Source organism: Glaciibacter kafniensis (assembly GCF_039538945.1).
GTDB classification, from domain to species: domain Bacteria; phylum Actinomycetota; class Actinomycetes; order Actinomycetales; family Microbacteriaceae; genus Cryobacterium; species Cryobacterium kafniensis.
Genome location: NZ_BAABCN010000002.1, coordinates 674930 through 732209 on the forward strand (window position 1 = coordinate 674930; position 57280 = coordinate 732209).

The following is a 57280-nucleotide window of genomic DNA, read 5'->3' on the forward strand; positions in this document are numbered from 1 at the left end:
GCTGAAGTCACCGATCGCCGGCGGGTCGAAGAGAAAGGTTCCCGCGTCGCGTCGGTAGATCTGAATCAGATAGGCGCGTTGGGAGTAGGTGAATCCGGATGCTCGTTCCGCGTCGATCCCGATCGGGCCGACGCCGCCTTCCAGCGCTGCCACCGCGTCGAGATACTCATCGCGTGTGCTGATGACATGGTGTTCTGTGGGGTTTTCGGTCATGGTTTCAGCCTCGGGAAGCTCGACGAACAGAATGGATGCTGATGGCATCGCCGGCCGGCGGAAGCCCGGCGAGCATGCACAGCAGGTCGCCCCAACCGGCGACATGTGCCGCGAGATCTGAGCCGAGCGGACTCCACGAGGCGCGCAACTCGATTTGGGCGCCGTCGCCCTGCTGGGCGAGTTCGCCGAAGCCTGACGAGATGATCTTGGTGGCCGTGCCAGACGCTGCCGTGTACTGGGCACCGCGCGCCTCGAGCGCGTCGACAAGCCACGCCCAGGCGACATCAGCGAGAAAAGGGTCGAGTCCGATGTCGGTCTCGAGGGGAGCCTGAGCGAAGCAGACGACGCGGAACGGTCCGCCCCACTCCTCGGGCTCCTCGGGGTCATACAACAAGATGAAGCGACCGGTACCGAGATCTGAATCGCTCCCGTGACGCGCGGGAGTGACGTCGGCGGCGAGGGCGATGGCATACGTGGCCAGATTGCCTGGCGCTGAAATTTCAGTCATGACGAGCTCTGGCCGGCTCTGCGCGCGGTGAATCGCATCCACCGCTCGAGCAAACTCTGGCGGAACTGTTGACTTGTCCTCTGATTGGGGCACGAGAGCAGACTAGAGTTTTTTCCGTGCGCTGTCCCCGAGGCACGCCGACCAGGTGGAGGTGCGAATGTTCGCGAAGCGGAAGCGACCGGGTGCGCTACGACTCCTCGGCCTGACCACTCTTGCTGTTTCGGCCCTGTCGGCGACCCTGGTCGTCGGGGGCGGAGTGCTGACTGCCGTGATGGCGCGGGCTGTCGTGACGCCTCCGAAACGTCAGGATGACGACATCCGCGTGCTCGCCTACGACCCGGATGCCGGGATCGTCACGTTGCAGGCCACGCCCGATTCTCTCTTGACGGGAACGTATGGGTTCTGGTTCTCCGGGGACTCTGGTCATGCCCGGCTGGGCCGGATTCTGTCGCACGAGGGCGACACGGTCACGCGCGTCGTCGAAACAGTTGATTTTGGAGACCTCTCGCGTGCCGCTGCCGGGCGGTGGAGCGGGTGGGTCTATCTCGGGCCGTGGGCCCTCGGCGTCCCCTACGAGAATGTGCTGATTCCCAGCCCCGGAGGTCCTGCTCCGGCCTGGTTGATCCCGGCAGAAGGCGGGTCGGCCGGCGAGAACTGGGTGATTCAGGTGCACGGTCGGGGAGTGCGTCGGCAGGAGACCCTGCGAGCGGTCACGGCTTTTCGGGAGGCCGGCTTCGCCTCGCTTCTCGTGTCGTATCGCAACGACGGTGACGCACCGGCCAGCGCCGACGGCAAATATGGTCTCGGCGACACCGAATGGCAAGACGTTGAGGCTGCACTGGAGTTCGCCAGGGATCGCGGTGCCCGGCGCGTGGTGCTGATGGGGTGGTCGATGGGTGGTGCCATCGTTCTGCAAACGCTCACGCGCGCGCGTCACCGGGAGTTGATCGCCGGGATCGTTCTCGACTCACCGGCCGTCGACTGGGCCGATGTCGTCGCGTACCAAGGAAGACTGGTCCGGCTGCCGTCTGTCATCGCGCAGGGTGCCATGACGGTGATGGGGCATCGATGGGGGCGCGCCGTCACCGGGCAGGCAGCGCCCATCTCGTTCGCGCGCCTCAATATCGTCGCGCAGGCCGCCGACCTTGACGTGCCGATCCTGCTCATGCACAGCGACGACGATGGCTACGTGCCGGCGACGGGTTCCCGGGCGCTGGCGGCGGCGCGGCCCGACATCGTCACGTTCGTGCCGTTTACAGAGGCGCGCCACACCAAACTGTGGAATCACGACCCGAAGCCCTGGAATGCCGCGATCACGTCGTGGCTCGCGCGCCTCGAATCGTTGACGGCAACGGATGCCAGCCAACGCCTCGAAACCTCGTCAGCCGTTCCCGGTAACTAGAGCGCTGCGACGCGCTCCCGCAGCTGTCGCTTGGTGCGAGCGAGAAGAGCGGTCATGCCGCGGATGCGAAGCGGAGAGACCGCCTGGGTCAGACCGATCGTAAGCGGGTAGTCATCCGGAACACTGAGCACCTCGTCAACGCTCAACCCGTCGAGTCCCTGCGCCAGGATCGACGCGAAGCCACGGGTCGTCGGCGATTCGCGTGGAGCAGTGGCGTAGAGGTGCACGGCGCCCTCTTCGTCAACCTCGACAAAGATGAAGACGGGGGACTGGCACTCGACGACGCGTTCGAAGAGGTCGGGGTGATCCTCGTAGCGTTGCGGCAGCGCCGGAAGCCCATTCGAGAACTCGAGCAGCAACAGCAAACGGTCTTGTTGCTCAAGTTCGAGAAAGTCGTCTCGAATCTCGGCGAGCGAGGAGGGAAGCGCGATTTCAGTCACGTCACCATTCTTTCACGCCGCCACTCCTGGCCGTGAGGTGCCAACTTTTGCTAGTCGTGGGCGTCGTGCACTAGCGAAAGTTGGCACCTCACGGGTGGGCGGGTCAGCGCGGAGCCGGCGCGGCGCCGGGCTCGGTGCCGGTGACGATCGGCACGCGCACTGCGCTGCCCCATTCGGTCCAGGAGCCGTCATAGTTGCGCACGTTCTCGAAGCCGAGAAGGTGGGTGAGCACGAACCAGGTGTGGCTCGAGCGTTCCCCGATCCGGCAGTAGGCGATGACGGCGTCACCGTCGGACAGGCCGGCCTCGTCGCGGTAGATGGCATCGAGGTCGCTGCGGGACTTGAAGGTGGAATCGGCATCGGCCGCACGAGCCCACGGAACGGATGCCGCCGATGGAATATGTCCGCCGCGCAGGGCGCCCTCTTCGGGGTAGGCGGGCATCGTGGTGCGAAGCCCTGAGTACTCTTCGGGCGAGCGCACATCGATCAGAGGTTTGCCGAAGTGTGCGAGCACGTCATCCCTATATGCACGGATGGGAGCGTCGTTGCGTTCGACCACCGGGTAATCGACCGGGGTGACGACGGTTGCTTCAGTCGTCAGCTCACGGCCTTCGGCAATCCACTTGTCGCGTCCGCCGTCAAGCAGACGCACGTCCTCGTGGCCGAACAGGGTGAACACCCAGAGGGCATAGGCGGCCCACCAGTTGCTCTTATCGCCGTAGATGACGACAGTGGAGTCGCGGGAAATTCCCTTGGAGCCGAGCATCGCAGCAAACGCCTCGCCGCCGATGAAGTCGCGTTCGACAGGGTCGTTCAAGTCGGTGTGCCAGTCAATCTTCACCGCACCCGGAATGTGACCCACCTCGTAGAGCAGCACGTCTTCGTCGGATTCGACGACGACCAGACCGGGTGAGCCGAGATTCGCCTGCAGCCAGTCGGTGGAAACAAGCCGCTCCGGGTGAGCGTATGCGGCGAATTTCGAAGCCGGATCGAGTTCTACAGACATGACGAACCTCCAGAAGCGCGCCGTCACGGCGCAAAGTTTGGTGTGGGTGCGGATTAGGCTTGAAGCCTGCCGACAGATCGAATCTACGCGGTACGGAAGCCGGCTGCATCAGAGCGTCATGCTTCGACACACATTCTTGACCAGAGAAACACAGGTGCGACACATGACCGCAGACGCGCAACAGCACGCTCTTCGCCAGCCGATTCGACTGATCGATCGTTCGCCCGATATCTCGGGTGCCGAAATCGTCGCCGAGCTGGTGCCGCCGCCTCAGTTCGAGAACGCGTCGTTTGACTCGTATCGGCCCGATGCGAACTACCCGTCTCAGGCGGGTGCGGTCGAGCGGCTCCGTGAGTTCGCCGGGGTCTGGCGCGCACAGCAGCGGCCGGGTGGATTCTTCTCGCGCAATCGCAAGCCGAAGACCGAGCTTCCCGGCATCTACCTCGACGGCGGCTTCGGTGTCGGCAAGACCCACCTGCTCGCCTCGCTCTGGCACGCGGCGCCCGGCCCCAAATACTTCGGCACCTTCATTGAGTACACGGCCCTCGTCGGCGCACTCGGCTACGCAGACACGGTCAAGCAGCTCAGCGGCGCCAAGCTGATCTGCATCGACGAGTTTGAACTCGACGACCCGGGGGACACCATGATGATGACCCGGATGCTCGGCGAACTCGTCGCCACCGGCACCCGGGTTGCAGCGACCTCCAACACCCCGCCGAACTCTCTCGGTGAGGGACGCTTTGCCGCCGTCGACTTTCTGCGCGAAATTCAGGCGATGTCGGCGAACTTCGAGACGTTGCGCATCGACGGCCTCGACTATCGGCGCCGCGACACCTCTGGCCAGGCGGTTGCGACGGCGCCCGAGCAGGTCGAGCACCTGGTCGGCGCATTGCTCTCGCGTGGCTCGAAGGTGAGCGAAGACGATTTCGGCGCCCTCATCCGTCATCTCAGCACCGTGCATCCGTCGAAGTACATCAAGATGATCGCCGGCATCGACGTGATCGTGCTCGAGAACGTGTTCTTGCTCACCGACCAGACGGATGCGTTGCGCCTCGTCGCGTTCATCGACCGGGTCTACGACGCTGAAATTCCCATCGTCGCCAGCGGTCTGCTGTTGCATGACGTGTTCGATACCGAGATGCTCGGCGGCGGTTACCGCAAGAAGTACCTGCGCTCCCTCTCGCGCATGGTCGCTCTGACCACGGGCGAGCTCCCGCCTCACGCCGGCTAGCCCGACTGGTCTGGGGGAGCGCGCAGCCAGCGCACTCCCCGAAACATTCTCTTAACCTGAGCGGGCCGCTCGTAACCTGGCGGAAACACATCGCGTCGGTGCGCGAAATCTCGACGTCAGAAACTGATGCCGTACCCGAGTCCGCCCCGGCAGATTTCCAGGAATCGGTCCTCGCGGTGCACCTAAGCAAATCGAGAGTGTGAGGACAAGCTATGGACACGGGAAGCATTGCATGGGCGATCACAGCCACCGCATTGGTGCTGTTGATGACCCCGGGCGTCGCGTTCTTCTACGGCGGACTGGTCAAGGCCAAGAGCGTCGTAAGCATGATGATGATGAGTTTCGGAGCGCTTGGCTTGATCAGCGTGCTCTGGATTCTCTACGGATTCAGCATGAGCGCGGTGTCGAGCCCCTGGCAGTTCGCCGGAAACCCGTTCGCTGACTTCGGCCTCGGCGCGTTGGCCACCGGAGAGAATGCAAACACTGATTTGCTCGGCGCCACATTCGGTGCCACCTTCGCGATCATCACCGTCGCACTGATCTCCGGCGCGATCGCCGACCGGGCCAAGTTCGGTTCGTGGATGATCTTCGCCGGCGTCTGGGCCACTCTCGTCTACTTCCCGGTTGCGGCCTGGGTCTGGGGCGGCGGCTGGATCATGAGCCTCGGCGAGACCCTGGGTCTTCCCAACGTCATCGACTACGCCGGTGGAACCGCGGTGCACATCAACGCCGGTGCCGCAGCGCTCGCACTCGCCCTTGTTCTCGGCAAGCGGGTCGGATTCCAGAAGGGAATCACCAAGCCGCACAACGTGCCCCTCGTCTTGATGGGCGCAGCACTGCTCTGGTTCGGCTGGTTCGGCTTCAACGCCGGCGCTGAATGGCTGAACGGTCTCGCCAACGTCGGCCTCATCGTCGTCAACACGCTGGGTGCCACCGCTGCGGCAATTCTCGGCTGGCTGATCGTCGAGAAGCTCAAAGACGGCAAGGCGACCTCGGTCGGCGCCGCATCCGGTGCTGTCGCCGGTCTCGTCGCCATCACCCCGGCGTGCGCCAACCTCGAACCCGGCTGGGCACTCGTGCTCGGTGTCGTTGCCGGTGCCGTCTGCGCCATGGCCGTCGAACTCAAGTTCAAGCTCGGCTTTGACGACTCTCTCGACGTGGTCGGCATCCACCTCGTCGGTGGTGTCATCGGAACCCTGTACCTCGGCTTCTTCGCCATCGACACCGGCCTGTTCACCGGTGGCGGCCTCGGCCAGCTGGCCGTGCAGGCCATCGCTGCCTTCGCCGTACTGATCTACTCCTTCGTCGTCGCGCTGCTGCTCGGCTTCGCCATCGAGAAGACCATTGGCTTCCGGGTCAAGAACGAAGACGAAATTGCCGGCATCGACACCTTCGTGCACGGCGAGGAAGGCTACGCACTCGAGCGAGTCTGACTGCGAGAACTCGTTGCACGAGCGACTGCAGAGCGGATGCGCCGGCGCAAGCTGGGCACCGCCGAGTGAGGCTCACGGGAGGTGAGGTAGTGTTCGGGTGTGTCAAGCACCCAACGCTTCCTCACCTCCCTTCTCTCGTTGTTTCGGCCTTCGCGCTCGTCGCACAGCGCACCGAAGCCGGGCGAAGCGCGGCCGAACGCGACGTACACGACGAGGCCGACGGGGCAGGCCTCCCCAGTTTCGCCGGCCCCTCCGGCCGGCCAACACGGTGCGGGAGTGACGATCGAAGTTGACCCGAGCCGTGTCGGCCCCGTGCACATGTCTTATTCGCCCACGCACGACGGCGATCCCGACCCGGGTGAAATCGTCTGGACCTGGGTTCCCTACGAAGAGAACGACGGGCGTGGAAAAGACCGCCCAGTGATCATCGTCGCGGGGGAGACGGGCGGCGCATTTTTGGCCGTTCAGCTGACCAGCAAGAACCACAGCGGTGAAGGCGATTTCGTCGAATTGGGTACGGGCCCCTGGGATCGAGAGGGACGTCCCAGCTGGGCGAACATCGACCGGGTCTTTCGGGTCTGGCCACACGGCGTGCGTCGTGAGGCGGCAGCACTCGACGCCGCGCGCTTTCAGCGGGTACAGGCAGCACTTGCACGTCGATATGGCTGGAAGTAGAACATTTTTTCCGCTCAATCCGACATGATGAGCAGCATGACCACCTCGAAGACCACACACGACCGCACGCTGGGGGTGATCCTCGCCGTGATTGCCGGCCTCGTGATCGTCGCTGTGGCGGTCGTGCTCTCCCGCGGCGAGCCGAAGCTCCTCGACGCCGCCACTCCGCCGGGCGTCGTTCAGCGCTATTCCGCCGCGCTGATCGACGGAGATGAGACCGCCGCGCAGCAATACCTCACGCCGGCGGTGCGCGAGCAGTGCGACAGGCTCGACAGTGTCTACACCGACAACCTCAGGGTCGCCTTGGTGAGCACGACGGAGCGTGCCGATTCAGCCGACGTGAAAGTCTCCCTCATCACCTCCTCTGAGGGCGGTCTGTTCGGCCCCTCAGAGTATGAGACCGCCGAGAAGTTCAGCCTGGCCAAGATCGACGGCGCATGGTTGATCGACACCACTCCGTGGCAGCTCACGATCTGTTCAAACGCGGCAGGCTCATGATGAGCGACATTCGCACCGCTCCGGCGACGACCGTTGGCTCGGCCCAACAGACCGTGCGCCGCGTGATCGTCTACATTCTGCTGTTCGTGCTCGTGACAATCGGCGCCATCGGACTCAGCGGCTTGCTCGCTCGCGTGCTGGCGACAGGCACAGAGCTGACGGATGGCGGCACCACCGGTCTTGCAATGTCCCTTGCCTTCACCTTGATTGGCGGGCCTCTAGCCGCCCTCCTCTGGTGGTCGGTCTGGCGACGGCTCCGCGACGAACCGGAGCAGATGTCGCTGGCGTGGGGTCTCTACCTGGCCGGCATGTATCTGGTCTCGCTCATCACGTTTTCCGTCGCGTTGCTGGCGACGGCATCCGCTCTCATCGACGGCGACTGGCAACCCCGCGACTTCGCCACCGGCGTGGTCTGGCTCGGGATCTGGGGCTGGCACCGCTGGATGCTGACGCATCCCGTCAAGCGCCCGGTTCGGCTCCGCACTGTGCCGATCGTTCTTGGTTCGGTGTACGGCCTGTCGATCGGGGTCGGCGGCGCCGTCAACACACTCGGCTCACTCTTCGATGCAGCAATCCGGGGATCCGCTGCCGCGACACTGGCGGGAGACCCCTGGTGGCAGTCACCGCTTCATGCCCTCCTCTGGACCATCGCCGGGGGAGCGATCTGGTGGTGGCACTGGACGCACGATGACGCCAGGCTGTTGAAGACGGGGTTTGCCAATGTCGCCCTGATCGTCATCGGGGTGTTGGGCGGAAGCATGCTCACGCTGACCGGGATCGCCACTGCCCTGTTCGTGCTTCTCCGGCTGGCGTTCGATCGTAGCGAGCCTGTCCAGACCCTTCTGGACCCCCTCGGTCAGGCGGTTGCCGCAGCGGCCGTCGGGGCGCTCGTCTGGTTCTATCACTGGGGTGTTGCGCGGCTCCGCTCCGATGGCACCCGACGGGCCGGCGCTCTCGTCACCGCTGGTGTCGGCATGGTGGCGGCAGCCTCAGGGATCGGGGTCATCCTCAACGCGGTGCTGGCCACGACGGCAACCACTCTCGCCGGTTCTGACACTCGGTCGCTCCTGTTCGGTGGAATCAGCGCTCTCGTGGTGGGCGGGCCAGTCTGGTGGCGCATGTGGAAGCCGACAGCCCTAGTGAGCGTGGATGAGATCGGATACGCCGGACGCCGCGTCTATTTGGTCGCGGTGTTCGGACTGAGTGCCGTGGTGGCACTGATTGCGCTCTTGACAGTCGGATATCGCGTCTTCGAGTTCGTGCTCGACCCGGCGGTGGCGGGCGGCCTGATTGAACGCGTGCGTGCCCCGTTGGGCTGGCTTGTGGCGACCGGACTGGTCGCCGGCTATCACTTCAGTGTGTGGCGGCACGACCGAGCGGCCCTCCCCGCGGAGAGTCCGGCCCGTGCCCGATCGATCGACCGCGTTTTTCTGGTCACGGCTGCCGACCCTGAACCTCAGAAGCGCGCGATCGAGGATGCCACCGGAGCCTCCGTCACGGTGTGGCGGCGCGCAGATTCTGACACGGACGCCGCCGGAGCTGTCGTCAGGCCGGGCGATGTTGATCTCGCCCACGCTCTCGACGGTGTGGTGGGTGAGCGTGTGCTCGTGCTCACAGGCCCAGGGGGACGTGTCGAAGTTATTCCGCTGGTGGATTGAGTAGGCATGGCTGCCGTGCTGGTTCCATTGCCACGACGATCAGCCCAAGCCACGCGAAGAGCGGAACGGTGAGTGTTTTCGACCAGGCTCCGGCCTCGGTGTGCGCAAGAATTCCATTCCCCAAAGTGGGGGTGGCGGTTGGTTGATGTGGCGCAGAATTGCCCGAATGCCGCTGGTATGGTCTGAATTTGTAGCAGTTCGCTACAGATCGTCATAACTGAAAAGGTTTCTGGATGCGCCGTCGCGCGACACCTCAACTCCGCTCCCTTCCGCATTCCCGCGTTAGCTCCCGTGCCGCATTCGGTGGCGCTGGGGTAGTTGCGCTCCTGGCCCTGCCCCTGGTTGCCGTTGTCCTTCCCGCAACGACCGCGCTGGCAGCTCCGGCCGGCCTTCCTTCCTCTGCGACGACCACTGCCGTTGTCGGGCGGGTCGCCGTGCATGCACAAACCGGCAATGGTTACTGGTTGCAGGGTGGCGCCGTGGATCAGTCGGCCAACCGCCTGTATCTGGCGGAGTCAACTGCAGACGGTCAGCCGAGCCTGGCGATTGTCGAGCTGGACACGAATTCAGCGCGCAGCGTTGTTCTCGGCGGCCCAGCTGACACCACCGCGATCGACGCGGCAGTCTCACCTCTCGACGGCTCCGTCTACGTCGTGCAGGTTGCCCCCTCAACTGTCGCGTCGGTGGTCTCTGTCGTCGACCCAGACGCCGATTACTCCGCATCGACTCCTCCGACGGTGTCGGTTGGTCTCAATGCCCAGAAGATCGACACTGGCCCCGATGGTCGTGCATACGTCACGAACCTCGGCGACGGAACTGTATCGGTGCTGAGGCCGGTGGGAGGGCCGACGAAACTGGAAAGCGTGCAGACCCTGACCGGACTCGCGACGGCGGAAGCGACAACGGCGATGGATGCGCCACGCGGGGTGCTGTACATCGCAAGCGAAAGAACCAGCACCATCACGTCCATCAATGTGTCGGCGAGCCCAGCCACCGTGATCGGCACGTTTTCCGTCGCCGACGCGCCGACCGGAATCTCGGTGGACGCGTCATCGGGCGACGTGGTGATCGTCACGCCGGATTCGAATTCGGTCTCCTGGTACACACCGACGGCCGACGGGACGCTCGCTACCCCGAACCGCACGGTGACACTCGGCACTGATGCCTCAGGTGACTCCGGCGCTTTCGTTCTGCCCCTGTCGGCCAGCATTCGCGCCGACGGGAGCGCCCTGGTCGTTTCGCAGGTAAATGGCACGTCGGCCTCGTTCGTATCCGTGATTCCCGCCGTCGTCGACGCGCAGCATCCGGTGCGCGTTGTCCCGGTCGGCGACACAGCGTTCTGGGGAATCGAAGACCCCCGCGCCGGTGGCACACTCTATGTACCGAACGCCGGAGCCGGCACGGTCTCCATCGTCTCCGACGTGACCCTCGCGTCGGTTCCGACCGCAGTGTCGTATGGGGCTGCGACGTCGCTGAGCGCGACACTGAGCCGCTCAGACGGCCAGCCGATCACGGCATCCGTTGCATTCACGGATGCCGGTGGTGCCGCCCTTGGCTCAGCCGCCGTTGATGCTGATGGCCTTGCTGCACTCGACCTCGGTGTCCGAGCCGTCGGTGACCTGCAATTCACTGCCTCTGTCGTCACACCGGCAACGGTTTCGCTGGCCGTGAGTGGCAGCGCGACGACGAGCAAGGCGGCAACCACGACGACTGTTGCACTTGACTCTGCCAGCGTGGTGGAGGGTGCGGATGTCGCAGCAACCATCTCAGTGCAGGGTGCCAATGGCGCCAGTGGCACAGCGCCCACGGACGTTGTCACGCTTCGCGATGGCACAGGAGCGATTCGGGGGAGTGCAGTGCTGGCCTCCGGAAGCGCTCAGGTAGTGCTCTCTGACCTCCCGACTGGCACAGTGCAGCTCACGGCGACGTATGGCGGTGACGGCTCATATCTGGCGTCCACATCTGCGGGTGTGGCGCTCACGGTCGCAGCGCGCACTCCCGACCTCGTTCTGGACGATCCAGAATTAGTGGTGGGCGACGCCGTCACTCTGCAGCTGAACGGTTTCGCTCCGAAAGAAACGGTCGACCTGACACTGCATTCAGACCCGATTCGTCTCGGCTCCGCGACGATGAACGCGACGGGAAGCGGATCATTCACATTCACGACGCCCGTAGTCGAGCCGGGCACGCACACGATCATCGCGGTTGGTGCGACGTCAGGCCGGACGGCATCGTTCTCCGTCACGGTTGCAGAAGCCTCGGTGGTGACACCGCCGACTCCGACTCCGACTCCGACCCCGACTCCGACCCCGATCCCGAAACCGACGGCGACCCCGACCCCGACCCCGAGCGGACCGCTGGCGTCAACAGGGGTTGATCCGATCGGAACCGGTGTGGCAGCCGGGGGACTCGCGGTGCTTGCTCTTGGTCTGGGGCTGGTTGCGATTCGTCGTACACGTCGCCCAGCGCTTCAGCAGGAGTAGAACGCGTCACGGTACGTAGCGCGGAGCGCCGCCATCGAACACTGTTCGGGGCGGCGTTCCGTGTAATCTGCGCGTGTCTGTCAGGTGTCCCGCAGCGACGTGAGTCGCGTGTCCGAATGGGCACGCAGGTACGCCTGCATCAGCCGATCTGTTCGGCCAGGGCGACGATGATGCCAGCAGGGCCGCGGAGATAGCACAGACGGTAGAAAGTCTCGTATTGTGCGACTGTGCCAAGGAGTTCGGCGCCGTGGACGCGTAGTCGGGCGATGGTGTCGTCAATGTCGTCCACGGTGAACATGATGCGATGAAGGCCCAGCGTATTGGGCGGCGGGTTCTCCGGTTCGCCGCTGAGCGCGGCAGGGGCGTGGTACTTGGTCAACTCCACCTGGCTATGACCGTCCGGTGTGCGCATCATCGCGATCTCACTTCGGAGACCGTGGAGTCCGACGGTGTCATCGGCCCAGGGGCCTTCGATCGAACTCCTGCCGCCCAACGCCAGGCCGAGGTCAGTGAAGAATGCGATGGCGGCGTCCAGGTCGTCGACGACGACGGCGACGTTATCCATTCGTTGAACAGCCATATGCACTTACCCCACGTTGTCTGGTGCCGATGCGAATCGAGAGCGATGTTACTCGGTCGGCACAGATGCACCTAGGCCGGGAGCGTCACGCCCGCACAACGCCAGCGCCAGCCTGAACTGTGCGCAGCAGGTGGGAAACAAAAAACCCCCGGAAAACCGGGGGTTTTGTTGTGGGCGATACCGGACTCGAACCGATGACCTCTTCGGTGTGAACGAAGCGCGCTACCAACTGCGCCAATCGCCCTCATGCGGTGAAAGCTTCTTCAACCGCGATTCACGATACTAGCCCACACGGGTCGGTCAATGCACATCGACGCAGAAGGCGGCGTGGTGGTCGGCGGCGGGCACGCATCGCCACATCTCATTTCTCAGCGTTCACGAGTCTTGCCCGCATTGTTACGGCGCGCGCTCTGGCGAGCCGAACTCGCTGTGTGGGCTCCGGAAGCAGTGAATCACTGGGCGAGAGGCGGGTCAGACGTGGGGAGGGGCCCTGCGCGACACGCCAGGGTGTGCTCAGTTTGAATGTTGCGGCCGGAATCGGTTAGAGTCTTCAACGCACGCAGAAATGCGAGCGAGTTGCGGATGTGGCGCAGTGGTAGCGCATCACCTTGCCAAGGTGAGGGTCGCGAGTTCGAATCTCGTCATCCGCTCGAATGGAATGGAATCGCCCTGCAAGGGGCGGTTCTCTTCATTTGGTGGTGAACCCAACACGGTGGATTGGCCGAGAGGCGAGGCAGCGGCCTGCAAAGCCGTATACACGGGTTCGAATCCCGTATCCACCTCCATTCTTGAGACTAGTTCGCAAGATATGGGCGATTGGCGCAGCGGTAGCGCGCTTCCCTGACACGGAAGAGGTCACTGGTTCGATCCCAGTATCGCCCACAGAGAAAAACCCCCGGTAAAACGGGGGTTTTCTTCGTTCCGCCGGCTATGCACTATGTGTGTAGTCGGCGGGACACATGCGGATGTGGCGCAGTGGTAGCGCATAACCTTGCCAAGGTTAGGGTCGCGAGTTCGAATCTCGTCATCCGCTCAGATTCAAGATTCAGTTTCACGAAGAAGCCCGCCAGGGAGATCTGGCGGGCTTCTTCGTTTAATTCGTCCGGCCAGGGGCGTTCACGACATGATCTCCGATCGTGGGGGCTCACACGGCTGGGAGCGTCCGCAGCAGGTACCGCTCGGCCGAGCCGGCCTGCCTGGCCAGGTCCCATAGCGTCGAGGACGCCGCGCCGGAGGTCTCTGGCGCGGTGCTGTCCTGCTCGTTACGATGCTTCGGGTTGTCAGGGCTCAGCGCCTGGAGAACCTGGTCCAGATCGCCGCGGGTCAGCTCAGTGGCGTCCGCCAGGGCTGTCAGGTCGCGCAACCCGGTGCGCAGCTTATCGAGCTCGTCGAGCTGCCTGTCGTCGAGCCGATCGCGGTCGGGTACCAGCTCGTCCTGCATTCGCGTGGCGTCCCTGAACAGGGCGATTTCCTCGGGCTGCAGTTGACCCGCGCCGTTCGGAGAGGCACGGAGCGCGGCTGCTGTGGCCTCTGTCGCCTTCTCGATACGTCGCCGCAGCGGCGGGGGTCGGAAGCCGGGGATCACGGTGAAACCCAGGGCAACTCCCACCAACACCGCGCTCACGGTGAGCCCCACGTACTGCGCCAGGAGGCTGACCGCGTTCAGATCGCGGGTCACGGAGTTGAAGCCGACGCTGACAATGACCATGAATGCGCCGCCCAGCGCCGGGCGGGTGACGATGTACCACAAACCCAGGCACAGGGCGCCGACTGCGATGGCAGTGAGGTAGCTGGACGGGACTACCAGCAGGATCACCGCGACAGCGAGTGAGCCTGAAACCAGACCGATGATCTTGTTTCTCGACTTGATCGCGGTGTCGCTCAAGCTGGTCTGGAGGATGCTGAAGGTAGTCAGCAGCGCGGTAGAGACCAGCGGATCGCCCCGCTCCAGACCGGAGGTGATCAGCAGCATCAGCAGCACAGCGAGTGCCGTGCGGAGCGCGTGCCTGACCTGGATGGACTGCAGCCTGGCAGACGGGTGGAGCACCGCGTCCTGGAGTCGGTGGCGCCGGCGGCGATCGAGCTGGACTGGGGTGGTGTCGTGCTCCAGAATTGCCCGCTCGACGGCGTCCAGGGCGCGTATTGCGTCGGTGAACGGTGTCTCGGCGGTCTCGGCGGCGGCCGGCGTGTTCAACGAGGCACTGACGGGCTTGTCCCGTCTGGGCTTGGCTTTCAGCTCCTCGGCCAGCGCGTGGGCCCGCCCTCGGAGTTGGGTGGCGTCGTCGGGACCGCCCGCTTTCGCCAGCACTGCGGTGTGCAGGGCCAGACGAAAGCGGGATGCCCCCTCGAGCGCGTCCGCGAGCCAGCGTTGCCGGCCGTCGCTGAGCCAGGTGCCGAACGCGGTGGCGGTGGCGGCGCTTGGATCGTCGGCGACGAGTATCTCGGCTATCTGCTCCCTGGTCGGCTTGGAAGGGTCGGAGATTCCCATCAGGATGCGCAGCAGGAGCGCCACGGCGACGCCCGCGACGGCAGCTGCGAACACCTGCTGGTGGTCGGCACCGCCCACGGGTGCGTAGCCGTAGCCGAACATCGTGGTCATCCCCAGCCCCATTCCGGCGTTGCCGAAGCGTGAGCCGAGCAGCGGAAGCAGTGCGGCCACGAAGGTGAGCAGCACCACGAGCGCGATCGCCGCGGGGCGCGAGGCCTCGGCCACCAGGCGCGGGACGGCTGCTGCGAAGACCAGCAGCGGTCCCATCACCGCAGTGATGCGGAGGTCGGCCCTGAGTGGGCCGCCCATGAATGCCACCAGCGAGAACATGCCTGTCAGTCCGCCGATGATCCCCGCCGCGCCGGCCCCCCAGGCATCAGCGAGCAGCACGGAGGGGATGACCACGATGATCATCAGCACCATCAGCATCGGGCTGCCCTTGGGGCGCTTGTGGCGCTTGTGCACTTCGGTGTCACCAGAGCCGTCCACGTGACCTCCTCGGAGTCTGGGTGGCGCGTTTATGCCTCGATGATAAGCCGGTTAGCGCGCGGCGGCACCAGGATGCCGTTCAGGCCGCTGTCGATGAAATGCGGCAGTGCCATGGCATCCGCCCAATTTCGTCGAGAACGCTGCACACGGCTTTGGCGACCTCCCACGGCGGGGGAAAACGCATCCAGTCGTGTAGGAGCCAACGAACGCTTCGAAGTCGGTGAACGGTGATCAGCTCGCCATCGAGCAATGCGGCCCTCATTATTCACAACACCGTCGCCACCGCTGGCTCGTCATCTTTGTACGCAATACGGCTGCCGTCACCGCGGTCTCCGGCTCCCGCTAAAGTTGAGGGGTACACCGAAACAGGGAGTTTTAACGTGGCTGATGGCTTCGCGCTTTTCACCGACCGGTCTGTTGTCGCAATGCGCGTCAACGGTGAGCTGAAAGACCTCGCGGCCCAGCTCGAGACGACGGATGTTGTCGAGCCGGTCACCATCGACTCGCCTGACGGCCTCAATATTCTGCGTCACTCGGCAGCCCACGTGCTCGCCCAGGCCGTGCAGACCATCAATCCTGAGGCGAAGCTCGGCATCGGGCCGCCCGTCACCGATGGCTTCTACTACGACTTCGACGTGGAGAACCCCTTCACCCCTGAAGACCTGAAGGCGATCGAGAAGGCGATGGATCGCATCATCCGCTCTGGCCAGCGTTTCGTGCGCCGGGTCGTGACGGATGACGAGGCTCGCGCCGAACTCGCCAACGAGCCGTTCAAGCTTGAGCTGATCGGCATCAAGGGCGGGGTGGCCAACCCGGCCGCCGTCGAGCTCGGCGAAGAACTCGGCGACGACAACGAGTCGGTTGAGGTCGGCGGCGCCGAACTCACCATCTACGACAACGTTGACCCGAAGACGGGCGAGACGGTCTGGAAAGACCTCTGCCGCGGCCCGCACCTGCCGAACACCCGCATGATCGGCAACGGCTACTCGCTGACCCGCCTGGCCGCTGCCTACTGGCGCGGTTCGGAGAAGAACCCGCAGCTGCAGCGCGTCTACGGCACCGCCTGGCCGACCAAAGACGAGCTGCGCGCCTACCAGGCCCGCCTCGAAGAGGCCGCCAAGCGCGATCACCGCAAGCTCGGCGCCGAGCTTGACCTGTTCAGCTTCCCCGAAGAAATCGGCTCCGGTCTGCCGGTCTTCCACCCCAAGGGCGGAATCATCCGTCAGGAGATGGAAAACTACTCGCGCAAGCGCCACACCGAGGCAGGCTACGACTTCGTCTACTCGCCGCACATCACCAAGTCGAACCTGTTCGAGGTGTCTGGCCACCTGGACTGGTACGCCGACGGCATGTTCCCGCCGATGCACCTCGATGAGGAGCGCGACGAAACCGGTCACGTGACCCGTCAGGGCGTCGACTACTACCTCAAGCCGATGAACTGCCCGTTCCACAACCTGATCTTCCGCTCCAGCGGCCGCAGCTACCGCGACCTGCCGATGCGCATGTTCGAGTTCGGCTCCGTCTACCGCTACGAGAAGTCGGGCGTCGTTCACGGCCTGACCCGTGTGCGTGGCATGACTCAGGATGACGCGCACATTTACACCACGCGCGACCGGATGAAAGAGGAGCTCACCCGCACGCTCAACTTCGTGCTGGAGCTACTCGCCGACTACGGCTTGAACGACTACTACCTCGAGCTGTCGACCAAGGACCCGAAGAAGTTCGTCGGAACCGACGAAGACTGGGACGAAGCGACGCAGACCCTCGCCGAGGTGGCTGAGGCTTCCGGGCTCACTCTCGTCTCCGACCCGGGTGGAGCAGCGTTCTACGGACCGAAGATCTCGGTGCAGGCCCGCGACGCGCTCGGCCGCACGTGGCAGATGTCGACGATTCAGCTCGACTTCAACCTGCCGGAGCGCTTCAACCTCGAATACACGGCTCCGGACGGCACCAAGCAGCGCCCGGTGATGATCCACCGTGCGCTGTTCGGCTCGATCGAGCGGTTCTTCGCCGTACTGACCGAGCACTACGCCGGTGCGTTCCCGGTCTGGCTCTCACCCGTGCAGGTCGTCGGCATCCCGATCTCTGAGCAGTACGCGCCGTTCCTCGACGACGTGATCGCCCAGCTCAAGGCTGTGGGCGTGCGTGCTGAGGTCGATAACTCTGACGACCGGATGCAGAAGAAGATCCGCAACCACACGAAGGCCAAGGTTCCGTTCCAGCTCATCGTCGGCGAAGAAGACCAGGCCAACGGCGCGGTCAGCTTCCGTTTTCGCGATGGCACCCAGGAGAACGGTGTGCCCGTCGCCGACGCGATCCGCCGCATTGTGGCCTCGATTGAGACCCGTGCCCAGGTGACGACGCAGGGGCAGATCTAGCGTGATGGCAGGGGATGGCGGTGGCGTGGGGGGAGTAGAGGTCGAGAACTCGTCAGATTTCGCCGCCGTGCCCGATGCGTTCCAGCGTCTCTGGACGCCGCATCGCATGGTCTACATCCAAGACGGTCAGCAGCCGCATTCCGACGACTGCCCGTTCTGCCTTGCTCCGGCGATGGATGACGAGAAGGCCTTGATCGTTGCCCGTGGCACACATGCTTTTGTGCTGCTCAACTTGTTTCCGTACAACAGCGGTCACCTCCTCGTCTGCCCGTACCGTCACGTGGCGAGCTACGACCAGGCCACGCCAGATGAGGTGGCTGAGATCGCGAGCCTGACCCAGACGGCGATGCGGGTGCTCGCCGCGACCTCGCGCTGCGACGGGTTCAACATCGGCATGAACCAGGGTCGCATCGCGGGAGCCGGCATCGCCGACCACCTGCACCAGCACCTGGTTCCGCGCTGGGCACACGACTCGAATTTCTTTCCGATCATCGGCGGAACCAAGGCCTTGCCGCGGTTGCTGGGGGATGTCCGGCGCGAGATCGCCGACGCCTGGCCGACGAGCGAACACTAGTTTCACCTCCCTTCTGCAGCCCCGGGCTGCGCCATTCACCCCTCTACGCAAGGAATAGAATCGAATAATGACTAACACCACCCCCGACTCGCAGTTTGGTTCCAGCCGCGTCAAGCGTGGGCTTGCCGAAATGCTGAAGGGCGGCGTCATCATGGACGTCGTCAACGCTGAGCAGGCCCGCATCGCAGAGGATGCCGGCGCTGTCGCCGTCATGGCTCTCGAGCGCGTTCCCGCCGACATCCGTTCACAGGGTGGCGTCGCACGCATGAGCGATCCCGACCTCATTGACGGCATCCGTGCCGAGGTGTCGATCCCGGTGATGGCAAAGGCACGCATCGGCCACTTCGTCGAGGCTCAGGTTCTCGAAGCGCTGAACGTTGACTACATCGACGAGTCAGAGGTTTTGAGCCCGGCCGACTACGTCAACCACATCGACAAGTGGAACTTCACCGTTCCCTTCGTCTGTGGTGCAACGAACCTCGGCGAGGCGCTGCGCCGCATCAACGAGGGCGCCGCGATGATCCGCTCGAAGGGCGAAGCCGGAACCGGCGACGTCTCAGAGGCGACCAAGCACATCCGCAAGATCAAGGGCGAGATCGCAGCCCTCGCCGCCCTGAGCAAGGACGAGCTCTACGTTGCCGCCAAGGAACTGCAGGCTCCGTACGCACTCGTTGCCGAGATCGCTGAAACCGGCAAGCTCCCCGTCGTGCTGTTCACCGCCGGTGGCGTGGCCACCCCGGCCGACGCCGCGATGATGATGCAGCTCGGTGCGGACGGCGTATTCGTCGGCTCGGGAATCTTCAAGTCTGGCAACCCGCAGCAGCGCGCCAACGCGATCGTCAAGGCCGTCACGTTCTACGACGACGCCAAGGTCATCGCCGAGGTGTCCCGTGGTCTCGGTGAGGCAATGGTCGGCATCAACGTGACCGACCTCGCGGCACCGCACCGTCTCGCCGAGCGCGGCTGGTAATCACGGCTTCATGAGCGTTGGTGTTCTCGCCCTGCAGGGCGATTTTCGTGAGCACGCTTCTGTGCTGTCAGCGCTCGGCGCCGACGTTGAACTGGTTCGTCGCCCGGAAGAACTGGCCCGCATCAGCGGACTCGTGATTCCGGGCGGCGAATCCAGCGTGATGGACAAGCTGTCCCGCACGTTCGGACTCGCCGAACCCCTGCGCGCCGCAGTGCGCTCCGGGCTGCCCGTCTACGGCACCTGCGCGGGTCTGATCATGTTGGCCGACACCATCCTCGACGGCATTGCCGGCCAGGAAGGCATCGGCGGGCTCGACATCGCCGTGCGGCGCAACGCCTTCGGCTCGCAGACCGCCTCGTTCGAAACTGACCTCGACGTGCCGGTGCTCGGCGGAGCTCCCGTTCACGCGGCCTTCATTCGGGCGCCGATCGTCGAGACCGTCGGCCCGCGGGCTACGGCCCTGGCCACTCTGGCGGATGGCCGCTGTGTCGCGGTCGAACAGGGAAACCTGCTCGGCACCTCGTTCCACCCTGAGATCACGGGGGAGCACCGCTTTCACGAGTATTTCCTTCGGAAGGTTCAGACCGCGGCATTCGCCGCCTGAATCTTCGAGAATTCAAGGCCTCCGCGCGGTCTCTCCGTGCGGAGGCCTTGCTGTTCTACAATGGTGAGGCACCAGGCGGGTGCAAAGAATTTGCACGTGCGACTCATGCATCGAGCAAGCGACACAACGGGAGATTCATGTCCGGGCATTCCAAATGGGCCACTACTAAGCACAAGAAGGCCATCACCGACTCGCGTCGGGCGAAGGCGTTCGCGAAGCTGATCAAGAACATTGAAGTGGCCGCCAAGATGGGCGGGGCCGACCTCTCGGGCAACCCGACCCTCGTCGACGCCATTCAGAAGGCCAAGAAGACTTCTGTTCCCAACGACAACATCGACCGCGCCGTCAAGCGTGGCGCCGGACTCAGCGGAGAGTCGGTCGACTACACGACGATCATGTACGAAGGCTATGCCGCCCACGGTGTCGCCATCATGATCGAGTGTCTGACCGACAACAAGAACCGCGCCGCAGCCGAGGTTCGCACCGCAATGAAGAGCCACGGCGGCACCATGGCCGACCCGGGCAGCGTCGCCTACAACTTTCACCGCAAGGGCATCGTTGTTGTTCCGAAGGTCGCCGGTCTCACCGAAGACGACGTGCTGATGGCCGTGCTCGACGCCGGTGCCGAAGAAGTCGTCGATGAAGGCGAGACCTTCGAGGTCTTCTCCGAAGCCAGCGATCTCGTCGCCACCCGCACCGCGCTGCAAGACGCCGGAATCGACTACGACTCGGCGGATGCCGCCTTCGTGCCGTCGCTCAAGGTCGAGGTCGACGCCGAGACGGCCCGCAAGGTGTTCCGCCTGATCGACGCCCTCGAAGACCTCGACGACGTGCAGAACATCTACAGCAACTACGACCTCACGCCCGAGGTTCAGGCGGAGCTTCACGCCGAGTCAGAGTAGTCCGGTGCCGGTTCGGGTTCTCGGAATCGACCCGGGCCTCACCCGGTGCGGGGTCGGGGTCGTCGACGTCGCCGGCAACCGCACGGCATCGCTCGTCGATGTCACCGTGTTGCGCAGCACGCCGAGCATGCCGTTGGAACAACGTTTGCTGCTGATCAGTCGCGGCATCGCTGAATTGCTCGACCGGCACCAGCCGCAGTTCGTGGCGATTGAACGGGTGTTTGCCCAGCAGAACGTCAGCACGGTGATGGGCGTGGCGCAGATCAGCGGTGTCGCGCTGGTGCTCGCTGCGGAGCGGGGCCTCCCCGTGACTTTGCACACACCGAGCGAGGTGAAGGCCGCGATCACTGGCTACGGCGGAGCAGAGAAGAAGCAGGTCGGCACAATGGTCGCCCGCATTCTCGGCCTCGCCGAGGCTCCGAAGCCGGCGGATGCCGCCGACGCCTTGGCTTTGGCGATTTGCCACGCGTGGCGCACCGGTGCCGCCGGCGGAACTCTGCCGACGGCCGGTTCCATCGCAGCCGGTGCAGGTGCAGGGGGTGGAGCCCTCACTCCGGCGCAGCAGGCATGGCGCGCCGCGGAGCGCAGCGCATCAGTGTCGGCGGCGCCGCGTAGTCTAAAGCGGTGATCTCCTCAGTACGTGGCCCTGTTCTCTCTGCCCTCGGCAGCATCGTCGTCATCGAGGTCGGAGGCATTGGTCTCGCACTTCAAGTGACGCCCGGCACTGCGCTCTCGGTGCGGATCGGTGACGAAGCACGGCTCGTGACAACGCTGATCGTGCGCGAAGATTCGCTCACTCTCTACGGGTTCACCAGTGCAGAGGAACTCGCCGTCTTTGAGCTGCTCGTCGGAGTGACGGGAGTGGGCCCGAAATCAGCGCTGGGCGTGCTCGCGGCGTTGACCCCGAATCAGATTGCGCAGGCGGTGACGACCGAAAACGACGCAGCTTTCCGCAAGGTCAGTGGGATCGGCCCGAAGACGGCGAAATTGATCGTGGTGTCGTTGGCCGGCAAGGTGCACCTGACCGCTGCCGGTGTCGGGCAGGGAGCTGGTGGCGGCGCCGCACACGCCTCGTCATCGTCGGCCACGGTGTCCGTTACAGTTCAGGCCGCTTTGATCGGTCTCGGCTGGTCAGAGCGTGTCGCCGCTGAGGCTGTTGAAGAGACACTGCGCGCTGCGCCTCCCGCCGACCAGGCCGTTGTCGCCACAATTCTTCGCTTGTCCTTGGCTCGACTCGGCCCGGCCCAGCATTCTGTTGGGCGACGCTCATGAGCCCCGAAGCGGTTTTCGGGCGAACATCTGGCGACGGTGATTTGAACGGCAGTGATTTGAACGGCAGTGAGTTGAACGGCAGTGAGTTGAACGACAGCGAACAATCCGCTGAAGATCTGACCAACCCGATCATCCTGGGCGACGCGGAGCTGGCCTACGAGGGGGCGTTGCGTCCGCAGAGCCTGGCCGAGTTCGTCGGCCAAGAAAAGGTGCGCGGCCAGCTGCAGTTGCTGCTCACCGCCGCCACGATGCAGCAGCGCACCCCCGACCACATTCTTCTGGCCGGCCCACCCGGCCTCGGCAAGACCACCCTGGCCATGATCGTGGCGTATGAGGGCAGCCGGCCACTGCGGATGTCGAGCGGGCCGGCCATCCAACACGCCGGCGATCTTGCGGCAGTGCTGTCGTCGCTCATGCCGGGGGAGGTTCTCTTCATCGATGAGATCCACCGGATGGCCAGGTCAGCCGAAGAAATGCTCTACCTGGCGATGGAAGACTTTCGGATCGACATCATGGTCGGCAAGGGGGCAGGGGCCACCTCTGTCCCGCTCGAGCTGGCCCCGTTCACGCTCGTGGGAGCGACAACCCGAGCTGGCTTGCTTCCGAACCCTCTGCGCGACAGGTTCGGCTTCACCGCCCACCTGGAGTTCTACGCCGAACACGAACTCGAACAGGTTCTCACGCGCGCCGCTCCGCTTCTGGGCTTGTCGATCGAGAAACGCGCCCTGGCCGAGATCGCCGGCCGCTCGCGCGGCACGCCACGCATCGCAAACCGGCTGCTTCGCCGGGTGCGCGATTACGCCCTCGTGCACGGTGGCGAGGCGAATCTCGAGGCAGTTCACGCGGCACTCGAACTCTACGATGTCGACCCGATTGGGCTCGATCGGCTCGACCGCGAGGTCATGAAGATCATATTGACCCGTTTTGGGGGTGGGCCGGTTGGCCTGAATACTCTTGCAGTTTCGGTCGGAGAAGAGGCCGAAACTGTCGAAGCGGTAGTTGAGCCCTTCTTAGTGCGGATAGGCTTCCTCACACGCACACCGCGAGGTCGTGTGGCAACTCCCTCGGCATGGAGTCATTTTGGATTGAGTCATCCTCAGGCTGGACTCACACTTGATGATCTATAATTCAGGTTGGTTCGCATTCCCGCTCAGTACTTCTACTGCCGCGGTTGACTAGCCGCAATCGAAAGGTTTTCTGAGTTTCATGGATCTAATGACACTTGTCATGCTCGCCGTACTGGCTGTGCTGGTTTTCTTCATGTTCCGCAATGGACGCAAGCGCAAGGCGGACCAGGAGAAACTGCAGTCCACGATGGTCTCGGGCGCCGACGTGATGACCAACTTCGGTCTCTACGGCACCATTGTGTCGATTGACGAAGAAGAGAACAAGGTCGCACTCGAGATCGCTCCCGGAACGATCGTCAACATCCACCGTCAGACCATCGCACGCGTCGTCGAGCCCACCGAGGCCCTCGTCGCCGATGAGGTCGACGGAGTAGAGCTCAACCAGGACCACGCCACTCTCCTCGGTGAGCCAGAATTCGGTCAGCGCGTCGACAACGATGGCGACACCGAGCCCAAAAAGGGCGACGCGTAACAATCCCTCTCCCGTGCCCGTGCCTTCCGGCGCGGGCACGAGCATAGAAAGCTGAGTTCATAGGTGGCAAAGTCGTCCCCGGCTAAGAAGGCCTGGCGTTCCCTTTCCTGGCTAGGCGTTATTATCGTCGGCCTCTTCGCGATCAACGCCATTGGCGTCTTCACTGGGGGAGGGTCGTGGACACCCAAGCTCGCTCTTGACCTCGAGGGCGGAACTCAGATCATCCTCGCTCCGAAGGTTGCTTCGGGTGAGACTGTTTCGCAGGAACAGCTGAACCAAGCTGTATCGATCATCCGCCAGCGCATCGACTCCTCTGGAGTCTCCGAAGCGGAGATCAACACGAGCGGCCAGAACGTCGTCGTCTCGCTCCCGGGAACTCCCGACGCGGAGACGATCAACCGCATCGAGTCATCGGCGAAGCTTGAGTTCCGACCTGTTCTCGTCGCCGGCCAGCCGTCTGCTCAGAGCATGAATCCCGACGGAACCACTGCCACGCCGGTTCCGACGCCCAGCATCGATCCCAACCTGTCGACCACGCCGACAGCGAAGCCGACCAGCCCGAGCGACCTCAGCCAGGTCACCCCCGCGTTGCAGGCCGAGTTCGACAACTTTGACTGCTCCAGCATCAACACGACGAACGTGGCCCCGGCCGATGAGCCGTTGATCACCTGCGAGGCCGACGGTTCGGTCAAGTACATCCTCGGCCCGGTCGAGATCAGCGGCGAGCACGTCTCGGATGCGTCGAGTGGTCAGCAGACCAACCAAAATGGCACGACCACCGGCCTCTGGGTCGTGAACATGGTCTTCGACTCCACGGGCACCAAGCAGTTTGCTGAGGTCACGACCCGCTTGGGCGGCCTCACCGGCGTGCAGAACCAGTTCGCCATCGTGCTCGATGGTTCGGTGATTTCTGCTCCGAGCTCGAATGCCGTGATCACCAACGGCAAGGCGGAGATCAGCGGCAACTTCACCCAGGAATCTGCGAAGGCTCTCGCCGATCAGCTGAAGTTCGGCGCGCTGCCGATCAGCTTCACCGTGCAGAGCAACGAGACGATCTCCGCGACGCTCGGCTCTACCCAGCTCATCAGCGGCCTGATCGCCGGCCTGATCGGTTTGATCCTCGTGGTGATCTACTCGCTGATCCAATACCGTTCGCTGGGATTCCTTACCGTCGCGTCGCTGGCCGTGGCCTATACGATCACCTATCTGATCATCACGATCCTGTCGTGGCGAGAAGGCTATCGACTCTCGTTGGCCGGCGTGGCAGGTCTGATCGTGGCCATCGGTATCACCGCCGACTCGTTCATCGTCTATTTCGAGCGGGTGCGTGACGAACTCCGCGACGGCCGCGGCCTCGAGTCGTCGGTCGAAGCCGGCTGGAAGCGTGCGATCCGCACGATTCTTGCCTCTGACGCCGTGAACTTCCTCGCCGCCGCTGTGCTGTTCATCGTGGCCGTCGGCAACGTCAAGGGCTTCGCGCTCACGCTCGGGATCACGACGATCGTCGACGTCGTCGTCGTCATGCTGTTCACCCACCCGATTCTTCAGCTGCTGGCTCAGACCAAGTTCTTTGGCGAGGGCCACAAGCTCAGCGGACTTGATCCGCGGGCCTTGGGCGCTGCCTATCGAGGGCGCGCCCAGTTCCGGCCGTCAGCAGCCATCGCAACCACCAAGGTCGCGTCCTCCAGTAAAGAGGCGGCCAAACGTCAGACCATCGCCGAGCGGAAGGCAGCCGAACTGGCTAGCGCAGATTCCTCTCAGTCGACCGAGGGGAAGAACTCCTAATGGCTAGTTTCGCCCAGTTCGGAAACGACCTGCACACCGGCAAGCGTTCCTACAACATCATCGGTCGCCGGAAGCTCTGGTACTCGATCGCAGCAGTGATGATGCTGATCGCCATTGTGGGCCCGTTCCTGCGCGGTGGATTCGTCTTCGGAATCGAATTCACCGGTGGATCTGAATTCATCGTGTCGGATGTTGCCACGCAGAGCCAACAACCGGCCATCGACGCTGTCGCTACTGTCGTGCCCGACGCTGTTCCGAAGGTGACAACCGTCGGTAACAACTCAATCCGGGTGCAGACCGACCAGCTGACCAGCGATGAAAGCCGTGAGCTGAGCAACGAATTGGCCACGGCCTACGATGTGCCGGCCACCCAGGTGACATCCTCGTTCATCGGCCCGTCGTGGGGTGCGGATATCACCGGACAAGCTCTGCGCGGTTTGGCCATCTTCTTGGTGCTGGCCGCGGTTGTGATGGCGTTGTACTTCCGCACCTGGAAGATGTCGCTCGCTGCGATGGTCGGACTGGTTCACGACTTGATCATCACCGCCGGTGTCTACGGCCTCACCGGGTTTGAAATCACCCCGGCTGCGGTCATCGGATTCCTCACGATTCTGGGTTACTCGCTCTATGACACCGTCGTGGTCTTTGACAAGGTGCGAGAGAACACGTTCGAAGAATCGAACCGTACTTTCGCGGGCTCGGTGAACCTTGCAGTGAACCAGACCCTGGTTCGCTCGATCAACACTTCGGTTGTGGCGTTGCTGCCCGTCGCGTCGATTCTGTTCATCGGAGCGTTCTTGCTCGGTGCCGGAACGTTGCGCGACATCTCGCTCGCCCTGCTGATCGGTATGCTCGTCGGTACGTACTCGACGATCTTCATCGCCGCGCCGCTCTATGCTCACTTGCGTGAGAACGAGCCGGCGATTCGCAAGGCAGACAAGAAGGCTCTTGCGCTCCGCGCCAAGGCCGACCAGCAGGCCGGTGCCGAAGTAACCGCTTGATCCTGACTCCCGGTGACCACGAACTCGTTTCGTGGTCACCGGGAGTTTTTTTGCAGGCGGCGTGGTAACGCGCCCGCCGCCGATGCAGCGATAATTGTGAAGTGAGCACCCGGTGGCTCGAAGAGGTGAGGTCACGTGATGAGCGACACAACGACTCCGTCGGCCGCGTCACTGCGCCGCTTGGTTCCTCGCATCTTCTCCCGTGCTCAACCGGCTGGCGCCGTTGACACCCTGATCAAGACGGTTCGGATGCATCATCCGAAGGCCGATCTGTCGATCATCGAGCGTGCGTACACCGCTGCAGAGCGGGCCCATTCCGGGCAGAAACGTCGCAGTGGCGAGCCGTACATCACGCACCCGGTCGCGGTCGCGCAGATTCTCGCCGACCTCGGTATCGGTCCGAAGACTGTCGCTGCGGCGCTTCTTCACGACACCGTCGAGGACACCGAGTACACGCTCGACCAGCTGCGTGCTGACTTCGGCGACGAGATCACGATGCTCGTGGATGGCGTCACCAAGCTCGACAAGGTCAAGTACGGCGACAGCACCCAGGCCGAGACGGTGCGCAAGATGATCGTCGCGATGTCCAAAGACATCCGCGTGCTCATCATCAAGCTGGCCGACCGGCTGCACAATGCGCGCACCTGGGGTTTCGTGCCAGCGGAGTCGGCGGCCCGCAAGGCGACCGAGACGCTGGAAATCTACGCCCCGCTCGCGCATCGCCTGGGTATTCAGGCGATCAAGTGGGAGCTGGAAGACCTCTCGTTCGCCGTGTTGTACCCCAAGCTCTATGCCGAGATCGAGAGCCTGGTCAAGCAGCGCACGCCGCAGCGCGAAGAGTTCGTGCAGCAGGTCATCGACAACATCAACGAGGATCTGAAAGCGGCGCGCATCAGGGGCAAGGTTGCCGGGCGCCCCAAGCAGTACTACTCGATCTATCAGAAGATGGTCGTGCGCGGGCGCGAGTTCGACGAGATCTACGACCTCGTCGGCATCCGGGTTCTCGTGAACTCGGTGCGTGACTGTTACGCGGTGCTCGGTGCGATCCATGCCCGCTGGACTCCGTTGCCCGGCCGGTTCAAGGACTACATCGCCACCCCGAAGTTCAACCTCTACCAGTCGCTGCACACGACGGTGCTCGGCCCGAGCGGTCGCCCGGTCGAGATTCAGATTCGCACCCAAGAAATGCACCAGCGTGCCGAGTTCGGTGTGGCGGCTCACTGGAAGTACAAAGAGCAGGTCAACGGCAAGTCGAGCGGTCCAGGGCTGCACAACGACACCGACATGGCCTGGCTCGCGCACATCTCGGACTGGCAGGCCGAGACCGCCGATCCCGGCGAGTTCCTCGACTCGCTGCGCTACGAGATCGGTGCCAAAGAGGTCTACGTCTTCACGCCGAAGGGCCGCGTCATCGGATTGCCCGCCGGCGCGACGCCGGTTGACTTCGCCTATGCGGTGCACACCGAAGTCGGCCACCGCACCATGGGCTCCAAGGTCAACGGGCGCCTCGTTCCGCTGGAAAGCACGCTGAACACAGGCGACGTCGTCGAGGTCTTCACCTCCAAGAACCCCGACTCAGGTCCCAGCCAGGACTGGCTGAACTTCGTCAAGAGCCCCAGGGCCCGCAACAAGATTCGCCAGTGGTTCACGAAAGAACGGCGCGACGAAGCGATCGAGCAGGGCCGCGATGCCATCGCTCGCGCGATGCGCAAACAGAACCTACCGCTGCAGAAACTGATGAACCAGGACTCCTTTGCGGAGGTCGCGGCTCAGCTGAAGTACGAAGACGTCTCGGCGCTGTATGCCGCTGTCGGGGAGGGTCATGTCTCGACTCAGTCGGTGCTCGAGAAAGTCGTCTCGTCGCTGCAAACCGTCGAAGAGATCTACAGCACCGATCTTCCGGTGGCACCGCGGGGCCGCACTCACACTCTGCGCAGCAGCGACTCGGGCATTCTTGTGCGCGGGGCCCCCGACATCCTGGTGAAGCTGGCCCGCTGTTGTACCCCGGTTCCGGGCGACGAGATCGTCGGTTTCATCACCCGGGGCTCCGGTGTCTCGGTGCACCAGAAGTCGTGCCACAACGTGCAGTCGCTGCTCAAGGAACCCGAGCGGATGATCGACGTCGAGTGGGCACCCACCTCCAAGAGTCTCTTCATGGTGCAGATTCAGATCGAAGCCCTTGATCGCTCCGGACTGCTCTCTGACGTCACTCGGGTGCTGTCTGAGCATCATGTCAACATTCTGTCGGCGACAGTGAACACGTCGAGCGCTCGGTTGGCGCTCAGTCGCTTCGTTTTCGAGATGGGCGACACCACCCACCTGGACCGTGTACTCAACGCTGTGCGGCGCATCGACGCTGTCTACGACGTGTACCGGGTCAGCGACGGCTAGACCCGCTCCCGTCGCTCGGCCCGCGGCCATGTTGCATCCGCCGCGATGTCGACCGAGTGACAGCGGCCGGTTGAGCTCGAGGCCCGCGCGACGCCGCGCGACGCCGCGCGACGCCGCGCGACGCCGCGGCTGACGCCGCGGCTGACGCCGCGGCTGACGCCGCAACATCCGCCCCGGCTTCCAGCGAACCCAACCCCATCCGGCCCCACCCGCGTTCCCCATTCGACGGAGATTTTCGTGATTTTGGCTGTTTTCGCGCTGAAAGTCGTGTTTCTGGGTCGAATCTCCGTCGAATGGGACGGAACACGTCGAGAGGGGGGGCTCGCGCCTTCGCTCCTTGCGCCGGAGCTGAGCGGGTTCAGCGCCGCGCCGCGGGTCGGAGCGCTGGAGAGAGTCGCGCAGGTTGACGCTGCGCGGGTCGGATGCCGTCACGCGCGTTGGCGCCCACCAGCGCAGCGGCATCCGACCCGCGCAACGACGTTCCGTGCGTCGCGCTTGTGGACCGAATACTGAGACCTCCGACACATGCAGGGACTCCGGTGGTTTGCCGGCAGACGCAACTCCGGTTAGAGGGTCGGCTCAGGGGGTTTCGCCAAGCTCAACCAACGAGGTGAAGAGTCAGGCCCGTGAGGCCGATCGTTAAGAAGAAGCTGGGTCTGGGCCAGCCGATCGAGTGCGCGCCGCGCCTCGGCCCTGGAGTGCGCGACAAAACCCTCGAGCACGGGGCCGACACTGGCGAACCCGGCATAGCGAAGAAGGCCGGCCAGCACCTCCGGCACGGCCAATGTCGTCGGTTGTTCCCATCTCGCAAGGTCGATTGCCGTTCGCAGCGGTGTGGTGACGCCCAGCCCGCCGATCAGCTGGCTGTCGTCGCCCACTCGGCGTAGCTCGCGCACCTGGAGTCGGGGTGATGAGGCGATGACGGCGCGTGCACGCGTGTCGACGCAAACGCGGTGCTGCGCAGGCTCCGGAGCGACGCCGTAGATCCAGGCCGCGCTCTGAAGCTCGGCGATCGCGCGGCGGGGGAGCAGACGTGCCACGCTCAGGGCGCGAGTGGCCGGCTCATCGTGCACATCGATCGGACACCAGAACTCGCCCAGACCGAAAAGCTCTCCGTCGAGGCGAGCACTCGACAGCTCGGCGATCGGAAGATCGGCGGTGGTGAGAACGGAGCTGAGTCGTGAGTGCATCAGACCAGACTCGTTCGCGGCATCCGCACCGACAGCGAAAGGCCAGGATCTGTGGACAGATCCTGGCCTTGTGACGCTTGTGGAGCGTTACTTCTCGATCGCGTTCAGCCACGCCTTGCGTGCAGCCAGAGCCTCGGTCGCTTCGGCAATAGCCGCGGCATCCTTGCTCGCCTCAGCCTCGGCCAGTTCGGCCTCCAGCTTGGTGATCGCATCGTGCAGCTGACCCGCGAGCCCGGCGGTGCGGGCCTCAGTCTCGGGGTTGTTGCGCTTCCAGAAATCGTCGTCCAGCTTGCGCACTGCGGCTTCGACCTTGCGCATACGATCCTCGACGACCTTGACCTGGTCGCGCGGAACCTTGCCGATTTCATCCCAGCGGCGCTGGATGCCGGAGAGGGCGGTGCGCGCCTTCGTGCGGTCGGTCTCGGTGAGCAGCGCCTCTGCCTCGGTCAGAAGCTCAAGCTTCTGCTCGAGGTTACCAGAGAACTCTTCGTTCTCGGCAGCGTCAACCTCAGACTTCGCGCTGTAGAGCACATCGCCGGCAGCCTTGAACTTCGCCCACATGGCGTCGTCCTGCTTCTTGCCGCTGCGCCCGGCGAGCTTCCACTCGTCGAGCAGCGTGCGGTAGCTGTTGATTCCATCGGCGCCCTGCGGCGCGAGGGCCTCAGCCTGGGCAATCAGCTGCTGCTTGCGGTTACGAACGTCTTTGTGTGCGCTGTCGAGCTCAGCGAAGAAAGCCTTGCGGTTCTGCTCGATCGTGGTGCGCGCAGCACGGAATCGCTTCCACAGCTCATTGGCCTCACCCTTCGGAATGCGCGGCGCGTCGTGCTGGTGCGCCTGCCACTTCACGAAGAGAGCGTCGAGGGCAGCGCTGGTCTGCTTCCACTGCGTCTTCGCCGGGTCCTCTGCGGCGAGCCGCTCAGCCTCTTCGACGATGGCAGCGCGCTCGGCCAGAGCGGCGGCTGACTGTGCCTTGGCCTCTGCGCCCTGCTGCTCGGTCAACTCGCTGACGGTGCCGCCGAGGGCTCCGAGACGCTCGGTGAGCGCGGCGAGGTTGCCGACCGCATTGGCGTTCACCAGTGCAGCCTGCAGGTTGGCGACGGCCTTCGCGATGTCCGCAGCGGGCGCGCCACCCTTGGCGCGCTGTTCGAGAAGCGTCACCTGGCCGTTCAGTTCGACGTATTTACGCTCGAAGTACGCGAGCGCCTCCGCCGGAGTGGCGTCGGGGTACTGCCCAACGGCACGTTCGCCTGACGCCTCGCGCACGTAAACCGTGCCGGTTTCGTCTACGCGACCCCATGGTTGCTGATCTGTCGTAGTCAAGAGCCTCACCTTAAATTAATTGTCTGCCCGCCAATGGGCCGATACAACGGGCCAATACGGGCACAAGCCTATTGCAAGCCGACCGAGTGCCGGAAGTTACTACTGAACTGTTACCGACGTGATAGTCGTCGGGACGACGGGAGCGCCGTCGGTTGCGCCGTCGACGACACCGGCATCGGTGATTTTCGCCTTGAGCTCATCGAGTCCGCTCGTGATCTTTCCGAGCACGGTGTAGCCACCGGCGGCATCCGCCGGAATCGTGGTGTCGTCGTAGACGATGAAGAACTGGCTGCCCATGCTTGACGCGTTGCCGCCGGCGCGAGCCATGGCCAGCGTGCCGGCCGGGTAGACGTCGTCTGCCGGAGCATTCTCGATCGGGCCATAGCTGTAGCCAGGGCCGCCAGTGCCATCGCCGGTCGGGTCACCACACTGCAAAACAAAGAATCCGCCGGTGGTGAGACGGTGGCAGGAAACCCCGCTGTAGAAACCCTTCTGAATCAAGCTGATCGTCGACGACACGCCCTGCGGTGCGGTGGCACCGTCGAGCTCGAAGCCGAGCGGAACATCGTTGAGGGTCAGCGTTCCCGTCCAGGTGCGACCTTCGGCCAGCGTGCTCGGCGGAACATCGCCGGAGTTCGCCCCGGCGGCAGCAGTCGGGGTTGCCGTGGGCACCGTGGTGGGCGTCGCGGACGGTTTGGGGGTCGCTGCGGGAGTTCCCGGACCGCCGTTGAAGAAGAGCAGCTGGGCGCCGACAGCGAGCACGAGCACAACGACGAGGGCGCTGCCGGCGATGATGTTGTCCCGCTTGCGACGCTTCTGCTGGTTCTGGTTCACCGTGCGGCGCGCCTGGTAGCTGCGCACTCGTGCGCGAGCCTCGCGGTCCTGCTTGGGGTTCTGTGCCACTCGAGTCCTCCTGATTGGCCGGGGGGCCGGCGGTGCTGGTGGCGCCCAATCGGGTCGCCAGACAGTAGAAGGCCGGGGCGTGTCGGCCCCGGACCTCGTTGAACTCTACGCAACCTGGCGACACTGAACAAATGACGGGCAGCGGATGTTGCACCCGGCGGCAGCGGAACCGCGTGTCAGTCGCACAAACTACGCTGGAGGGATGTCTGATGCTCAACCGGGACTGCAGCCGGGACTGCAGCGAGGCGCAACGCCTCTGGCCGTTCGCATGCGCCCGAAGAGTCTTGACGAGGTTGCAGGCCAACGCCATCTGCTGACCCCCGGTTCACCCCTGGTGAGCCTGGCCAGTGACAAGACGGGGCAGCAGGGCTCAGTGTCCGTCATTCTCTGGGGGCCTCCCGGCACCGGCAAGACAACACTGGCTCAGGCGATTGCGCACAGTTCAGGGCGCCGTTTCGTCGAACTGTCGGCGGTGACCGCCGGAGTACGCGATGTGCGCCAGGTGATGGAAGAGGCGCGCACGAGCCGCGACCTCTATGGCCTCTCGACGGTGCTCTTTCTCGACGAGATCCACCGGTTCAGCAAGGCACAGCAAGACGCTTTGCTGCCGGGCGTTGAGAACGGCGTCATCATCCTTGTCGCCGCAACGACGGAGAACCCCTCGTTCTCGGTTATTTCACCGCTGCTGTCTCGCTCGCTTCTTCTCACTCTCGAGGTGCTCAGCGACGACGATCTGGGCATTGTCGTCGATCGCGCGCTGGTCGACGACCGTGGTCTCGCCGACGGCTTCGTGCTCGAAACCGACGCGCGAGCGGCCATCATCCGTCTGGCCTCCGGCGATGCGCGCCGGGCGCTCACCGCGTTGGAGGCGGCGTCGGTCTCTGCGGCCTCCTCGGCTCTCGTCGCGCCGTCCACCGCAGCCAAGAAGCGTGCGGCACCTGCGGGTGTTCAGAAACCCGTCATCACGACCGAGATCGTCGCGCTGGCCGTTGACCGCGCGCTGCTGCGCTACGACCGCAACGGCGATGAGCACTACGACGTCATCAGTGCCTTCATTAAATCGGTGCGCGGGTCGGATGTCGACGCCTCGCTCCACTACCTCGCCCGCATGATCGAAGCCGGTGAAGATGCCCGGTTCATCGCGCGCCGCATCATCGTGCTCGCCTCAGAAGACATCGGTATGGCCGACCCCCAAGCGCTCGTGATCGCAGTGGCGGCCGCCGACGCCGTGCAGCTGATCGGCATGCCGGAGGGGCGAATCCCGCTGGCCCAGGCGGTCGTGCACCTGGCGACCGCGCCGAAGTCGAACGCGGCCTACATGGCGCTCGACGCCGCGATCAGCGATGTGCGGGCCGGAAAGACCGGCCGCGTGCCCAAGCATTTGCGGGATGCGCACTATGCCGGTGCCAAACGACTCGGCCATGGCAAGGGATACAAATACCCCCATGACGACGCTTTGGGGGTGCTCACCCAGCAATATCCGCCTGACGAATTGAAGCGGGTTCGGTACTACGAACCGACCGAGCACGGCAATGAGCGCGAGGTCTCGGCGCGGCTGATCAAGATTCGCCGGATTGTGCGTGGCGAATAGCTCATTTCGAGACGGCGGCTGTGTTAGTCTTATCGCTGCCTACTACTGGTTTTGGCGTGCGGCTGCGTCCGGCACCAGATAGTTGGGATTCGCTCTGTAGCCGAGCGGCCCGCGGCAACACCCCTCTGACTTTCCCCGGGTATCCGGCGCCGTCGATCTCATCGTGACCGTGCCTGGGCCCGGGATTCCCTGTTTGAGATTTATTGAAAGGACACCGTGTCTACCAAGTCACGTACCCGTAGCAAGACCCGCTTGTCTCGCGCGCTGGGCATCGCCCTGACGCCGAAGGCAGCCAAGTACCTCGAGAAGCGTCCCTACGCTCCGGGCGAGCACGGCCGCACCAAGCGCAAGGCTGACTCCGACTACGCAGTTCGCCTGCGCGAGAAGCAGCGCCTGCGTGCCCAGTACGGCATCCGCGAAGCCCAGCTGAAGATTGCTTTCCAGGAAGCACGTCGCACCCAGGGCCTGACCGGTGAAAACCTGGTCGAGATCCTCGAGACCCGTCTCGACGCTTTGCTCGTGCGTGCAGCTATCGCTCGCACCACCGCGCAGGCTCGTCAGATGGTTGTGCACCGTCACATCCTCGTTGACGGCCAGCTCGTTGACCGCCCGTCGTTCCGCGTGAAGCCGGGTCAGCTCATCCACGTCAAGCCGAAGAGCGAAGGCATGGACATCTTCCAGGTCGCCGCAGCCGGCGGACACGTCGATGTTCTGCCGAAGCTTCCGGTCTACCTCGAGGTTGAACTCGACAAGCTGCAGGCACGCCTCGTGCGTCGCCCGAAGCGTGCAGAGGTCCCCGTGACCTGTGAAGTTCAGCTCGTCGTCGAGTACTACGCAGCACGCTAAGCAGCACACTGCTTCGCAACTGAACTACGCTGGAGGGCGGATCATCCATTGGATGGTCCGCCCTTTGCGTATCTGCGCTCGTCTCGCGCAGATGTATGCCATTTCTGGAATGAAAGGTGTTCACACATGACCGGTGGAGACATCGTCGGATTGATCGCCGCACTGGTTTTTGCTGTGCTGGTGGGATTCATCGCCATTCCACTCATTAAACTCGGACGGGTCTTCGATGAGACGACCCACGCCATCCGTGAGGTGAGTGACAACGTCACGCCGTTGCTCCAAGAGAGCGCGGAGACGATCAAAGAGACCAACAAGCAGTTGGCCAGGGTCGACACCATCACCTCGAACGTCGCAGACGTCACCGGCAACGTCTCAGCGCTCGTCGCGCTCTTCGCCGCCACCGTCGGCGGCCCATTGATCAAAATCGCCGGCTTCTCAGCCGGGGTGCGCGCGGCGTTTGCAACAGGCCGTCGGTCAGGCTCCAGTCGCCGCAGAGGCTGAGCCACTACTCTTGAACGATGATCGGCTGCGCCGCAGTGTGCCGATCGATAGATATCAGGGAGCATTGTCATGAAGAACTTCATCTGGTTGGTTGTCGGAGTCGCTGCTGGTTTCGTCGTCGCGCACGAGGTCAACAAGACCCAGCAGGGCAAACAGTTCTTCAGTGATCTCGATGCCAAGGCCCGTGAATTCGGCGAGGCAATGTCGGATGGCTACCGTCAGCGTGAGGCCGAATTGCGTGCCGCTCTCGGCGACGGAGATGCGCCGACCGCTTCGTCGTCTGTACCGTTCTCCGGGCCGTCCTCCTTTGCGAAAGCAACAACGAACGCTGACTCAGCCGTCGACATTGAGGCTGAGGATGCCGCATTCGACGCGGCCGCCGCCGACTCAGCTGCCGACTCAGCCGCCGCCTCTGCTGACGGCTCGACCGGCGACGCCGCCGCCGACGCCAAGTAGCGCGGCACTCTCACTTTCAGTTTTTACCCCCATTCGACTCCTCTGAACTACGGAACACATGCAGACTGCAGACATTCGCGGGCGCTGGCTCGACTTTTTCGCTGATCGTGGCCACACGGTCGTACCCTCGGCCTCCCTGGTGAGCGACGACCCGACGCTGCTCTTCACCGTGGCAGGCATGGTGCCGTTCGTGCCCTACCTGACCGGTCTCGTTCCCGCGCCGTTCCCGCGCGCCACGAGTGTGCAGAAGTGCATTCGCACCAACGACATCGAAGAGGTCGGTAAGACCCCGCGCCACGGCACGTTCTTTCAGATGAACGGCAACTTCTCGTTCGGCGACTACTTCAAGGAACAGGCGATCAACTACGCCTGGGAGCTGCTCACCTCGCCAGAGAACGCCGGCGGGTACGGTTTCTTGGAGAAAGACCTCTGGGTCACCGTCTACAAGGATGACGACGAGGCGATTCGGTACTGGCGCGCCCTCGGCCTGCCTGAAGAGCGCATCCAGCGCCTCGGCATGGACACCAACTACTGGTCAACCGGTCAGCCCGGCCCGGCCGGCCCCTGCTCTGAGATCTTCTTCGACCGCGGCCCCGCCTACGGCGCCGACGGCGGCCCGGCGACCGACGACGACCGATACGTCGAAATCTGGAACCTCGTCTTCATGCAGTACCTGCGTGGCGAGGGCACCAGCAAGAACGACTTCGAGATTCTCGGCGAACTGCCCAAGAAGAACATCGACACCGGCATGGGCCTTGAGCGGGTCGCCTTTCTCAAGCAGGGCGTCGAGAACATGTACGAGATCGACCAGGTGCGCCCGGTTCTCGACCGCGCCGCCGCCCTGTCGGGCCGTCGCTATGGTGCCGACCACGGCGACGACGTGCGGATGCGCATCGTCGCCGACCACGTGCGCTCCTCCTTGATGCTGATGAGCGACGGCGTGATGCCGTCCAATGAGGGCCGCGGCTACATCCTGCGCCGCCTGATGCGTCGGAGCGTGCGCGCGATGCGTCTGCTCGGTGTCGAGGAAGCCACCTTCCCCGAGCTCTTCCCCGCCTCGCGCGACGCGATGAGCTCGTCGTACCCGGAGGTCAAGGCCGACTACAGTCGTATCAGCCAGGCTGCCTATGCCGAAGAAGAGACATTCCTGCGCACTCTCGCGAGTGGCAGCAGCGTTCTCGACCTGGCCGTCGCGAAGACGAAGAGCCAGAGCAAGACCGAGCTCGCCGGCGACACTGCGTTCCTGCTTCACGACACCTATGGGTTCCCCATCGAGATCACCCTCGAAATGGCCGAAGAAGCCGGGCTCTCCGTCAACCGCGAAGCTTTCGACACCCTGATGTCGAAGCAGCGCGCGATGGCGAAGGCCGATGCCAAAGCAAAGAAGACTCACCTAGCCGACCTGTCGGTGTACAGCACCTTCCGTGCGCTCGGCGAGACGATCTTCACCGGCTACAACAACCTCCAGACCGAGTCGTCGGTGCTGGGCCTCATCGTCGACGGCGTCTCGGTGACGAGCGCAGTCGCGGGTCAGACGGCCGAGGTGATCTTGCAGGAGACCGCGCTCTACGCCGAATCGGGTGGACAGGCGGCCGACGCCGGCCTCATCGTCGGCGCCGGCTTCGAGCTCGAGGTACTCGACGTTCAGAAGCCCGTCAAGGGCCTGATCAGCCACACCGTGAAGGTGAAGACGGGCGAAGTCGGCGTCGGTGAGCACGCGACGACCATCGTCGACGCCGATTGGCGCCGTGGTGCGCGTCAGGCGCACTCGGGCACTCACGTGCTGCACGCGGCACTGCGCCAGGTGCTCGGCCCGAACGCCCACCAGTCCGGGTCGTACAACAAGGCCGGATTCTTTCGTCTCGACTTCTCGTGGAACCAGGCTCTGTCGCCGGCGACCCGCAGCGAGATCGAAGAGATCTCGAACAACGCGATCCGTGACAACCTCGAGGTCGTCACTCGTGAACTGCCATTGGCCGAAGCCAAGGCGCTCGGCGCGATGGCCCTCTTCGGTGAGAAGTATGGCGAGACCGTGCGCGTCGTCGACATCGGCGGCCCGTGGTCGCGTGAACTCTGCGCCGGCACCCACGTGTCGACGAGTGCGGAGATCGGCATGATCAACCTCGTCAGCGAGGTCTCGGTCGGTTCGACCAACCGCCGCGTCGAATCGCTCGTCGGCCTCGACGCCTTCCGCGATCTGGCTGCCGAGCGAGCAATCGTCTCCACGCTCACCCAGAACTTGAAGACCCCGCGCGAACAGCTCCCCGAACGCATCAACGACCTGGTGCAGAGCCTCAAGGCTGCCGAGAAGAAGATCGCCGCATTCGAAGCACGCACGCTCTCCGACCGGGTTCCTGCCCTGCTCGAGAAGGCAGCGCGTGTCGGAGAGGTGCTGCTCGTCGCCGAAGACCTCGGCACGCTGAACTCGGCCGACGACGTGCGGATGCTGGTCACCACGACCCGCGAACGGCTCGGCAGCGAGCCTGCCGTCGTCGCACTCGCGGCATCCGTCGGTGAGAAGGCAGTCGTCATTGTTGCCACGAACCAGGCGGCACGCGATGCCGGCCACAAGGCTGGTGCGCTGGCCAAGGCGGTTGCGGGAATCCTCGGCGGCGGCGGAGGCGGCAAGGACGACATGGCGCAGGGCGGCGGCCCGAATCTGTCGGCAGTTCCTGCGGCTCTTGACGCCGTACGCGACACCGTGGGCCGCTAGGGCATGCGTCACGGCGTTCGGGTGGGTGTTGACGTCGGAAAAGCACGGATCGGGGTGGCGCGGAGTGATGCCCACGGCATGCTGGCCACCCCGGTCGAAACGGTCAGTCGAGATCAGGGCGGTCACGCCGACCTCGACCGAATCCGCGTGATCGTCGCCGAGCTGGACGCCGTTGAGATCATTGTCGGCCTGCCTCTCTCGATGTCGGGCGGGTCGACGGCGTCGACAGAAGACGCCCGCGACTTTGCCGGTGCGCTGGCGACGGCGCTCGAGTTGCCGGTGCGAATGGTCGATGAGCGGCTGTCGACCGTGTCGGCACAGTCGGCGCTGCGGGCCTCCGGCCGCAAGGCGAAGACGCAGCGTCCAGTCATCGATCAGGTCGCCGCAACTATAATTTTGCAACACGCTCTTGACACCGAGCGCTCCTCCGGACAACCGGCTGGCTCACCCGTTGCCCCGAGCGAAAGGCCGTGACAGTGTCGGATTCCTTCCCCGAAAAGCCCGCAGGCGAGGCAGCTGACAAGCCTGCTGAGGGTGCCGTGCCGGCAGAACGCGATGCGTCTGCCGCAGCCGCCGGCCCTGCTTCGGGTGTCGACGATGCAGCTCGCCGTGAGCAGAGCTGGGATGAGTTTCTTGCGGGGACTGCCGCCAGCGGTGACGAATCACCTGGCACGCTGCATCCGCCGGCTGAGAGCGCTGCCGCGGCTGCCTCACATCACCATGAGGCAGCGCACGGTGTGCACGAGGCGGCGCCCCGGTCGCGACGGGCAGCCCGCGAGTCGGAACAAGCCCGCGCGGCTGCATCGCGGGAGTCGGCTCAGCCGATGGTGCTGGGCCAGGAGCATGGAGCCGGTCAGTCGCACGAGTTGGGGAAGGCGCTCGGCGCCGACCAGGCGCAGGGGCTTGCCGCGCCTGAGGGAGGCGGTCAGCCTCCGCGCACCGATGACAGGGCCCAGCGCCGAGCGCAGCTCACGGCGCAGCTGCCGAAAGAGAAGAAGAGTCGCAAGGGCGCATGGGGCTGCCTGATCGTTTTCGTCGTGATTTTCGCCCTGATGGCCGGGGGAGCCTTCGCGCTTCAGGGGCCGATCAACGCGTTGATCTCCAAGACGCAGGGCCCCGCTGACTTCGAGGGTGCCGGAACGGGAACCGTCAACGTGATGGTTCACGAGGGCGAGACGGGCGAAGACATCGCAAACACGCTGGCGACACAGAAGGTCGTCGCGAGTTTCGATGCCTTCTATTCGCTGCTTCTCAAGCAATCCCCTTCACCGATTTTTCAACCCGGCGTCTACAAGCTCGCGCAGAAGATGAGCGCGAAATCGGCGTTGAGTGCGCTGATGGACCCGGCGAACAAACTCGACCGGACCGTGATCATCCCTGAGGGAACCGCTGAGGTCGACGTGCTCCAGCTCGTCGCAGAGGGCACGAGTATTCCGCTTTCCGACCTGCAGGCTGCCGCCGGCGACGTCTCCTCGTTCGGTCTGCCCGCCGAAGCGACGAAGCTCGAGGGCTTCCTCTTTCCTGCGACGTACACCTTCAATCCCGGCATCAGCGCGCATGACGCCATCAAGACCCTCGTCGATCGGCAGTTCGAGGCATTGGACTCAGCGGGCGTCGCTCCCGCCGACCGATGGAAGACGATCGTTCTGGCATCGCTGATCCAGCGCGAAGCCGGTCTGAAAGACGACTATTTCAAGGTGTCGCGCGTCTTTCTGAACCGTCTCGATCGTGACCAGTGGCCGAGCGGTCTGCTGCAGTCCGACGCGACAGTGGCTTACGGAACCGGCAACACCCACCGGGTGAGCACGACCGACGCCGAGCGCGAAGACGCAAGCAACCCGTACAACACCTATCTGCACCCTGGACTGCCGGTCGGACCGATCTCCAACCCCGGCGATCTGGCGATCGATGCAGCACTGCACCCGGCCGACGGCACCTGGCTCTACTTCGTGACCTGGAATCTGGACACCGGAGAGACAATTTTCTCAACCACCATCGAAGAACACGATGCTGCAGTCGAGAAGTGGCTAGCGTGGATGGATGAGCACCCCGAGTATGGCTAGCCCGCAGAGAGCGGCAGCGGCGCCGACTGCACCAACGGCGGCGCGCCTCGCCGTGCTCGGATCACCGATCTCGCATTCCCAGTCGCCCGCCCTGCATCGTGCCGCGTACGGTGTGCTCGGTCTTGACTGGTCCTATGACGCCATCGAGGTGTCCGAAGGCTCTCTGACCGGCTTCATCGACGGTCTCGGCACCGAGTGGCGCGGGCTGTCGTTGACGATGCCGCTCAAGACCGAGGCCGCCGCCCTGATCTCAGATCTCGATTCATTGGCCCAGCACACCGGTGCGGTCAACACCGTGCTCCTGCGCAACGGTGCAACCGGCCGCACGCTGTCCGGTTTCAACACGGATGTGCCTGGCTTGGTTCGCGCACTGGCCGAAGGGGGAGTCCGCGAGGCACGTCGTGTGGTGCTTCTTGGCGCGGGCGCCACGGCATCCTCCGCACTGATCTCCGCCGCTGAAATCGGAGCAGAATCGGTGGACATCCTGGTGCGTTCCCCCCGCAAGGCCGCCCCTCTGGTCGAACTAGGACGTTCGCGCGGACTCGTGGTGACGGTGTCCCAGCTGCCGAACGCGGAAGCGGGGAACGACTCCACACCGGGCCGTCCGATCACGACCATTCCCGCGCTGGACAGCCCGGCAAGCCTCATGATCAGCACTCTGCCCGGCGGATCCCTGCTCGGCGACGTGTTCTCTGCCGATTTTCGGCGCGACACCGTTCTCTTCGATGTGAGCTACTCACCGTGGCCGAGCGCCCTGGCGCTGGCTTGGCAGCGGGCGGACGGCACCGTGCTCAACGGGCTGTCGATGCTTCTGCACCAGGCGCTCATTCAGGTGCGTATCTTCGTCAACGGCGATCCGTTCGAACCGGTGGAGCGTGAGCACGAGGTGCTGGCGGCGATGCGGGGCGCGCTGACGGTCTAGCGGTGAATCCGATCACTCCGGCTGTGGAAAGATAGGAGCCATGCTTCGTTGGCTCACTGCCGGAGAATCCCACGGTCCCGAACTCATCGCTATTGTCGAGGGTTTGCCCGCCGGAGTCCCGGTCACTTTGGAATCCATCCGTCTCGATCTTGCGCGCCGCAAACTCGGCTACGGCCGGGGTGCCCGCATGAAGTTTGAGGAGGATGTGCTCGACATCTCCGGTGGCGTTCGCCACGGCCTCACTCTCGGCGGCCCCGTCGCCCTGCGCATCGGCAACAGCGAATGGCCCAAATGGGTTGAGGTGATGAGTGCAGAGCCCGTCGACCCGGCGAAACTCGCCCGCGGACGCGGCGCAGCACTCACCCGGCCGCGGCCCGGCCACGCCGATCTCGTCGGCATGCAGAAGTACGGTTTTCAGGATGCCCGCCCGGTGCTCGAGCGCGCGAGCGCCCGTGAGACCGCGGCTCGCGTCGCCCTCGGTGCAGTGGCTCGCGGCTTCCTCGACGAGCTCGGCATCACGCTCGTCAGCCACACGCTCTCAATCGGTCCGGTTCGGGTGCCAGAAGACGCACCGCTGCCGGTTTCGTCGGATGTCGACACACTCGACGCCGATCCGCTGCGCTGCTTCGACCCGGCCACCTCGGCTCTGATGGTCGCCGAGGTCGACGCCGCTCACAAAGACGGGGACACCCTCGGTGGCGTCGTCGAGGTGCTCGCCTACAACCTTCCACCCGGACTCGGCTCCTTCGTGCACTGGGACCGTCGACTCGACTCCCAGCTGGCGGCTGCCCTCATGGGCATCCAGGCGATCAAGGGTGTCGAGGTCGGCGACGGCTTCTTGACGACGACGCGTCGCGGCTCGGTTGCCCACGATGAGTTGGTTCACGCCGATGGCGCGATTCAGCGGGCCGGCGATCGTGCGGGTGGCACTGAGGGCGGAATGAGCACCGGCACAGTGTTGCGCGTGCGCGCTGGAATGAAGCCGATCGCGACGATCCCTCACGCGCTGCGCACCGTTGACATCGCGACGGGGGAGGCGGCATCCGCTCACCACCAGCGTTCTGATGTGTGCGCTGTCCCGGCCGCCGGCGTTGTTGCCGAGGCGATGGTTGCCCTGGTGCTCGCCAACTCGGTGCTCGAGAAGTTCGGGGGCGATTCGGTTGCTGAAACCCGCCGCAATCTCGAGGCGTACCTGGCCAACATTCCCGCGAACGTGCAGACGGGCGCGTCGAGTGACGCCTCGCTCTAATGAGCACGTCTGACCGCACGCCGTTCCCGATGGTGTTCATCGGGCCGATGGCCGCAGGCAAGACCCGCATCGGCAAACGTGTCGCTGCGGCTCTCGGTGTGCCGTTCGTCGACACCGACAAGCGGGTCGTTGCCGTGCACGGACCGATCAAAGACATTTTTGCCGTTGACGGCGAGCAACGCTTTCGTGAGTTGGAGCGTGCCGCCGTTGTCGACGCGCTCGAAACTGCGGGAGTGGTGTCGCTTGGCGGTGGGGCCGTGCTCGACCCGGCCACCCAGGCCGATCTCCTCGCCTGCACTGTCGTGTTCTTGAGCGCGACCTCTGAGGCAGTGGCCAGCCGCATCACCGGCTCGAAGCGTCCGCTGCTGCAGAACGGCGTCGCCGACTGGCAACGCATTTTCGATGAGCGGCGCCCCACCTATGAGGCATTGGCAAGCATCCACATCGACACCTCGAATCGGCCGATCGAGCAGATTGCCGCCGAGATTGTGACCTGGGCAAAAGAGAGATCATGACTGAATCGACTGAATTGAACCACGCTGCATCCGCCCCAGAGCCGACCGACGTGACAACGATCACTGTCAGCGGTATCGACAGCTATCCCGTCATCGTCGGACGCGGCCTGGGCGACCAGATTGCCGCCCACCTCGGCTCTGCGGTGCGCAAGGTGCTCATCGTTCACACCTCGACGGTCGGTGCCCGCGCCGTCGCACTGCGCGAGAGCCTGCTCGAGAACTACGAGGTGCTGATCGCTGAAGTGCCAGACGGCGAAGCGGCCAAACGCGTCGAGGTTGCCGCGTTCTGCTGGGGTGTGATGGGTCAGTCTGACTTCAGTCGCACCGATGCGGTCATCGGCTTCGGCGGCGGCGCCGTCACCGACCTCGCCGGCTTCGTCGCAGCCACCTGGCTGCGCGGCGTCACGGTCGTTCAGGTACCGACGAGCGTGCTTGGCATGGTCGACGCGGCCGTCGGCGGCAAGAACGGCATCAACACCGCCGAGGGAAAGAACCTCGTCGGCACCTTCTACGCACCGACCGCGGTCATCTGCGACCTCGACACGCTGGACGACCTGCCCCGCAACGAGATCCTCGCCGGCTTCGCCGAGATCGTAAAGGCCGGATTCATTCAAGTTCCCGAGATTCTCGACATCATCGAAGCGGATGTCGCCGTCGCCACGGATCCGACGACTCCTGAATTCCGCCGGGTTCTCGAACTCTCGATCGCCATGAAGGCGCGCGTCGTGGGGGAGGACTTCAAGGAGGCCGGCCTGCGCGAAATCTTGAACTACGGCCACACCCTGGGGCACGCCGTCGAGCACGCTGAGCGATACGGCTGGCGTCACGGCGCCGCTGTCGCGGTGGGAATGATGTTCGCGGCAGAGCTGGCCAGCCTTAGCGGGCGCCTCCCCGTCGAGGTTGTCGACCGGCACCGACGCATCCTTGAGTCGTTGACGTTGCCGACGACCTACCCGGTGGGCCGCTGGAAGACTTTGCTCGCCACGATGCAGCGCGACAAGAAGACCCGCAGTGGAATGTTGCGCTTCATCGTGCTCGACGACGTCGGCAAGCCGACCGTTCTCGAAGGTCCTGACACCTCGCTGCTGTTCGCCGCCTACCAGGCAATCGGCTCCTAACCGCTCCAGCGCGACACACTACTCCCGGCGGATTGACATGTCGCGTGCACCTTCGCCCCTGATTGCCGCCGCGAGAGGTCGCAGATCGCCCCTTCAGGGCGGTTCATGGGGCGATCTGCGACCCTTCGCGAGGGGGGCGTCGAGCCGTCTGTGGATCCGATTGGCGTATCGTCGAGAGGGAACGCACGGGGATTGAGTGCGATCACAGTTCAGTTTCAGGCGACAGGCCGTCGCCGCTACAGCGGGGGTCACACCAGGAGCGACAATGCCAAACGTGATGCGAGATGCGCAGATGGCGTGGGTGGCATTCGCTGTCGCCGTTCTGGGAATCGTTGCGAGCGTCATGCTCCTGCTCATGTTCGCCACGGAGGTGCCGTACAACGGGCCCTACCGCTACGGTGCCGCCTATGAGACGCTCACGGCTGTCGCCAACGCGCTGACGGCGGCGCTGGTGCTGTATCTGAGCCACCTCGCCGGACCGTCGCGAGGTGCGCGGGTCTTCGCGCCCGTGCTTGCCGTGCTCCTGGTGGTCGGGGCGGGCTCCGCGATTCTGTTGGTGACGCACGTGGTCGGCTACGCCGTGTCCACCGCCGTCACGATCGCCGTGCTGTTTCTGGAAGGCGTCTGGATGATCTGGCTCAATCGCCGGATGCGGCTCCAAAACCTCTTTCCAGCCTCGGTGAGCACGATCGGTTGGCTGATCGGCGTCTGCCTGGTGATCGGGCTGCCCCTCGGTGTGCTGGGATTCATGCTGCCGCCCCTCCATATCGTCCAGTTGCTCGTGCTCGGGGCCGGCATCTTCATCGCGGGGGCTGCCTGGGTGATTTTTGCGGTCTGGTGGGTGTTGGTCGGGGTGTGGCTTTTGCGAGGCCGACGTCCGGCGCTCGGTGAGGTCACGCCAGTCACCGATGGGGCAGCGGATGGCGCGCCCGGTGCGACCACGAGGGTGAAGGAGCGCGGGCGGCGCAAAGCGTAGGCCGCCCCCTGAGCGCAGCCTCACTGGGGAGGAGTTGCCTCGGCCGAGCGCACCGTTTGCAACCCGGCGATCAGTGCGGCGATGCCGAGCGTGAAGGCTGCCGCCGCGCTCGACGTTGACGCGTACTCGGGTGCGAGCGCCCGGCGCAGTGTCTCGAGTTCGGCCGGCACGGTGTCGGCAGCGAGAAGCGTGCTCGGAGCGACCGCATCGAGCGCCGAGCCCAGCACGTGCGCCTCAACCGTGCGCATCACGGCGACGGCGTCGCCGTCGGCCCAGCCGGCGTCGATGAGGGCGGTCACGACCGTGTCGTACATGCGTAGGGTCGAGGGATCGGTGATCGGCGTCGTCGCCAGCAGGCGGATGCAGTTGGGTCGCGCCGCGAACGCGGCCAGATACGACCGCGCCCACACGATGAGCGCCTCGTGCCAGGGCAGCTGCGCAAAACTCGATGTGTCGATGTCCTCGACGATGAGAGCGCGCATCCGCTCGATCAGGTCTTCACGCCCATCGATGTGGTTGTAGAGCGACGACGGTTGGCGACCAAGCTTTGTCGCGAGGCGCTTCATCGTGAGTGCATCACTGCCGTGCTTCTCGGCGAGATCGAGAGCGGCAAGTGCAATTTGTCTGCTGGTGAGGTTCACGATGCACCTTTCAATTTGCCTCTGTTCAGATGGCGTTGTGCACCGTACTCTACTCATACGAACGACGTTCGTTCGTAAACGCGAGGGATGCCGCGAGGCGTCCAAGACGGTGCCCCACCACCGGCGCATTGCACCGCACCACACATACCCAGGTCCACAGCACCCAATGGAGGGCACCCGCGTGAGCGAAACCGGCCGACAGCAACTCTTTGTCAATGGAACCGTCTGGCTGGGTTCCGAGCACTCCGATGAAGCGTCGCTGCTGGTGGTGGACGGCCAAATCGCCGCGGTCGGCACCGAGGCGCTCGAGCTGAGTGAGGCAGCGGCTACCGCAGGGTCGGTGGAGATCGTCGACCTCGACGGCGGTTTTCTGATGCCGTCGTTCGGAGACGGCCATGCGCATCCGCTTCTCGGCGGACTCGAAGACTGCGGTCCGGCCGTGCGCGCCTGCCGCAGTATCGACGAGATCGTCGCCGAGGTGCGCCGCTACGCAGCTGCCCACCCCGAGGCAGAGTGGATTGTCGGGGCGTCGTACGACGGCAGCCTCGCTCCGAACGGCCTCTTCGACGCGCGCTGGCTCGACGAGGCAGTGCCCGACCGCCCGGTGATGCTGCGGGCGTGGGACTATCACACCGTCTGGGTCAACTCAAAGGCGTTGGAACTCGCGGGAATCGAGGCGGCGACGCCCGAGCCGGTTCTCGGGGAGATTCCCCGGCGGGCCGACGGTAGCCCGCTCGGCACCCTGCGTGAATGGGGTGCCATCGACCTGGTCACTGCGGTGTGCCCTGCATACAGCCTCGACGACCGTGTCGACGCGCTGGGCCGGGCGACAGCGCATTACGCGCGCCTCGGCGTGACCTGGGTTCAGGATGCCTGGGTCGAGCCGGCCGACGTCGACACCTACCTGGAAGCCGCGGCCCGCGGCGAGCTGTCGACTCGAATCAACCTGGCGCTCCTCGCTGACCCCCGGCATTTTCCGGATTCCTTGCCTGGCATGCTTGAGGCACGGCGGCGGGTCGAAGAACTCGGGCACCCGCTCCTCACCGCCCACAGCGTGAAATTCTTCGCCGACGGTGTGGTCGAGAACGAGACCGGTGCGCTCCTCGAGCCGTACTGCACCGGGCTGCACGATCACGGGATGCTCGTGTGGACACCCGAGAAGCTCGCCGAGGCGGTCACCGCGGTGGATGCCGCAGGCTTCCAGGCCCACATTCACGCGATCGGTGATGCGGCGGTGCGCTGCGCTCTCGACGCCATCGAACACGCCGACCGCGTGAATGGCCCGGCCGATCGCCGCGCGGTGATCGCGCACGTGCAGCTCGCCACCGGCGACGATCTGGAACGCTTCGCCCGGCTCGGCGTGATTGCCACCATGCAGCCGCTCTGGGCGCAGCTCGACGACCTGATGACCAAGCTCACGCTGCCCCGCCTGGGGCAGGAACGGTCTGCGCGGCAGTATGCGATGCGCACGCTCGAGGGGCTCGGAGCTCCCCTCGCCTTCGGGTCCGACTGGCCGGTGTCGTCGGCTGCTCCGCTTGAGGGGATCGCCGTCGCCGTCTCCCGCACGACAGGGGAGGGGGAGCCGGCCGGCGGCTGGATTCCGAGTGAGACGCTGAGCATCGAGACCGCGCTTGCGGCGTATTCGAGCGGCGTCGCGACGCAGGCGTTCGCCGGTCGAAACGATACCGCCTGGGGGCAGATCGAAGTCGGCGCCAGCGCCGATCTCGTCTGGCTGGAGAACGACCCCCGAACCGTTGCCGCGGCATCCGTGCCGGCCATCGGCATCCGTGCCACCTATCTCGCCGGTACACCGACGTACCGCGCGCCTTGAGAAAGGATCCACAATGTCTGTCACTCCTGAATCACTGACTGTCACTCCGCCGGGCACCGCTGCAGGGGAGGGACAGCTGCGCCGCGTGCTCGGCGTGCCGTCGCTCGTGCTCTTCGGCCTCGTTTACATGGTGCCGCTGACGGTGTTCACCACCTACGGCATCGTCACCCAGCTCACCGGCGGGCGGCTGCCGCTGGCCTACATCGTGACGTTGATCGCGATGGTGTTCACTGCGCGCTCCTACGGCTTGATGTCGAAGGCCTTTCCGTTCGCCGGCTCCGCCTACACCTATACGCAGCGCAGCTTCGGCCCCGGCATCGGCTTTCTCGCCGGCTGGGCATTGATGCTCGACTATCTCTTCCTCCCGATGATCAACTACCTCGTGATCGGGATCTACCTGAACGCGGCGTTCCCGGCGATGCCGTCGTGGACCTTCGTGCTCGCGGCGATCGCCCTGGTGACGGTGCTGAACGTGATCGGCATCGTCTCGGTCGCCCGTGCCAACGTGCTGATCATCGCCGTGCAGGCGATCTTCATTGTCGTGTTCGTGGCGATGGCGATCGGCGTGATCGGTCAGGGCGCCAGCGTCGACCTGACCGCGCCGTTCACCGGAACGGGGGAGAACGGCGGCATCACGACACTCTTCGCCGGTGCCGCAGTGCTCTGCCTCTCGTTCCTCGGCTTCGACTCGGTCTCAACGCTGGCCGAAGAGACGCGGGAGCCGCGAAAGAACCTGCCGAAGGCGATCATGATCATCACGCTGCTGGCCGGCGTGATCTTTGTCGGCCTCTCCTACATCGGCTATCTGGTGCTGCCGAGTCAGATCTTCACGGATGTCGACTCCGCGCCGCTCGACGTGATGGCACTCGCCGGTGGCCAGTTTCTCACCGTGTTCTTCACTGCGGCCTACGTGGCCGGCGCAACGGGTTCCGCTCTCGCGTCCCAGGCCTCTGTCTCGCGCATCCTCTTCGCAATGGGGCGCGACGGAGTGCTCCCGACGCGGTTCTTCGGGCGCATCAATAAACGATTCGGAACGCCCGTGCTGTCGATCCTCGCGGTGTCGGTCGTGTCGTTGCTCGCTCTGGTGATCGATCTCGGTCTGCTGGCCGAGATGATCAGCTTCGGGGCGCTGATCGCGTTCTCGGCGGTGAACCAGTCGGTGATCAAGCACTACTTCATCGGCGAGAAGCGACGCGCGGGTTCGGATCTGCTCAACTATCTGGTCGTTCCGGCGATCGGCATGGTGTTGACGCTCTGGCTCTGGACAAGCCTCTCACCCCGAACCCTGCTGGTGGGCCTGATCTGGCTGAGTGTGGGGATCATCTATCTCGCCTGGCTGACCAGGGGATTCCGGCGCGCGATACCGATGCTGGATCTGAAGGAGTAGCACTGGGCGGCTCAGAGCTCGTCAGCCGGCTGATACCTCGGTTGGTGCGTGAGGAGCGTGTTCTGGGCGTGCCGTGAACCCCGTGAGCCGGCATCCGCTCTGCTCTAGGCTGGGAAGATGCGCACAATTCTCGTTCTGAACGGCCCGAACCTCGGCCGGCTCGGCAGCCGTGAACCGGATGTCTATGGCTCAGCCAACCTCGATGACCTGCGTGTCATGCTGGCCGCCGAGGCGGGCGACGATGTCACGATCGACCTGCGTCAGAGCGACGACGAAGCCGAGCTCATCCACTGGCTGTATGAGGCTGTCGACACCCAGAGCCCCGTCATCCTGAACCCTGCTGCGTTCACGCACTACAGCTATGCACTGCGGGATGCGGCTTCACTGGTCACGAAGGCCGGCGTGCCGCTGGTGGAGGTTCACATTTCGAACCCCCACGCTCGCGAGACCTTTCGTCACACGAGTGTTGTCAGTGCCGTCGCGACGGGTGTGATCGCCGGATTCGGCTTCGATTCCTACCGTCTCGCGCTCAACTTCTTGACCCACCAGCCCTAACTGCTCTCTTTGGCTCAGGCGGCTGCGGCAACTACACTCGTTTGAGGCCCTCTCCGGCCACCACTTTCCAATCGAAGGATCATCCCTCCATGGCATCTACCGCCGATATCAAAAATGGCGTTGTACTGAAGATCGACGGCCAGCTCTGGACCGTCATCGAATTCCAGCACGTCAAGCCGGGCAAGGGTGGCGCTTTCGTGCGCACCAAGCTGAAGAACGTCGTCAGCGGCAAGACCGTCGACCGTACCTACAACGCCGGTGCGAAGATCGAGACCGAGAACGTCGACCGTCGCGACTTCCAGTACCTCTACGCCGATGGCGACTCGTACGTGTTCATGGATGTCTCTGACTACGACCAGCTTCACGTTCCCGCCGTCGTCGTCGGCGACTCAGCGAACTTCATGCTCGAGAACCAGGCCGTCACCATCGCCCTGCACGACGGAAACCCGCTCTACGTCGAGTTGCCGGCATCCGTCGTTCTCGAGATCACCTACACCGAGCCCGGCCTGCAGGGCGACCGTTCCACCGGTGGCACCAAGCCTGCCACCGTTGAGACCGGCTACCAGATTCAGGTTCCGCTGTTCCTCGACATCGGTACCAAGGTCAAGGTGGACACCCGCACGGGTGACTACCTGAGCCGCGTCAACTAGTGAGCGCCCGTACGAAGGCGCGCAAGCGCGCCATCGACATCCTCTACTCTGCTGACGTTCGTCAGACCACGATTGAGGATGCCCTCGCCGCTGAGGCAGTGCGTGCGTCGAGCGAGCCGGATCGTCAGGCATCGTGGCTGTACGCCCGCGAGATCGTCGATGGCGTTGTCGATCACCGCGAAGAGATCGATGAACTCATCGAGACCTACTCGCAGGGTTGGACGCTGTCGCGCATGCCCATGATCGACCGGGCGATCTTGCGCATCGGCATCTGGGAGATTCTCTTCAACGACGCTGTCCCGCACGCCGTGGCGATCGATGAGGCCGTCGAGGCCGCCAAGATCCTGTCGACCAACGACTCGGCCGGCTTTGTCAACGGTCTACTCGGGCGCATCGCTCAGACGGCTCCCTCCGCCTAACCGGTTCGGCCCGGCGCCGTCGACTCACGCGGTCGACGCGGCCGGTTCACTCCAGACGAAAGCATCCTGATGGTTCGCAGCACACAGTCAACCCGCCGCTTCAGCACCCTGGTGACCGCGATGGCGATCACCGCGTTCGTCACCGTGGGGGTGGCCGGATGCGCACCAGAGCCGGGCGCGGGCGGCAGCGGCGCATCGACCGCGACACCGCCGCCGATCCCTACCGGAGCCCTCGGCGCTGCATTCTTCGACGAGGGATACCTCACGGTCGGCAACGGCGAGAAGATCGTGGACATGTATTTCGACCCGATGTGCCCGATCTGCGGTGTGTTCGATGAGACGAACGGCGAGTTCCTGACCGGTCAGGTCGACGACGGCGCCATCACGTTGCGTCTGCACCCGATGAACTTTCTGAACCGACTTTCGCAGGGAACCGACTACTCGTCGCGAGCAGGCTCTGCCCTGACCTGTGTCGCGGCCCAGGACGAGTCCAGGACGCTGGCCTACTTCACCGCACTCTTCGCCGAGCAGCCGAAGGAGAACACCGAGGGGCTGACCAACGATCAGCTCAACGAGATCGCTGTCAGCGTCGGTGCGATGAGCGTCGCGGATTGCGTGGCGAACGGCGACTACACCTCATGGATTCAGAGCGTGAACGATGCTGCTCTGGCCGGCCCGATTCCTGGTTCTGATCTGAAGGCGATCGAAGGAACCCCGACGGTGCTCGTCAACGGTGCGGTCTTCCCCGGAACAGTGAACGATGCCGCGGCATTCGAAGAGTTCGTCACCAAGAACTAGGTTCTGTGACCTGAGGTCGTCACTGACGATTATCAGCGAAAGCCGGGTGCTGTTTCAGCGCCCGGCTTTCGTCGTCTGGTGGCGAGCATCCGTGTGAGCGCGGATGCGTCGACTGACGCGGATTCGTCGGCCTCGTTCGTGCCGAACGGGAGCTCTGAGCCGTAGTCTGATGCGATGCAGAAGTCCGACGGATTCACTCCAGTGCGGGTCGCCACACCGCGCGATCTCGAGGCAATCGTGTCGACGGTGTCGTCGGCGTTCCTGACGGATCCGCTGTGGGCGCCGATGTTTCCGGAAGCCGAACGCCGCGCCGCACAGATGACGGCGCTCTGGAGGCTCCTGGCCGGGTCGGCGCTGCGCTATCCATGGACCGTGGTGACCGATCAGGTCGAGTCGGCCGCCGTCTGGCTGCCGCCGGGGAGTACCGAGCTCACCGATGAGGAGTCGGCTGGCTTCGAGGAGTTTCTGATGGACCTCGTCGGTGAGGCCGGTGCCGCAGCAATTGTGCGGCTCACCGAGCAGTTCGACGCGGTTCGGCCTGAGGAGCCCCACTACTATCTGAGCCTGCTTGCCACCCATGACGCCCATCGGGGGCGCGGACTCGGCATGAATCTACTCAGGGAGAATCTGTCCCGCATCGATGCTCTCGGAGCGGCCGCTCATCTCGAATCATCGAATCCAGCGAACGACGCGCGCTATGCGAGTGTCGGATTTGAGCGGAGCGGCGAGTTCGTTGCCGAAACCGGTGCTGTCGTCACCACGATGTGGCGCCCAGCGCGGTAGCGTGCTGGGGATCTCACGAGACCTTGACGAAGGAGACGTTCTCCTCCACGTGAGCGGTCTCGGTGTCGCTCATGATCCGGCCTGCACGGGTCTCAGACGCATGGTGAGGGCGTGGACGCGGTGCGTGATGGCTGAGATGGTGCGTTCGAATGCCTCGGGTGTCCCGATCGGGGCTGGGTCTGGGATCGACCAGTGCAGGTCGTCCCGACCGTCCATCTGCTCATGGGCGCCATCACACACAGTGATGACGAGGTCCTGTTCCGTCAGTACAACGCCGACGGATTGCGGGCCACTCTCGCGGTTGATCGTCAGCCCGTGTCGGGATGCTGCGTCGATCGCTCCAGGGTTCACGGCCGCGTCAGGGCGCATCCCGGCGGAGGCGACGGGAATTGTGCTCGATTCGCGCCAGATGGCCTCAGCCAGCTGGGATCGAGCAGAGTTGGCGGTACACACGAACACGACCCGGTGCGGGACGGCCACGTCTCCCGGGGTGAGTGAGGCAAAGATCTCGGCATGGAGGCCGATGTAGGTGCGTCGTTTGTCGAACTCGGATCGGGTGCGTGACACGATCTGTGCATTCTCCAGCACCCGCAGGTGATGCGAGACGAGGTTTGATCTGAGCTTCAGCAGCATTTCGATCTCGGAGGGGGCGAGGTCGCCCAGGGTGAGCAGATCGATGATCTGGAGGCGGGTCGGATCGGCGAGGGCGGCGAAGATCGCCACCCGGCGCTTCAGGTCGGTCATGGCGGCCACCCATCGATGTTGACTCAATCGTTATTGACTCAATTATGGTAGACATGTTCGCGGACGGCACGTCCTGGTACTGATCATCAGCCGATTTTCGGCCCCGCCCGTGCCGACGGAGGTGAGTTGCTCGCCCCGGAGAGGAAATCATGGGAATCGGAACAGGCATCGCGCTCTTTGTGGTCGGAGCGATCCTCGCCTTCGCGGTGAATCTTGATCTCGGCGGCGTCGTGAACCTCGCTCTCATCGGTTACATCCTGATGGGCGCCGGAGTCGTCGTGTTCTTCATCAGCCTGATGTTCGTGCTGCGTCGCCGCCAGTCGACGGCGACGACTCGCACGGCGGTTGACCCGGCCAGTGGCGAGCAGGTCACCCGCAGCACGCGCGACACGAACGACCCGCTGGTCTGAATGCCTTGACTATCCCTGGAGTGTTGCCAGAGAGGTCGCCGGCGACCGGCGAACTCCTCGATGGCCGCTACCTCCTCGGCTCCCGCATCGGAGAAGGGGGGATGGGGGTCGTCTACCGTGCCCGCGACGAGTCCCTCGGCCGCACGGTCGCGGTGAAGATCTTCCGCGAGTCCGCCACGGACGCCGCACGGACCGCGTCAGAGACCCGACTGCTTGCGGCGCTGAACCATTCATCGTTGGTGACCCTGTTCGAAGCGCAGACGGGGGAGGGCCAACCGAACTATCTCGTGATGGAGTATGTCGAAGGTCCCACGCTCCGCGAGCGAATTTCAGACGGGCCGCTGGCATCCGAGGAGGTCGCGGCGATGGCACGAGACCTCGCGGAAGCGCTGCACGTCGTGCACGATGCCGGCGTCGTGCACCGCGACATCAAACCCTCGAACGTGCTGCTTCGCCGCTCACCCGTTCCCGGTCAGGAATACCGGGCGAAACTCGCTGACTTCGGGATCGCCTACCTGATCGACTCCACCCGCCTGACAACCCCGGGAACCCTTATCGGAACCGCGGCGTATCTGAGCCCGGAGCAAGTCCGGGGAGCGGAGCCGGCCCCCGCCTCAGATATCTATGCTCTCGGGCTGGTTCTGGTCGAAGCGCTCACCGGGACGCGCGCGTTTCCGCAGACGGGCATCCACGAGGCGGCTCTCGCCCGGCTGACCCGCGACCCTGACATCCCCGGCACCCACGGGGATGCGTGGATGTCATTGTTGACCGCGATGACCACCAGGGACCCCGCACAACGGCCCACCGCCCTCGAGGTCGTCGTCGCGGCCACGCATCTGAACGACCCGGCGGTTGATGACGCCACCGAGCTGATCGGGTCGCCGCTCGCCACCGCGGGCACCACTATTCCCATTTCAGCTGAGGCGGCAACCAGCCAGACCGTGACGATTCTCGAGGGTGACCTGACCCAGGCGACGGTGCGGCTCGAGCAACCAGCCACCGACTCTCCCTCCGTCGCTCCTGACGGCTCCAGTCCGCGCTCGAGGGTGCGCCGGGGGCAGTTGACCGTCGTGGTCGTCACTCTCGTCGTGGTCGCCGTCATCGTCGGTCTGCTGATCTGGTCGCTCGGAGCATCAGCACCCGCTGGCGTTCCCACCTTGCCAACGCTGGAAAGCCCCCTCAACACGCACATGCAGGAACTGATGGAAGCAGTCACCCCATGACGCGCCTACGATTCGCCGCAACGGCCACAGCCCTTGCGCTCGCCCTCGGCCTCGGAGGATGCGCAGGTAGCCCGCCAGGGATCACCGCCGGCACCAGCGATCTCATGCAGTCCACCGTCGCTGCCGCAGCGAACCAGGCCGCAGTCGGCGATGCCACCGGAGCACTCGCCACCCTCGACTCCCTGCAGAGTCAACTGGATCAAGCCACCACCACGGGCGACATCTCCACCGAACGAGCCGCCGCCATCCAGCAGACGATCGACCAGGTGCGCTCCGACCTGCGCGAGACCACCGTGCCCGAGACGATTGCCCCGGAACCGGAACCCGAAGCCCCCGAGAGCACCGTCGATTCAACCGTCCCCGAGACTCCCCAAGACACCGGAGACAACGGCAACAACGGGAACGGCAAAGGGAACAACGGGAACGGCAAAAGCAACAACGGCAACGGCAACGGCAAGAACAAGTAGAGGGCAGCCCTCCGGGTGACGATGACGGACACCGGTCATCATTCATGAATCAAGATTCGTCTCGCGCCAAACGGTCACGATCGAGGCGCCGAGTGCCGCCGTCTACGAGCAAAAGGCCGTGACCGTCTCGCATGCTTCAACAGCGCCTCATCACGGCGCGGGCTCATCACGGCGCGGGCTCATCACGTCACCGAACTTGACATCCACCGCGCCGGCGAAAAGTGCGGTCGCTTGCGATTCTGTTGAAATTCTCAATCGGTGCCGAACGCGGCCCGTTGTCGCGCGATTGCGCCGGTGCTAGCGTTCGCGGTGAACGCGCACTGGCCCGTCCCTAGGAGGCGATCATGGCCGACACCGATGTCACCAAGCCGAACAATTCACGGCCGGAACCCGAGCACCAACTTCAGGCTGATGGGGTGACGGCCGCCGGATCGATCGTGATGGCGGTTGCGGGCAGCGCACCGGCATATTCAATTGCAGCGACGACGGCCACCTTGGTGGCGGTGGCCGGACTCGCCAGCCCGGCCGCATTGCTGTGGTGCGCGCTGCCGATGCTCGGGATCGCCTGGGCATTCGCCTATCTCGGTCGTGCCGATGTCAACGCCGGCGCGGCGTATTCCTGGGTCGGCCGTGCGCTGCATCCGATTCTCGGATTTCTCTCGGGCTGGGCCCTCGTGGTCTCGGCGACGATCTTCATGGTTGCCGGTGCACTGCCGGCGGGGGTGATGACCGTCGCGCTGTTCAGTCCAGAGAACACGAACAACGTGCCGCTGGTGACCGCGATCGGTGCGGTCTGGTTCTTGGTCATGGCGACCTGTGTTCTTGTCGGTGTGCGCATCACGGCGCGCGCGCAGTGGGTCATGACGTCGATCGAGGTCACCATCCTGGTGGTCTTCGCGATTGTCGCCATTGTGCACGCCATGTCAGGGGCAACAGCGGGCCCGGCCTTCTCGTGGGATTGGTTCGGTTTCGGGCATTTCAGCGGTGTCGGAACGTTCGTCGCGGCAGCGCTGGTAGCGGCGTTCTACTACTGGGGATGGGATGTTGCGGCGAATCTCAACGAGGAGACGAAGAACGGCAAGAAGGCGTCGGGCATCGGCGGCCTCGTCGGCGTGATAATCGTCTTTCTCCTGTTCGAGATCTTCACGGTCGCGACGCTGGTGATTTTGCCGGCAGCGACGATCGAGGACAACAGTGGAAACGTGCTTGGTGTGCTCGGCGAAGCGATTTGGCCGGGTATCGGTGGCAAGATTCTGATCGTCGCCGTCATGCTTTCAACGATCGCCACGTTGGAGACGACGTTGATCCAGGTCACCCGCACGCTGTTCGCAATGGGCCGAGACAACACCATTCCGGCCGCGTTCGGTCACGCGCACCCCAAGTGGCGCACTCCGGCCTTCGCGACTCTGGTGGTCACCGGTGTTTCAGTCGTGCTGTTCATCGGTTCGAACTTCTTGGGCAGCGTCGGCGAGATTCTCGGCAACGCCATCAGCTCGATTGGCCTGCAAATCGCGTTCTACTACGCTCTGGCCGGCATCGCGGTGGTCGTCGCCTACCGCAGGGTGATCTTCACCTCGGTGAAGAACTTCATTTTCATCGGACTCTGGCCGGCGCTCGGTGCCCTGTTCATGGTGTGGATCTTCTTCGTCTCGATCCCGTCACTCGACACCATCGTGATTGTCATCGGCCTGGGCGCCCTCGCCCTCGGGATCGTGCCCATGATCATCTACTGGCGTAAGGGAGCCGCCTACTTCAGGCGCCGCCCGCTCGAACTGCCCGTTGAGTTGGACGCGAAGGCACCCGAAAACATCGACACGGGTGGAACGCCGTAGTCAGGGGCGGTACGTGACGCCACGACGAGATGGCCGGATTCGATCGGTGCGAGATTGGGAGCTCGGTCGCGCTCTTACGCGGTCGAATCGGTGTGACGGGCCCGGCTGTCGAGCACGAGCACGAGCACGAGCACGAGCCGATCGCCGGTCAGTAGGTCGACCCATCCAACGAGAGGGATCGGCCGTCGGCCGCGTACTCGGATGTGGCGCTGCCGCAGGTTGAGCCTGGCCAGGGTTTCAAGTCCTCAACCGCAGCCGGGATCAATCAAATCCCTCTTCCGCTTCCGGCAATCAGGCAGCCGAGCACGCGCCGCACGCGACGGTCCCGCGAGCATCCGTTGTGTCGCTTACGTTCAGCTGTGGGGGTGCGCAGGTCTCCTGGAGCGATGCGGATGCCCAGGGCTGAACCTGAGGGACGGGCTGGCGGGGGCGAACGGCGGCGGGTAGTGGGCAACGGGGCCGCGCCGCGCGGTCGGGCGCACGAGAGGCGCAGCGGTCGAAGCGGCCCGCGGGCATCCGTTGTGTCGCTTACGTACAGCTGTGGGGGTGCGCAGGTCTCCCGGAGCGATGCGGATGCCCAGGGCTGAACCTGAGGGA

53 protein-coding genes and 5 tRNA genes (1 of these 58 only partly in view) are annotated in these 57280 nt (G+C 64.4%); 46 read left to right on the plus strand and 12 right to left on the minus strand.

The window, feature by feature from the left end:
* Both ABD791_RS03625 and ABD791_RS03630 read right to left on the minus strand, forming a co-directional pair.
* Positions 1-213, minus strand: partial view of a ribonuclease D gene (locus tag ABD791_RS03625; RefSeq protein ID WP_345062369.1) — the 5' end (the start) only. The gene continues 996 nt to the left of window position 1, outside the view; 213 of the gene's 1209 nt are visible here — the first part of the coding sequence; it begins with the start codon at positions 211-213; its stop codon lies off the left edge, out of view.
* 4 nt (positions 214-217) lie between these two features.
* Positions 218-814 carry a DUF3000 domain-containing protein gene (locus ABD791_RS03630; RefSeq protein ID WP_345062371.1) on the minus strand — a complete coding sequence of 199 codons (597 nt, stop codon included), beginning with the start codon at positions 812-814 and terminating at the stop codon, positions 218-220.
* 64 nt (positions 815-878) lie between these two features.
* Between ABD791_RS03630 and ABD791_RS03635 the strand changes: the two genes are divergently transcribed.
* Positions 879-2123: an alpha/beta hydrolase family protein gene (locus ABD791_RS03635; protein WP_345062373.1), complete on the plus strand. Its 1245-nt coding sequence runs from the start codon at positions 879-881 to the stop codon at positions 2121-2123.
* Here ABD791_RS03635 and ABD791_RS03640 read toward each other — a convergent pair.
* A complete protein-coding gene (locus ABD791_RS03640) occupies positions 2120-2563 on the minus strand; it encodes a SufE family protein (RefSeq protein ID WP_345062375.1) in 444 nt (147 codons plus the stop codon). The genes ABD791_RS03635 and ABD791_RS03640 overlap by 4 nt on opposite strands.
* 103 nt (positions 2564-2666) lie before the next feature.
* The gene (locus ABD791_RS03645; protein ID WP_345062377.1) at positions 2667-3569 is read right to left on the minus strand and encodes a sulfurtransferase; all 903 of its coding nucleotides are present in this window, start codon (positions 3567-3569) and stop codon (positions 2667-2669) included.
* Positions 3570-3732: 163 nt separating this feature from the next.
* Between ABD791_RS03645 and zapE the strand changes: the two genes are divergently transcribed.
* The 6 genes from zapE (at position 3733) to ABD791_RS03675 (ending at position 11547) form a co-directional block, all read left to right on the plus strand.
* A complete protein-coding gene (gene zapE, locus ABD791_RS03650) occupies positions 3733-4800 on the plus strand; it encodes a cell division protein ZapE (protein WP_345062379.1) in 1068 nt (355 codons plus the stop codon).
* Between the two features lie 212 nt (positions 4801-5012).
* Positions 5013-6233: an ammonium transporter gene (locus tag ABD791_RS03655; protein WP_345062381.1), complete on the plus strand. Its 1221-nt coding sequence runs from the start codon at positions 5013-5015 to the stop codon at positions 6231-6233.
* 276 nt (positions 6234-6509) lie between these two features.
* On the plus strand, positions 6510-6908 hold the full coding sequence (locus tag ABD791_RS03660; RefSeq protein ID WP_345062383.1) for a type II toxin-antitoxin system PemK/MazF family toxin: 399 nt from the start codon (positions 6510-6512) through the stop codon (positions 6906-6908).
* A 36-nt stretch (positions 6909-6944) separates the two neighbouring features.
* Positions 6945-7406, plus strand: a complete 462-nt coding sequence (locus tag ABD791_RS03665) for an LpqB family beta-propeller domain-containing protein (protein WP_345062385.1) — start codon at positions 6945-6947, stop codon at positions 7404-7406.
* Positions 7406-9064 (plus strand): DUF5671 domain-containing protein, encoded by a 1659-nt coding sequence (locus ABD791_RS03670; RefSeq protein ID WP_345062387.1) that lies wholly within the window; start codon positions 7406-7408, stop codon positions 9062-9064. Before ABD791_RS03665 ends, ABD791_RS03670 begins: the two co-directional genes overlap by 1 nt.
* A gap of 233 nt (positions 9065-9297) precedes the next feature.
* The gene (locus ABD791_RS03675; protein WP_345062389.1) at positions 9298-11547 is read left to right on the plus strand and encodes an Ig-like domain repeat protein; all 2250 of its coding nucleotides are present in this window, start codon (positions 9298-9300) and stop codon (positions 11545-11547) included.
* Positions 11548-11686: 139 nt separating this feature from the next.
* Here the strand turns inward: ABD791_RS03675 and ABD791_RS03680 are convergent, their stop codons facing one another.
* Complete coding sequence (locus tag ABD791_RS03680; RefSeq protein WP_345062391.1) at positions 11687-12112, minus strand: VOC family protein; 426 nt, start codon at positions 12110-12112, stop codon at positions 11687-11689.
* A gap of 186 nt (positions 12113-12298) precedes the next feature.
* Positions 12299-12371, minus strand: a tRNA-Val gene (locus tag ABD791_RS03685).
* Between the two features lie 334 nt (positions 12372-12705).
* On the opposite strand from ABD791_RS03685, the gene ABD791_RS03690 reads away from it, so the two are divergent.
* From ABD791_RS03690 to ABD791_RS03705, 4 genes are all read left to right on the plus strand, one after another.
* Positions 12706-12777 (plus strand) — tRNA-Gly (locus tag ABD791_RS03690).
* A 61-nt stretch (positions 12778-12838) separates the two neighbouring features.
* Positions 12839-12912, plus strand: a tRNA-Cys gene (locus ABD791_RS03695).
* Positions 12913-12937: 25 nt separating this feature from the next.
* Positions 12938-13009: transfer RNA gene (locus ABD791_RS03700), tRNA-Val, on the plus strand.
* A 79-nt stretch (positions 13010-13088) separates the two neighbouring features.
* Positions 13089-13160, plus strand: a tRNA-Gly gene (locus ABD791_RS03705).
* A 111-nt stretch (positions 13161-13271) separates the two neighbouring features.
* Here the strand turns inward: ABD791_RS03705 and ABD791_RS03710 are convergent.
* Complete coding sequence (locus ABD791_RS03710) at positions 13272-15104, minus strand: FUSC family protein (RefSeq protein ID WP_345062393.1); 1833 nt, start codon at positions 15102-15104, stop codon at positions 13272-13274.
* A 380-nt stretch (positions 15105-15484) separates the two neighbouring features.
* Here ABD791_RS03710 and thrS point away from each other — a divergent pair, with 380 nt between their 5' ends.
* From thrS to ABD791_RS03770, 12 genes are all read left to right on the plus strand, one after another.
* Positions 15485-17482, plus strand: a complete 1998-nt coding sequence (gene thrS, locus ABD791_RS03715) for a threonine--tRNA ligase (RefSeq protein WP_425562214.1) — start codon at positions 15485-15487, stop codon at positions 17480-17482.
* 4 nt (positions 17483-17486) lie between these two features.
* On the plus strand, positions 17487-18056 hold the full coding sequence (locus ABD791_RS03720) for an HIT family protein (RefSeq protein ID WP_425562215.1): 570 nt from the start codon (positions 17487-17489) through the stop codon (positions 18054-18056).
* A 67-nt stretch (positions 18057-18123) separates the two neighbouring features.
* Entirely contained in the window at positions 18124-19026 is a 903-nt protein-coding gene (gene pdxS / locus ABD791_RS03725; protein WP_345062397.1) for a pyridoxal 5'-phosphate synthase lyase subunit PdxS, read from the plus strand.
* Between the two features lie 10 nt (positions 19027-19036).
* Positions 19037-19630 (plus strand): pyridoxal 5'-phosphate synthase glutaminase subunit PdxT, encoded by a 594-nt coding sequence (gene pdxT, locus ABD791_RS03730; RefSeq protein ID WP_345062399.1) that lies wholly within the window; start codon positions 19037-19039, stop codon positions 19628-19630.
* A 137-nt stretch (positions 19631-19767) separates the two neighbouring features.
* Positions 19768-20532: a YebC/PmpR family DNA-binding transcriptional regulator gene (locus ABD791_RS03735; protein WP_345062401.1), complete on the plus strand. Its 765-nt coding sequence runs from the start codon at positions 19768-19770 to the stop codon at positions 20530-20532.
* Between the two features lie 4 nt (positions 20533-20536).
* Positions 20537-21160, plus strand: coding sequence for a crossover junction endodeoxyribonuclease RuvC (gene ruvC / locus ABD791_RS03740; RefSeq protein ID WP_345062402.1), 624 nt, complete (start codon positions 20537-20539; stop codon positions 21158-21160).
* On the plus strand, positions 21157-21804 hold the full coding sequence (gene ruvA / locus ABD791_RS03745; RefSeq protein WP_345062404.1) for a Holliday junction branch migration protein RuvA: 648 nt from the start codon (positions 21157-21159) through the stop codon (positions 21802-21804). Before ruvC ends, ruvA begins: the two co-directional genes overlap by 4 nt.
* The gene (ruvB, locus tag ABD791_RS03750; RefSeq protein ID WP_345062406.1) at positions 21801-22931 is read left to right on the plus strand and encodes a Holliday junction branch migration DNA helicase RuvB; all 1131 of its coding nucleotides are present in this window, start codon (positions 21801-21803) and stop codon (positions 22929-22931) included. Before ruvA ends, ruvB begins: the two co-directional genes overlap by 4 nt.
* Before the next feature lie 79 nt (positions 22932-23010).
* Positions 23011-23403 (plus strand): preprotein translocase subunit YajC, encoded by a 393-nt coding sequence (yajC, locus tag ABD791_RS03755; RefSeq protein WP_345062408.1) that lies wholly within the window; start codon positions 23011-23013, stop codon positions 23401-23403.
* Between the two features lie 63 nt (positions 23404-23466).
* Complete coding sequence (gene secD / locus ABD791_RS03760; RefSeq protein ID WP_345062410.1) at positions 23467-25188, plus strand: protein translocase subunit SecD; 1722 nt, start codon at positions 23467-23469, stop codon at positions 25186-25188.
* The gene (gene secF / locus ABD791_RS03765) at positions 25188-26189 is read left to right on the plus strand and encodes a protein translocase subunit SecF (protein WP_345062412.1); all 1002 of its coding nucleotides are present in this window, start codon (positions 25188-25190) and stop codon (positions 26187-26189) included. The genes secD and secF overlap by 1 nt, the downstream gene beginning before the upstream one ends.
* A gap of 138 nt (positions 26190-26327) precedes the next feature.
* Entirely contained in the window at positions 26328-28580 is a 2253-nt protein-coding gene (locus tag ABD791_RS03770) for a RelA/SpoT family protein (protein ID WP_345062414.1), read from the plus strand.
* Between the two features lie 566 nt (positions 28581-29146).
* On the opposite strand, the gene ABD791_RS03775 is transcribed toward ABD791_RS03770, so the two are convergent.
* The 3 genes from ABD791_RS03775 to ABD791_RS03785 all read right to left on the minus strand — a co-directional run bounded on the left by ABD791_RS03775 (position 29147) and on the right by ABD791_RS03785 (position 31993).
* Complete coding sequence (locus ABD791_RS03775; protein ID WP_345062416.1) at positions 29147-29770, minus strand: hypothetical protein; 624 nt, start codon at positions 29768-29770, stop codon at positions 29147-29149.
* Between the two features lie 87 nt (positions 29771-29857).
* The gene (locus tag ABD791_RS03780) at positions 29858-31090 is read right to left on the minus strand and encodes a DUF349 domain-containing protein (RefSeq protein WP_345062418.1); all 1233 of its coding nucleotides are present in this window, start codon (positions 31088-31090) and stop codon (positions 29858-29860) included.
* A 99-nt stretch (positions 31091-31189) separates the two neighbouring features.
* Positions 31190-31993 carry a peptidylprolyl isomerase gene (locus tag ABD791_RS03785; protein ID WP_345062420.1) on the minus strand — a complete coding sequence of 268 codons (804 nt, stop codon included), beginning with the start codon at positions 31991-31993 and terminating at the stop codon, positions 31190-31192.
* Between the two features lie 202 nt (positions 31994-32195).
* On the opposite strand from ABD791_RS03785, the gene ABD791_RS03790 reads away from it, so the two are divergent.
* The 12 genes from ABD791_RS03790 (at position 32196) to ABD791_RS03845 (ending at position 44943) form a co-directional block, all read left to right on the plus strand.
* A complete protein-coding gene (locus ABD791_RS03790) occupies positions 32196-33584 on the plus strand; it encodes a replication-associated recombination protein A (protein ID WP_345062422.1) in 1389 nt (462 codons plus the stop codon).
* Positions 33585-33800: 216 nt separating this feature from the next.
* Positions 33801-34430, plus strand: coding sequence for a 30S ribosomal protein S4 (gene rpsD / locus ABD791_RS03795; protein WP_345062424.1), 630 nt, complete (start codon positions 33801-33803; stop codon positions 34428-34430).
* A gap of 126 nt (positions 34431-34556) precedes the next feature.
* Positions 34557-34931: a DUF948 domain-containing protein gene (locus ABD791_RS03800; protein WP_345062426.1), complete on the plus strand. Its 375-nt coding sequence runs from the start codon at positions 34557-34559 to the stop codon at positions 34929-34931.
* Between the two features lie 69 nt (positions 34932-35000).
* Positions 35001-35387 carry a hypothetical protein gene (locus tag ABD791_RS03805; RefSeq protein ID WP_345062428.1) on the plus strand — a complete coding sequence of 129 codons (387 nt, stop codon included), beginning with the start codon at positions 35001-35003 and terminating at the stop codon, positions 35385-35387.
* Between the two features lie 58 nt (positions 35388-35445).
* Complete coding sequence (alaS, locus tag ABD791_RS03810) at positions 35446-38100, plus strand: alanine--tRNA ligase (protein WP_345062430.1); 2655 nt, start codon at positions 35446-35448, stop codon at positions 38098-38100.
* A 3-nt stretch (positions 38101-38103) separates the two neighbouring features.
* Positions 38104-38574, plus strand: a complete 471-nt coding sequence (ruvX, locus tag ABD791_RS03815; RefSeq protein WP_345062432.1) for a Holliday junction resolvase RuvX — start codon at positions 38104-38106, stop codon at positions 38572-38574.
* 2 nt (positions 38575-38576) lie between these two features.
* Complete coding sequence (gene mltG / locus ABD791_RS03820) at positions 38577-40163, plus strand: endolytic transglycosylase MltG (protein WP_345062434.1); 1587 nt, start codon at positions 38577-38579, stop codon at positions 40161-40163.
* A complete protein-coding gene (locus tag ABD791_RS03825; RefSeq protein WP_345062436.1) occupies positions 40141-41085 on the plus strand; it encodes a shikimate dehydrogenase family protein in 945 nt (314 codons plus the stop codon). The genes mltG and ABD791_RS03825 overlap by 23 nt, the downstream gene beginning before the upstream one ends.
* Positions 41086-41125: 40 nt before the next feature.
* On the plus strand, positions 41126-42334 hold the full coding sequence (gene aroC, locus ABD791_RS03830) for a chorismate synthase (RefSeq protein ID WP_345062438.1): 1209 nt from the start codon (positions 41126-41128) through the stop codon (positions 42332-42334).
* Positions 42334-42849 (plus strand): shikimate kinase, encoded by a 516-nt coding sequence (locus tag ABD791_RS03835; protein WP_345062440.1) that lies wholly within the window; start codon positions 42334-42336, stop codon positions 42847-42849. The genes aroC and ABD791_RS03835 overlap by 1 nt, the downstream gene beginning before the upstream one ends.
* The gene (gene aroB / locus ABD791_RS03840; protein WP_345062442.1) at positions 42846-43967 is read left to right on the plus strand and encodes a 3-dehydroquinate synthase; all 1122 of its coding nucleotides are present in this window, start codon (positions 42846-42848) and stop codon (positions 43965-43967) included. The genes ABD791_RS03835 and aroB overlap by 4 nt, the downstream gene beginning before the upstream one ends.
* A gap of 265 nt (positions 43968-44232) precedes the next feature.
* A complete protein-coding gene (locus ABD791_RS03845; RefSeq protein WP_345062444.1) occupies positions 44233-44943 on the plus strand; it encodes a hypothetical protein in 711 nt (236 codons plus the stop codon).
* A 20-nt stretch (positions 44944-44963) separates the two neighbouring features.
* On the opposite strand, the gene ABD791_RS03850 is transcribed toward ABD791_RS03845, so the two are convergent.
* Positions 44964-45584: a TetR/AcrR family transcriptional regulator gene (locus ABD791_RS03850; protein WP_345062446.1), complete on the minus strand. Its 621-nt coding sequence runs from the start codon at positions 45582-45584 to the stop codon at positions 44964-44966.
* Between the two features lie 181 nt (positions 45585-45765).
* Here ABD791_RS03850 and ABD791_RS03855 point away from each other — a divergent pair, with 181 nt between their 5' ends.
* From ABD791_RS03855 to ABD791_RS03885, 7 genes are all read left to right on the plus strand, one after another.
* Entirely contained in the window at positions 45766-47415 is a 1650-nt protein-coding gene (locus tag ABD791_RS03855; RefSeq protein WP_345062448.1) for an amidohydrolase, read from the plus strand.
* A gap of 13 nt (positions 47416-47428) precedes the next feature.
* Positions 47429-48802 (plus strand): APC family permease, encoded by a 1374-nt coding sequence (locus ABD791_RS03860; protein WP_345062450.1) that lies wholly within the window; start codon positions 47429-47431, stop codon positions 48800-48802.
* Positions 48803-48919: 117 nt separating this feature from the next.
* Positions 48920-49357: a type II 3-dehydroquinate dehydratase gene (aroQ, locus tag ABD791_RS03865; protein WP_345062452.1), complete on the plus strand. Its 438-nt coding sequence runs from the start codon at positions 48920-48922 to the stop codon at positions 49355-49357.
* An 89-nt stretch (positions 49358-49446) separates the two neighbouring features.
* The gene (gene efp / locus ABD791_RS03870; protein WP_345062454.1) at positions 49447-50007 is read left to right on the plus strand and encodes an elongation factor P; all 561 of its coding nucleotides are present in this window, start codon (positions 49447-49449) and stop codon (positions 50005-50007) included.
* On the plus strand, positions 50007-50426 hold the full coding sequence (gene nusB / locus ABD791_RS03875; protein ID WP_345062456.1) for a transcription antitermination factor NusB: 420 nt from the start codon (positions 50007-50009) through the stop codon (positions 50424-50426). The genes efp and nusB overlap by 1 nt, the downstream gene beginning before the upstream one ends.
* Before the next feature lie 69 nt (positions 50427-50495).
* On the plus strand, positions 50496-51224 hold the full coding sequence (locus ABD791_RS03880; RefSeq protein ID WP_345062458.1) for a DsbA family protein: 729 nt from the start codon (positions 50496-50498) through the stop codon (positions 51222-51224).
* A gap of 174 nt (positions 51225-51398) precedes the next feature.
* Positions 51399-52007: a GNAT family N-acetyltransferase gene (locus ABD791_RS03885; RefSeq protein ID WP_345062460.1), complete on the plus strand. Its 609-nt coding sequence runs from the start codon at positions 51399-51401 to the stop codon at positions 52005-52007.
* Between the two features lie 69 nt (positions 52008-52076).
* Here the strand turns inward: ABD791_RS03885 and ABD791_RS03890 are convergent, their stop codons facing one another.
* Positions 52077-52751 carry a metalloregulator ArsR/SmtB family transcription factor gene (locus ABD791_RS03890; protein WP_345062462.1) on the minus strand — a complete coding sequence of 225 codons (675 nt, stop codon included), beginning with the start codon at positions 52749-52751 and terminating at the stop codon, positions 52077-52079.
* A gap of 149 nt (positions 52752-52900) precedes the next feature.
* Here ABD791_RS03890 and ABD791_RS03895 point away from each other — a divergent pair, with 149 nt between their 5' ends.
* The 4 genes from ABD791_RS03895 (at position 52901) to ABD791_RS03910 (ending at position 56683) form a co-directional block, all read left to right on the plus strand.
* Positions 52901-53161 (plus strand): DUF6458 family protein, encoded by a 261-nt coding sequence (locus ABD791_RS03895; protein WP_345062464.1) that lies wholly within the window; start codon positions 52901-52903, stop codon positions 53159-53161.
* A 5-nt stretch (positions 53162-53166) separates the two neighbouring features.
* Positions 53167-54384: a serine/threonine-protein kinase gene (locus ABD791_RS03900; protein ID WP_345062466.1), complete on the plus strand. Its 1218-nt coding sequence runs from the start codon at positions 53167-53169 to the stop codon at positions 54382-54384.
* Positions 54381-54851: a hypothetical protein gene (locus ABD791_RS03905; RefSeq protein ID WP_345062468.1), complete on the plus strand. Its 471-nt coding sequence runs from the start codon at positions 54381-54383 to the stop codon at positions 54849-54851. The genes ABD791_RS03900 and ABD791_RS03905 overlap by 4 nt, the downstream gene beginning before the upstream one ends.
* A gap of 344 nt (positions 54852-55195) precedes the next feature.
* Complete coding sequence (locus tag ABD791_RS03910) at positions 55196-56683, plus strand: APC family permease (RefSeq protein WP_345062470.1); 1488 nt, start codon at positions 55196-55198, stop codon at positions 56681-56683.
* Positions 56684-57280 lie beyond the last annotated feature (597 nt).

What these genes read in the sequence shown, in the direction of transcription:
- ABD791_RS03635 (WP_345062373.1), top strand. Translation starts at nt 879, where the DNA reads ATGTTCGCGAAGCGGAAGCGACCGGGTGCGCTACGACTCCTCGGCCTG.
- ABD791_RS03645 (WP_345062377.1), bottom strand. Translation starts at nt 3,569, where the DNA reads ATGTCTGTAGAACTCGATCCGGCTTCGAAATTCGCCGCATACGCTCAC.
- zapE (WP_345062379.1), top strand. Translation starts at nt 3,733, where the DNA reads ATGACCGCAGACGCGCAACAGCACGCTCTTCGCCAGCCGATTCGACTG.
- ABD791_RS03655 (WP_345062381.1), top strand. Translation starts at nt 5,013, where the DNA reads ATGGACACGGGAAGCATTGCATGGGCGATCACAGCCACCGCATTGGTG.
- ABD791_RS03665 (WP_345062385.1), top strand. Translation starts at nt 6,945, where the DNA reads ATGACCACCTCGAAGACCACACACGACCGCACGCTGGGGGTGATCCTC.
- ABD791_RS03670 (WP_345062387.1), top strand. Translation starts at nt 7,406, where the DNA reads ATGAGCGACATTCGCACCGCTCCGGCGACGACCGTTGGCTCGGCCCAA.
- ABD791_RS03675 (WP_345062389.1), top strand. Translation starts at nt 9,298, where the DNA reads ATGCGCCGTCGCGCGACACCTCAACTCCGCTCCCTTCCGCATTCCCGC.
- ABD791_RS03680 (WP_345062391.1), bottom strand. Translation starts at nt 12,112, where the DNA reads ATGGATAACGTCGCCGTCGTCGTCGACGACCTGGACGCCGCCATCGCA.
- ABD791_RS03720 (WP_425562215.1), top strand. Translation starts at nt 17,487, where the DNA reads ATGGCAGGGGATGGCGGTGGCGTGGGGGGAGTAGAGGTCGAGAACTCG.
- pdxS (WP_345062397.1), top strand. Translation starts at nt 18,124, where the DNA reads ATGACTAACACCACCCCCGACTCGCAGTTTGGTTCCAGCCGCGTCAAG.
- pdxT (WP_345062399.1), top strand. Translation starts at nt 19,037, where the DNA reads ATGAGCGTTGGTGTTCTCGCCCTGCAGGGCGATTTTCGTGAGCACGCT.
- ABD791_RS03735 (WP_345062401.1), top strand. Translation starts at nt 19,768, where the DNA reads ATGTCCGGGCATTCCAAATGGGCCACTACTAAGCACAAGAAGGCCATC.
- ruvB (WP_345062406.1), top strand. Translation starts at nt 21,801, where the DNA reads ATGAGCCCCGAAGCGGTTTTCGGGCGAACATCTGGCGACGGTGATTTG.
- yajC (WP_345062408.1), top strand. Translation starts at nt 23,011, where the DNA reads ATGGATCTAATGACACTTGTCATGCTCGCCGTACTGGCTGTGCTGGTT.
- secF (WP_345062412.1), top strand. Translation starts at nt 25,188, where the DNA reads ATGGCTAGTTTCGCCCAGTTCGGAAACGACCTGCACACCGGCAAGCGT.
- ABD791_RS03770 (WP_345062414.1), top strand. Translation starts at nt 26,328, where the DNA reads ATGAGCGACACAACGACTCCGTCGGCCGCGTCACTGCGCCGCTTGGTT.
- ABD791_RS03775 (WP_345062416.1), bottom strand. Translation starts at nt 29,770, where the DNA reads ATGCACTCACGACTCAGCTCCGTTCTCACCACCGCCGATCTTCCGATC.
- ABD791_RS03790 (WP_345062422.1), top strand. Translation starts at nt 32,196, where the DNA reads ATGTCTGATGCTCAACCGGGACTGCAGCCGGGACTGCAGCGAGGCGCA.
- ABD791_RS03800 (WP_345062426.1), top strand. Translation starts at nt 34,557, where the DNA reads ATGACCGGTGGAGACATCGTCGGATTGATCGCCGCACTGGTTTTTGCT.
- ABD791_RS03805 (WP_345062428.1), top strand. Translation starts at nt 35,001, where the DNA reads ATGAAGAACTTCATCTGGTTGGTTGTCGGAGTCGCTGCTGGTTTCGTC.
- alaS (WP_345062430.1), top strand. Translation starts at nt 35,446, where the DNA reads ATGCAGACTGCAGACATTCGCGGGCGCTGGCTCGACTTTTTCGCTGAT.
- ruvX (WP_345062432.1), top strand. Translation starts at nt 38,104, where the DNA reads ATGCGTCACGGCGTTCGGGTGGGTGTTGACGTCGGAAAAGCACGGATC.
- ABD791_RS03825 (WP_345062436.1), top strand. Translation starts at nt 40,141, where the DNA reads ATGAGCACCCCGAGTATGGCTAGCCCGCAGAGAGCGGCAGCGGCGCCG.
- aroC (WP_345062438.1), top strand. Translation starts at nt 41,126, where the DNA reads ATGCTTCGTTGGCTCACTGCCGGAGAATCCCACGGTCCCGAACTCATC.
- ABD791_RS03835 (WP_345062440.1), top strand. Translation starts at nt 42,334, where the DNA reads ATGAGCACGTCTGACCGCACGCCGTTCCCGATGGTGTTCATCGGGCCG.
- aroB (WP_345062442.1), top strand. Translation starts at nt 42,846, where the DNA reads ATGACTGAATCGACTGAATTGAACCACGCTGCATCCGCCCCAGAGCCG.
- ABD791_RS03845 (WP_345062444.1), top strand. Translation starts at nt 44,233, where the DNA reads ATGCCAAACGTGATGCGAGATGCGCAGATGGCGTGGGTGGCATTCGCT.
- ABD791_RS03860 (WP_345062450.1), top strand. Translation starts at nt 47,429, where the DNA reads ATGTCTGTCACTCCTGAATCACTGACTGTCACTCCGCCGGGCACCGCT.
- aroQ (WP_345062452.1), top strand. Translation starts at nt 48,920, where the DNA reads ATGCGCACAATTCTCGTTCTGAACGGCCCGAACCTCGGCCGGCTCGGC.
- efp (WP_345062454.1), top strand. Translation starts at nt 49,447, where the DNA reads ATGGCATCTACCGCCGATATCAAAAATGGCGTTGTACTGAAGATCGAC.
- ABD791_RS03880 (WP_345062458.1), top strand. Translation starts at nt 50,496, where the DNA reads ATGGTTCGCAGCACACAGTCAACCCGCCGCTTCAGCACCCTGGTGACC.
- ABD791_RS03885 (WP_345062460.1), top strand. Translation starts at nt 51,399, where the DNA reads ATGCAGAAGTCCGACGGATTCACTCCAGTGCGGGTCGCCACACCGCGC.
- ABD791_RS03890 (WP_345062462.1), bottom strand. Translation starts at nt 52,751, where the DNA reads ATGACCGACCTGAAGCGCCGGGTGGCGATCTTCGCCGCCCTCGCCGAT.
- ABD791_RS03895 (WP_345062464.1), top strand. Translation starts at nt 52,901, where the DNA reads ATGGGAATCGGAACAGGCATCGCGCTCTTTGTGGTCGGAGCGATCCTC.
- ABD791_RS03905 (WP_345062468.1), top strand. Translation starts at nt 54,381, where the DNA reads ATGACGCGCCTACGATTCGCCGCAACGGCCACAGCCCTTGCGCTCGCC.
- ABD791_RS03910 (WP_345062470.1), top strand. Translation starts at nt 55,196, where the DNA reads ATGGCCGACACCGATGTCACCAAGCCGAACAATTCACGGCCGGAACCC.